Genomic DNA, 53,969 nt, shown 5'->3' with positions numbered 1-53,969 from the left:
ACGGGGTCCGCGCTTGCCCGGCGCGCGGAGCGGCACCGGGCCCGGTCATCACCCGGGGCACCCCACCGCGAACCTCGACGAGGGTTGCCGGCCAGCAAGCCGGGGCTTGACGCTGGCGCTCGTGACCTGTTCGGGAGCATAGCCGTGACGATGCGACCGGACCAGTGGGTCGCGGGTGACTACGCTGACCGCATGGCCGACACCCCGCCCGGCGCAGCACCGCCGCCACCGCACGCGCCCGCCGCCCCGCCCGCGGGGGCGCCGACGCCCGGGATGCCGTCGCGCCGGTTCGGCTGGCGACGGGCGTCGGTGCTGGCCGGGGTGGTGCTGCTGATCGCGGCCGGCGCGCTCTACATGGTCTACGAGCTGAGTGAGAGCCTGGGCGCGGAGGCGCTCCTGGTGGGCGCCGTCGCGGCGGTCCTGCCGGTGCCGGTGCTGGTCGCCTGCCTCCTGTGGCTCGACCGCTACGAGCCCGAGCCGCTGCCCTACCTCGTCTTCTGCTTCGCCTGGGGCGCCTTCGTCTCCACCGCCATCTCGCTGAAGGTCAACCAGACCGGCGCGCAGATCTTCGACGACCTGGGGCTGCCCGCCGCGCTCACCGCGGTGCTCGTCGCCCCGTTCATCGAGGAGCTGACCAAGGCGGCCGGCCCGCTGCTGCTGCTGATCTTCCGGCGCCGCGAGTTCTCCGGGATCACCGACGGCCTGGTCTACTGCGGGCTCTCCGCGGTCGGCTTCGCCATGGTGGAGAACATCCTCTACCTGGGCGGCTACGGCTACCGCACCGGCGTGGAGCAGTACGGCCCGGCCACCGGCACGCAACTGGTGATCGCGCTTTTCATCGGCCGGATCCTGCTGTTCGGCTTCGCCCACCCGCTGTTCACCTCGATGACCGGTGTCGGGCTCGGTATCGCGGCGCGTACCGCCGACCGCCGGGTACGGGTGCTCGCGCCGCTCGCCGGGCTGCTCGTGGCGATGATCCTGCACGGCACCTGGAACCTGCTGCCGACGCTGGCCCAGGCCATCGGGCAGCCGGTGATCGCGCTCTACGGCTTCATCGGCCTGATGATGCCGATCTTCTTCGCGATGGTGGGGCTGGCGATCTGGCTGCGCGCCTGGGAGGGCCGGCTCACCGAGCGCACGTTGCCCGACTACGTACGCGCGGGCTGGCTCACCCCGCCCGAGGTGGCGGCGCTGGGGAGCCTGGGCCGGCGGCACGCGGCGCGTACCTGGGCCCGGCGGGTCGCCGGCGAGGGCGGGGTACGCGCGATGCGCGGCTACCAGTTCGCCGCGACCCGGCTGGCGCTGCTGCGTGACGGGATGCGCCGGGGACTCGATCACAAGCCCGCCGAGCGGGAGCGGACGGCACGGGAGGAACGGGAGTTGCTGGACGCGATCACCGCGTACCGGTCTTTCTTCGTCGGTCGTGACCCGCAGGCGCCGGTCGGGGTCTGGGACGGTCAGCGCTACCACCTGCGGTTCCCGGACGGTTCGCAGCGCCCGGTGGAGGCGCCGGACGACCCGGTGGTGCCGATCCCGGTGGTGCTGGCCCCGCCGCCAGCCTTCCCGCCGAGCGGCTACGGCCCGAGCGGTCACGGCCCGGGCGGCTGGCACGACCCGGGCGCGCCCTGGCACCCCGGGCGCTGAGGCCGGCCGGTTCGTCGGGGACGCCGGTCAGCTCATCAGGCCGGTCAGGAAGTCGCCGAGCCCCTGGGCGATGGCCATCAGCGCGGCCCCGATGCCCTTGAACACCTGCGCCGCGCCGTCCGGCCGGAACGCCATGAAGTAGATCAGGAACGCGAGGAATCCCCAGGCGAGGATCTTCTTGATCACTACCGGCATGGTGTCCCTCCCCAGGGCGCGCTGAGGTGCCTGGGCTTCCCGCCGGGCAGCGCCGCAAACGGCACCGCCGCGGAGCGAGCGGCGTCGGAGGGAGGACTACAGGTACAGACCGGTGGAGCCGGCGGCGGTGCTCTCCACCCGCTCGGCCGCCACGGCGTGCACGTCCCGCTCGCGCAGCAGCACGTACGCCCGCCCGTGCAACTCGACCTCGGAGCGGTCGTCCGGGTCGAACAGCACCCGGTCACCGGCCACGATCGCGCGGACGTTCGGCCCGACGCCGACCGCTGTGGCCCAGGCCAGCCGCTTGCCCACGGCGGCCGTCGCGGGGATGACGATGCCGGCGGTGGAGCGGCGTTCCCCCTCCGCACCCTCGGTACGCACCAGCACGCGGTCGTGCAGCAGGCGGATCGGCAGCCCGGCGTCGAGACTCTGGTCGGCGGTCACGCGAAGACGCTACCGCGTGGCCGTCCGTCGATTCCGGCGTGGTTGGTGAGAGCGCCGGGAGGGCAATGTGTGGCCGAGTCGCCCTAGGGTGGGGCGTACGGACGTATCCTGTGCCCCCTGTGACCCGGTGGGGCCGATTTGCCGGAGGTGCGCTTGAGCCGCATGGAGCGGATGCGCGGACGGCTCCGCCGTGCGTACGAGTCGGGCCGCGAAGCCGCCCGGACCCGGCGGGCAGCCGCCGCGGAGGCGGCGGACGGGGGCGTGGCCACGCCCGCCTCGCCCGGGCCGCCCGCCGCGCCGGAGGCGACGGTGGTGGGCGTCCAGCCGCCGGCGGCGATGCACTCCTCGACTGTGAGCCGGGACGACACCGAGGTGCCGCACGCGCTGCGCATCGCCGCCGCGTGGTGCTGGCGCCTGATCGTGATCGGCATCGTCACCTGGGCCCTGCTCAAGATCGTCGGCACGATCAGCATCGTGATCATCCCGCTGACCGTGGCGCTGCTGCTCTCCGCGCTGCTCGCCCCGGCGGTCGGCTGGCTGCTCCGGGCCCGCCTGCCCCGCTCCCTGGCCACCGGCGTGGTGCTCGTCGGCGGCCTGGCCGCCGTGGTGGGCACGCTGACGCTGGTGGTCAACGAGTTCATCAAGGGCGTACCGGAGCTGAGCGAGAAGTCCTCGCAGGGCGTTCGGCAGATCCAGGACTGGTTCAAGACCGGCCCGCTGCACCTGTCCGACAGCCAGCTCGACCGCTACATCAACGAGGCGCAGAACTGGATCAACGGCAACACCGAGCGGTTCACCAGCGGTGCGCTCAGCACCGCCGCCACGCTCGCCGAGGTGCTCACCGGCACCGTGCTCGTGCTGTTCGCCACGTTCTTCTTCCTGCGTGACGGCAATTCGATCTGGCGGTTCCTGGTCCGGCTGCTGCCGGTCGCGGCCCGCTGGAAGGTCGACGACGCCGGTCGCGCGTCGTGGGCGACGCTCGGCGCTTACGTGCGGGCCACGGTGCTCGTCGCCTTCATCGACGCGGTCGGCATCGGCATCTTCCTGGTGCTGTTCGACATCCCGTTCGCGTTCCCGCTGGCCGCGCTGGTCTTCCTGGGCGCGTTCATCCCGATCGTCGGCGCGTTCCTGTCCGGAGTGGTGGCCGTGCTGGTCGCGCTCGTCGACAGCGGCCCGGTGACCGCCCTGATCATCCTCGGCGTGGTGGTCGGCGTGCAGCAGGTCGAGGGCCACGTGCTCCAGCCGCTGATCATGGGGCGCGCGGTGGCCATCCACCCGCTCGCCGTGATCATCGGCATCGCCGCCGGAGTGGTGCTCGCCGGCATCGCCGGCGCGCTGGTCGCGGTGCCGCTGATCGCCGTCCTCAACACCGCGGTGCGCCGGCTCGCCGCGCGTACCGTGCCGGACACCCCGCCGGACGCGGTGGTGGTCGCCTCCCAGGCGCCCTGAACAGGAAAGACCCGCCGACGCCCGCGTCACCCCGCCCGGGGAGGCGCGGGCGTCAGCTCTTGGCGAGCCGTTCCAGCGCGCCCCGGGCCACCTCGGGCCGGGTGGTGTACCAGAACGGCGGCAGCGAGCGGCGCAGGAACGGACCGTACCCGCGTGCCGTCTCCAGCCGCGAGTCGAGCACCGCCACCACGCCCCGGTCACCGGTAGCCCGGATCAGCCGGCCGACACCCTGGGCCAGCCGGACCGCCGCGATCGGCACGCTCACCGCCGCGAAACCCGAGCCGCCGCCGGCGTCCACCGCCGCCGCCCGCGCCGCCGCGAGCGGCTCGTCCGGGCGGGGGAACGGCAACCTGTCGATCACCACGAGCTGGCAGGCGTCGCCCGGCACGTCCACCCCCTGCCAGAGCGACATCACCCCGAACAGGCAGCTCTCCCGCACCTCACGGAACCGGCGTACCAGCAGCGGCAGCGCCTCCTCGCCCTGGAGCAGCACGGGCAGGTCGGTCCGCGCGCGGACCAGCTCCGCGGCCTGCTGCGCGGCCCGTCGCGACGAGAAGAGCCCGAGGGTACGACCACCGAGCGCCTCGACCAGCGCCAGCAACTCCTCACCGGCCGGTCCGGGCAACCCGGAGACGCTGGGGCGGGGAAGGTGCGCGGCGACGTACAGGATGCCCTGCCGGGCGTAGTCGAACGGCGAGCCGACGTCGAGCGAACTCCAGCCCGGCCCCTCGGTCGCGGGGACGGTGCCGATCGACGCGCGGCTGCCCTCGGCGGCGGCCACCGGCGTGACCGGGGAACGGCCCGCGGCGGCAGCGGTGGCGATCGCGGCGGCGGCCGGTGACGGCGGGGCGGGCGGCGGCGCGTCCAGCCCCAGCGCCCGGGCCACCGTGTCGAAGCGGCCGCCCAGCGCCAGCGTGGCCGAGGTGGCGACCACCGTGCGCTCGTCGTACAGGTGGGTGGCGAGCGTGCCCGCCACCGACAGCGGCGCGACGACGAGTGCCCGGCGGCTGCCGTTGTCCGGCTTCTCGACCCAGGCGACGTCGTGGTCGGCCTCCTCCAGCAGCCGCTGGGCGGTGGTGGACAGCTCGTCCAGCACGGCCTTGGCCTGCTGCTTGCGTACCGGATCGGGGTCGTCGGCCTTCACGTCGCCGATGCCCTCCAGCGCGGTCCGGGTCGCCGAGTCCAGCAGCGTGCACGCCTCGCGCAGCGCGGGCGGCAGACCGGCGGTGAGCCGCCCGGCCGGCGCCTCGGCCAGCCCCACGGCGAGCGCGTCACCCGCCTCGGTGAGCCGTTCGGCCACGTCGGGACGCAGCAGCGGCCGGGCCCGCCGGGTGGACCTGTCGATCAGCTCCGGCACCAGCTCCGCCTGGGCGGCCGACGAGACCCGGTCGGCCAGCTCGTGCGCCTCGTCCACCACGAGCAGCTTGTGCGGCGGCACGATGTGCCGCCCGGCGAGCATGTCGACGGCGAGCAGGCTGTGGTTGGTGACCACGATGTCGGCCTCGCGGGCGCGCGCCCGGGACGCCTCCGCGAAGCACTCCTGCCCGAACGGGCAGCGACTCGCACCCACGCACTCCCGGGCCGGCATGGACACGCTGCGCCACACCTGGTCGTCCACGCCCGGATCCAGCTCGTCGCGGTCGCCGGTGGCGGTCTCCTCGGCCCAGTCGCGCAGCCGCTGCACCTGCTTGCCCAGCCGGCCCGCCTCGCCGAGCCACTTGGTGCCGCCGCTGTTGCCGGCGCGCGGCGCGTCGAACAGCGCGTCGTCCGGTTCGTCCTCGACCGAGCTGTCCAGCCGGGCCAGGCAGAGATAGTGGTGACGCCCCTTCAGCACGGCGAAGGTGGGACGGCGGCCCAGCACCGGCTCGACCGCGTCGGCCAGCCTCGGCAGGTCGTGCTCGACGAGCTGGGACTGCAACGCCAGCGTGGCGGTGGAGACCACCACCGGCCCGTCCACTGTCAGCGCCGGAGCGAGGTACGCCAGGGACTTGCCGGTGCCGGTGCCGGCCTGCACCAGCAGATGCTCTCCGGAGGCGATGCTGCGCTCGATCGCCTCGGCCATCTGCTGCTGACCCGGCCGGGCCGCGCCGCCCGGAACCGCGCCCACCGCGGCGGTCAGCAGCTCTCCGGCACCGGCGCGGCCCTTGCGGCGCTTCTTCGGGACGGCCGGGCCGGTGGCGGTGCGGGACGGGGTCACCGTGCGACCGTACCCGCCGGCACCGACGGGGGTCCGGCCGCTCCGACGGCGTGGCGGGACGGCGGGTCGCGTCCGGTTACCTCCCGATCGCGTGGCGTGGCCGGAATCGGTTAGGGTGCCAGGCATGCCGAGCGATGTGGTCCGCGTGATCTACCGCAAGTACGACGGCAGCGCACACCGCGACTACCCGGCCCGCCGGCTCGCCGAGGACGATCTCGGCGTCTGGCTCGGCGTGCCCGCCGGCACCGAGTCCGTCTACCACGGCCGCCCGTCGGTCGAGCGGATCCCGTTCGTCCTGCTGGTGCCGCACCACGGCTGGTGGACCGGCATGTTCAACCCGCCGCCGCGCACCAGCGAGGTCTACTGCGACATCGCCACCCCGGCCCGCTGGGAGGGCGAGGAGACGGTCCACCTGATCGACCTCGACCTGGACGTGGTGCGCCGCCGCGAGACCGGCCTGGTCGAGCTGCGCGACGAGGACGAGTTCGCCGTGCACCGGGCCCGCTGGGGCTACCCGGAGGACGTGGTCACCGAGGCCGAGGCCGCGTCCCGCTGGCTGCTCGGCGCGCTCGGCGACGGCACCGAGCCGTTCGCCACGTCGTACCGGAAGTGGCTCGCACTGGTGGTCTGAGCCGGCTCACCAGCGCGGCGGCCAGGCGGCGTCCGGTCCCAGCGGCGGCAGCTCGCCGACCTTGGCCGGGTTGAGCTGGTTGAACACGCCGGTGACCCGCCCCTCGTGGACGGCGAACGAGGTGACCATCCGGATGGTTCGCCCGTCCCGGTGGAAGAACTCCGTCTGCCATCCCAGTGTGCCGTCCACCAGCACCGGGCGTCCGCGCAGGCCACCCCGCTGCCGGGCCTGGCCGTACAGGCCGAGGAGCAGGCGGGCGACCGAGTCGACGCCGACCACCGGCCGGCGGCCGGCCGGGAAGTGGCCGCCGGCGTCGCCGATCGACACGACGTCCGGGGCGAGTACGCGGACCAGCTGCTCCAGCTCACCGGACTCCACGGCGGCGGCGAACGCGGCGAGCACCCGCCGCTGTTCGGCGAGGTCGGCGCTGTGCCGGGGCGCGTCCGGCCCGTGCACCGCGCGGCGGGCGCGCGACGCCAGCTGACGGGCCGCCTCCGGCGTCACCGCGAGCACGTCCGCCACGCCGGAGAACGGCACCGCGAACACGTCGTGCAGCACGAACGCCACCCGCTGCTCCGGCGTCAGCCGTTCCAGCACCACCAGCAGCGCGGTGCCGAGCTGGTCGGCGCGTACCGCCCGCTCGGCCGGGTCGGGCGCGAACCCGTCCGCCGCCGGCACCGCTGTCACCATCGGCTCGGGGAGCCACTGACCGGGGTACGCCTCCCGGCGCACCCGGGCGGAGCGGAGCACGTCCAGGCAGATCCGGGAGCAGGTGGTGATGAGCCAGCCGCGCAGATCGCGTACGCGGGCGCGTTCCTCCGGGTCGCTCAGCGCGCCGGAGAAGCGCAGCCAGGTCTCCTGCACCGCGTCCTCGGCCTCGCTGCGGCTACCGAGCATCCGCTGCGCCACAGCCAGGAGACGCCCTCGTTCCGCCTCGAACTCCCCCGCAAGCTCGTCCACCCCCTCATTCTCCCGCCCCACCCCTCGCCACGGCACCCCACCCACCCTCGCCGGCACCCCACCCACCCTCGTTGATCTTGCACTTGCCGCCCCGGCAAACGGTGCTTTCCGGGCGTATCGGGGGCCGCAACCGCAAGATCGACGGGGCGAGGCGGGCGGGGACGGGCTCCGGGGGTGAGGATCGGGGGATGAGTGAGGTGGTGCGGCCCGTCGGTGGGCCCATGCGGGAACTGCTTCGGGTTTCGCCGGGCACTGTGGATCTGGCGGCTGTCGACCCCCGGTCGACGCCGGGGCTGCCGGTGGCGGCCGGACGCGGACCGGCGCGCAAGGAGTGGGCGCGGGCCCAGGTCGAGCTGATCGGCGCGGAACTCGGGCGGCAGCAGGAGATGCTGTACGCCTCGGCGCAGGGCGCCGCCGGCCCGGGCAGCGCCACCAGCGCTCCGGCGCAGGCGGACGCCGGGCTGGACGGCGACCGGCCGCGCCGGGTGCTGCTGGTTCTCCAGGCGATGGACTGCGGCGGCAAGGACGGCGCTGTGAAGCGGGTGGCGGGCGCGATGAACCCGCTCGGGCTGCACATCCGCTCGTTCGGGCCGCCGACCGAGGAGGAGTTGCGGCACGACTTCCTGTGGCGGGTACGCCGGGCGCTGCCGCCACCCGGGTACGTGGGCGTGTTCAACCGCTCCCACTACGAGGACGTGCTCATCGCCCGGGTCGAAGGGCTGGTCGACGAGGCGACCTGGCGGTCCCGGTACGCGATCATCAACGACTTCGAGCGGGAACTGACCGAGCAGGCGGTCACAGTGGTGAAGGTCATGCTGCACATCTCGTACGCCGAGCAGGGCGAGCGGCTGATGGAGCGGCTCACCGACCCGACGAAGTTCTGGAAGTTCAACCCCAGCGACCTGGACACCCGGGCACGCTGGGGCGACTACCAGGACGCGTACGCCGAGGCTCTCCAGCGTTGTGGCACGGACGCCGCGCCCTGGTTCGTGGTGCCGGCGGACCGCAAGTGGTACCGCGACTGGGCGGTCGCCCACCTGCTGCGGGAGACGTTCGACGGGTTGGATCTGGGGTATCCGCCTGCCGATTTCGACGTCGAACGGGAGCGTGACCGGTTACGGAACCAACTCGGCGGGTGACCAGATGAACGGAAGGTGAACGAGCGGTGAATCGGGCCTGACCAGGGGTGGGCCGATCGAAAGTGGGTTCGGCGCGGTCCCTAGCATGCGCAGAGCAGACGCCCGGGGGGCGACGGCCACCCTTCCACCGACACGACGAGGTCCGTGCTGTGAAGTTTTCCTTCCGTCCCACCGAGGGCGCTTTCTACGAGCTCTTCACCAGGGCCGCGCAGAACCTGGTGAAGGGGACCGAACTGCTCAACGAGCTGGGTCTGCCCGGTGCCGACGTGCAGTCGATCAGCGAGCGGCTGACCGACATCGAGCACGACAGCGACCAGATCACGCACGAGCTGTACAAGAAGATCAACTCCACGTTCATCACCCCGTTCGACCGGGAGGACATCTACCGGCTGGGCTCGCTGCTCGACGACGTGATGGACCACCTGGAGGCGGTCGGCAACCTGCTCTACCTGTACGGCCTGACCAAGCTCCCGTCGCTTCCGCGCGAGCTGCACGAGCTGGTGAACGTGCTCGACCTGCAGGCCAAGCTCACCGCCGAGGCGATGCCCCGGCTGAAGTCGATGAAGGATCTCGAGGACTACTGGATCGAGTGCAACCGGCTCGAGAACGACGGCGACCAGGCGTACCGGATGCTGCTGGTACGCCTCTTCTCCGGTGAGTACGACGCGCTCACGGTGCTGAAGATGAAGGAGGTGGCCGACGAGCTGGAGGCCGCCTGCGACGCCTTCGAGCACGTCGCCAACACCGTCGAGACCATCGCGGTCAAGGAGTCCTGATCCAGTGACACCCGAACTCATCGCCGTGCTGGCGGTGATCGCGGTCGCCATGGCGTTCGACTACACGAACGGCTTCCATGACGCGGCGAACGCGATCGCCACCAGCATCTCGACCCGGGCGCTGACCCCCCGGATCGCGCTCGCGCTGGCCGCCGTCGGCAACTTCGTCGGCGCGCACTTCGGCGCCGGGGTGGCCAAGACGGTCGGCGACGGGCTGGTGACGTTGCCGACCGGGGTGGAGAGCCTCGGCGTGGTCTTCGCCGGCGTGCTCGGCGCGATCATCTGGAACCTGATCACCTGGTACTTCGGCCTGCCGTCCTCGTCCTCGCACGCCCTCTTCGGCGGCCTGGTCGGCGCCACCCTGTTCGCCGCCGACGGCATCGTCCAGTGGGGCACCATCATCGAGAAGGTCCTCGTCCCGATGGTGCTCTCGCCGGTGGTCGGCCTGATCCTCGGCTTCCTGATGATGCTGGCGATCATGTGGCTGTTCCGGAAGGGCCAGCCCGGCAAGCTCAGCCGCGGCTTCCGGTGGGCGCAGACCGCGTCCGCCGCCGCCATGTCGGTCGGCCACGGCATGCAGGACGCCGCCAAGACCATGGGCATCATCGTGCTCGCGCTCTACACCGGTGGTTTCCAGGAGAGCAAGACGCACATCCCGGGCTGGGTGTTCTGGACCTCCGCCGCGATGCTGGCGGCCGGCACGTACGCGGGCGGCTGGCGGATCATCCGGACGCTCGGCCGGAAGATCATCGACCTCGGCCCCGCGGAGGGCTTCGCGGCCGAGACCGTGGCCAGCGCGGTGCTCTACTTCAACGCGCTGGTGCTGAAGGCGCCGATCTCCACCACGCACACGATCACCTCGGCGATCATGGGTGTGGGCGCGACGAAACGGCTCTCCGCGGTGCGCTGGAACGTGGCGGGCAACATCGTGATCGCCTGGATCATCACGTTCCCGGCTGCCGCCGCGATCGCCTGCCTCGCGTACCTGCTGGTCCGGCCCTTGTTCTGAGTGACCTGACGCCGAGGGGTTCCCCGCCGTGGCGGGGGACCCCTCACGCGTAGGAGACGCCGATCCGGGCCTTGATGTCGTCGATCAGGCCCATCACCTCGAGCGTGGCGGAGTGCGGCACCAGCGGGCTCTCGGTCAGTCCGGCCGCCAGGCAGCGCTGCACCTCGATCGCCTCGTACTGGTAGCCGCCGCCGGTCAGGTCCGCCGGGATCGTCTCCGGCTCGGCGCCGGCTCGGTGCAGCACCACGTGCGCGGGCCGGAAGAACAGCTCGGGCAGGTCGATCCGGCCGGTCGTACCGGTGATCGACGCGGAGATCGCGGTCGCTCCGACCATGCCGCAACTGAGCGTCGCCACCGCGCCGGAATCCCAGCCGAGCACCATGCCGGTGTTCTCGTCCACCGCCTCCGGGGTCAGCTTCGCCCACGCCTGCACGTGCTGCGGCACGCCGAGCACCAGGTGGGCCAGGCTCAGCGGGTAGACGCCGAGGTCGAGCAGCGCGCCGCCGCCGAGCGTGCGGGCCCGCATCCGGTGCTCCGGCGGGAACGGGCCGGCCACACCGAAGTCCGCCCGTACGTGCGTCACCTCACCGATCGCGCCGTCCCGGATCAGCTCCAGCACGCGCAGGATCAGCGGGTTCGTCCGCATCCACATGGCCTCCATGAGGAACAGACCTCGGGCGCGGGCCGTGTCCACCAGTTCGGTGGTGGTCGGCAGGTCCAGCGTGCACGGCTTCTCCACGAGCACGGCCTTGCCGCCGGCCAGGCAGGCGAGCGCCGCCTCGTGGTGCGCGGCGTGCGGGGTGGCCACGTAGATCGCGTCCAGGTCCGGGTCCGCGGCCAGTTCCGCCCACGAGGCGTACGCCCGCGGCACGTCGTGCCGGCGCGCGAACAGCTCGGCGCTCTCCCGGGTACGCGAGCCCACCGCGACCAGTTCGGCGTCCGGCACCAGCCGCAGATCCTCGGCGAAGCGGGCGGCGATGTTTCCGGTGGCCAGGATTCCCCAACGCGTCATGCCCGGCACGCTATCCCTTCCCGCTCCGGGGCCGGCAGGGTGATCCACCCGTCGGGACGTCAGGCGGTGCCGCGGGCGTCGGCGGCGGCCCGGGCGGCCCGTTCGATCATCGCCCGACGCGCCGTCAGCGTCGGCTGGTCGGGCTCCAGGTGCGCGTACTCAACCCATGCCCCGGTCGAGCCGTCGAGCTGCTCGCGCAGGATGTCGGCGTGCCCCGCGTGCCGGCTGGTCTCGGTCAGGACGTGGACCATGACGTTGAACAGCTTGACGTCGGGGCGGGGCCACCACGGCACGTGGCCGGGGGCGTCGATCGCGAGGGCGTCGATCGTCGCGTCCGCGTGCTCCCACGTCCGCCGGTAGCGGCCGATCACCTCCTCGCGGGTCTCGTGCTCGCCCGCCCACATGTCGGTGTCGTCCGGATCCGGGGCGTCCCACCGGGGCAGCGGCTGCGGGAACGGCCTGCCGAACACCTCGCCGAAGTACCGGGCCTCCCCGGCCGCCAAGTGCTTGACCAGGCCGAGCAGGTTGGTGCCGGACGCGGTCAGGGGACGGCGCACGTCGTACTCGGACAGCCCGTCGAGCTTCCACAGCATCGCCTCGCGGATCTGACGCAGGTCGTTGTGCAGATACCGCTTCGCGAAGTCGTCGATCACGGGTCACCACCCTGCCAGTCACGGCCGGCGGACGCTGCCCCGTGCCGGCGACGGTCCGGCTGGTCCGGCCGGCCGCGCACGACCGGGCGCGACGAGCTGATGCCGCTTCGCGGCGAACACGTAGCGTGAAGATCGCGCAGGGTCACGACTGCTGACCGCCTCCTCGTCGAAGTCGGGCGCCCAAAGGCGATCAACCGGACATAAGGCGGCGCTGGCGCGAGCTGGGTTGACTACCTCTCGCCGCCTTTGCTCTGCAGCCTCATGCGCACCGCTCACGGACGGTTGCCGCTGCGTATCTGGCTGCAGAGCAAAGGCGGCAGAGGGGTGTCTGTTGCTCGGGCCGAAAACTACGCATCGTGACCAGGCGGCGTGGTCGGGGAGTGCTGGTGAGCGGTGTGCGCCCGCGCCCGGCCGCCCCCGGCCGGGCCGCCCGGCGGGAACTAGGCTCGGCGCATGACGATCGACGGCTTCGCCGCACCCCCCGCCCTGGTGGAGCACGCCCGCCGTTTCCAGGCCGAGGGCGCCGTGCCCGCCGTACCCCGGGTCGCCGCCACCGTGCTGCTGCTCCGCCCGGCCGGCGACGGCTTCGAGGTCTACATGATCCGCCGGGTGGCGGCGATGACGTTCGGCGGCATGTACGCCTTCCCCGGCGGCGGCGTGGACCGCTCCGACTCGGAGGCGCACCTCGGGTGGGCCGGCCCGGAACCGGCGGTGTGGGGGGAGCGGCTCCGGCTCGACCCGTCCGCCGCGCAGGCGGTGGTGTGCGCCGCCGCCCGCGAGGTCTTCGAGGAGGCGGGCGTGCTGCTCGCCGGGCCGGACCCGGACACCGTGGTCGGCGACGTGAGCGGCGACGACTGGGAGGCGGCCCGCCAGGACCTGGAGGGACGGCGGGTCGGTTTCGCGGACCTGCTGGCCGGGCGCGGCCTCACGCTCCGGTCCGACCTGCTGCTGCCGTGGAGCCGCTGGATCACCCCGGAGTTCGAGCCGCGCCGCTTCGACACGTACTTCTTCGTCGCCCTGCTGCCCGAGGGTCAGCGGACCCGGGACGTCTCCGGCGAAGCCGACCACACGCTGTGGCTGCGCCCGGCGGACGCGCTGGCCCGGGCGGAGGCCGGCGAGCTGACCATGCTGCCGCCCACAATGGTCACGCTCGCCGAGGTCGCCGCCGCGGGCGACCTCGCCGACGTGGCCCGCGCCGCGGCAGAGCGCGAACCGGGTACGCCGATCCTGCCCCACATCGACGGCCTGGACGGTGCCGAGCCCCGCTTCCTGCTGCGCTGACTCAGCCGAAGCGGCCGGTGATGTAGTCCTCGGTCTTCTTCTGGCTCGGGTTGCTGAAGATCTTCTGGGTGTTGTCGTACTCGATGAGGCGGCCCGGGTCGCCGGTCTTCTCGATCGAGAAGAAGGCGGTCCGGTCCGACACCCGCGCGGCCTGCTGCATGTTGTGCGTGACGATGATGATGGTGAACTTGTCCTTGAGCTGGAACATCAGGTCCTCGATGGCCAGCGTGGAGATCGGGTCCAGCGCCGAGCAGGGCTCGTCCATCAGCACCACCTGCGGCTCGACAGCGATGGTGCGGGCGATGCAGAGCCGCTGCTGCTGACCGCCGGACAGCCCCGCGCCCGGCTTGGCGAGGCGGTCCTTCACCTCGTCCCACAGGTTCGCCGAGCGCAGTGCCCGCTCGGCCGCCTCCTCCAGGATCGACTTGCGCCGGACGCCGTTGAGCCGCAGCCCCGCCACGACGTTCTCGAAGATGCTCATGGTGGGGAACGGGTTCGGCCGCTGGAAGACCATGCCGATCATGCGGCGGACCGCGGTGACGTCCACGTCGCGGTCGTAGATGTCCTGGTCGTCGATGGTGAGGCTGCCCTCGACCCGGGCGCCGGGCAGCACCTCGTGCATCCGGTTGATCGACCGCAGGAAGGTGGACTTGCCGCAGCCGGACGGCCCGATCAGGGCGGTGACCGTCTTCGGCTCGACGGTCAGGTTGATGTTCTCGATCGCCTTGAACCCGCCGTAGTAGGCGGTCACGTTCGTGGCTTCGATGCGCTTGGCCATGGTGGCGGTACCTCCGGGGTTCATCGGCCGAGCCGGTTGCGGCGGGACAGCAGCTTCGCCGCCACGGTGAGGACGAGGACGAGAGCGACCAGGGTCAGCGCCGCGGTCCACGCCCGTGCCGGCGAGTACTTCGACGCCTCACCGGCCTGCTGGTAGACGAAGAGGGCCAGCGACGACTGGTTGTTCTCGAACGGGTTGAAGTTGATCGCCGCACCGCCGCCGGCGACGAGCAGCACCGGCGCGGTCTCGCCGGCGGCCCGCGCGATGGCGAGCATGATGCCGGTGACGATGCCGGGCAGCGCGGTCGGCAGCACGACCCGCAGGATGGTCTTCCACTTCGGTACGCCCAGGGCGTACGCGCCCTCGCGCAGCGGCGCGGGCACCAGGCGGAGCATCTCCTCGGTGGAGCGGACCACTGTGGGCAGCATCAGCACGCTCAGCGCCAGCGCGGCGGCGAAGCCGGAGAAGCCCGGCCGCCCGTCGTTGAACCACGGCGAGACGATCAGCACCCAGAAGGCCAGCACGAACAGGCCGGTGACGATCGACGGGATGCCGGTCATGACGTCCACGAAGAAGCGGATGGTGAACGCGAACCGGCCCCGGCCGTACTCGACGATGTAGATCGCGCAGAGCACGCCGAGCGGCACCGTGATCATCGTGGCGATGCCGACCTGCTGCAACGTGCCGACGATCGCGTGGTACGCGCCGCCGTTTGCGTCCCGCGACCCGATGTTGTTCATCGAGGTGCCGAAGAAGTTCGCGTCCAGCCGCTCGGAGCCCTTGCTCACCAGCGTCCAGACCACCGAGGCCAGCGGCAGCACCGCCAGCACGAACGCGGAGTGGATCAGCGCGCTCCAGGTGCGGTTGCGGGCCGACCGGCGGCCCTCCACCGCGTTCGCCGCGACGAACAGACCGGCCAGGTAGAGCAGCGCGCCGACCACCACGACCAGGACCGGGCCGCCGATGCCGGCGCCGTACACCACTGCCGCCGCGAGCAGCAGCGCCGCGACGGCGATGGCCGGAGCGGCGTACGCGGGAAGCCGCCTCGCCCGCAGCGTGGCCGGCTGGGCCGGCGGGCGCGGGCGGCGGGGGGTGAGGGTAGTGGTCATGCGGCCGACTCCGTGAACTCGCGCCGCCGGTAGATGATCGCCCGGGCGGTGATGTTGACGATCAGCGTGATCGCGAACAGCACCAGACCGGAGGCGATGAGTGCTCCCCGGCCGGTGTCGTTCGCCTCGGCGAACCGGTTGGCGATGTTCGCGGCGATCGAGTTGCCGCCGCTGGCCAGGATGTTGAACGAGATGGCGTACGTGGAGCCGAGCGTGAGCGCCAGCGCGATGGTCTCGCCGAGCGCCCGGCCCAGCCCGAGCATCACCGCGGCGATGACGCCGGGCCGCCCGTACGGGAGGACCGCGGTGCGGATCATCTCCCAGCGGGTGGCGCCGAGCGCGAGCGCGGCTTCCTCGTTGGCGGTCGGGGTCTGCCGGAACACCTCGCGGGACAGCGAGGTGACGATCGGCAGCACCATGATGGCGAGCACCACCGAGCCGAGCAGGATCGAGTTGCCGTACGGGCCGTCGCCGAAGATCGGGATCCAGCCGAAGTACCTGTTCAGCCAGGCGGACAGGTCGGCGACCGGCTGGGCGAAGTAGTCCCGGCCCCAGAGGCCGAACACGACGCTCGGCACGGCGGCCAGCAGGTCGATCAGGAAGCCCAGGGCGTTGCCGAGCCGCCGGGGCGCGTAGCGGGACAGGTACAGGGCGATGCCCAGCGCGACCGGCACCGCCATGAGCAGCGCCAGCAGCGAGCTCAGGACCGTACCGAAGGCGAGCGCGCCGATGCCGAACTGAGGCGGGTTGTCGTTCGGGAACCAGCCCTCGAACGTCCAGAACGATTCGGTGTTCGCCCGCAGCGCCGGGACGGCCTTGGCGACCAGGAAGATCGCGATGGCCGCGATGACCACCAGGACCGTGGTGCCGGCGGCCAGGGTCAGGCCGCGGAACGCCCGTTCCGCGCCGAAGGCGCGGGCCCGGGGGAGGGCACCGCCGCCGCCGAGGCCACCGTCGGGGCGGCCCGGGTTACCGGGGCGCTCGGCCACACGCGCCGAGGCACCGGCGGGTCGCTCGTGACTCGTGGTCACGGGGTTCCCGCCGGTGCCGGCGTGGGCCGAGCGGTGAGGGGTGTCACCCATCTGCTCGCTCGCTTCGTGTTGAGGAGGTGTCGGTCAGAGCGTCAGGAGAGGCTCTTGACCGCGGCCTCGACCTTGGTGCGGACGGTCTCGGGCAGCGGCGCGTAGCCCAGCTCGACGAGCTCCTTCTGCCCCTCGGCGCTGGCGGCGTGGCCGAGCAGGCCCTTGACCAGCGGCAGCTTGTCGGCGGCGAGGCCCTTGCTGCAGACGATCTCGTAGGTCGCCAGGACGATCGGGTACGCCCCGGCCTCCTTGGTGTTGTAGTCGATCGACATCTTCAGGTCGTTGCCCTGACCCTCGAACTTGGCGCCGGCGATGGTCTTGCCGGCCGAGTCGCCGGTCAGCTCGACGAACTCGCCGTTGCCATTGCGGATCTTGGCCATCTTCAGGTCGGAGTTCTCGGCGTACGACCACTCGACGTAGCTGATGGTGCCGTCGGTGCTCTTGACCTTGCTGGCCACCCCGTCGGACTTGGCCGCGCCGACGCCGCCCGGGGCCTTCCAGGCCTTGGAGTTGCCGAGCGTCCAGTCCGCCTCGGCGGTCTTGGAGAGGTACTTGGTGAAGTTGTCGGTGGTGCCCGACTCGTCGGAGCGGTGCACCGCCTGGATCGCGGTCGACGGCAGCTTGGCGTCCGGGTTGTCGGCCTTGATCGCCGCGTCGTCCCACTTGGTCACCTTGCCGGCGAAGATCTTCGCCAGCGTGGCCGGGCTGAACTGGAGGTTGTCCGCGCCGCCCACGTTGTAGACGACGGCGACCGGGCCGATGACCATCGGCAGGTTGAGCGCCTGGCCGCCGACGCACTTGGCGTCGGCCTGCGGCTGCTCCTCCGGCTTGAGGGCGGAGTCCGAGCCGGCGAAGTCGGCGGTGCCGGCGATGAACGCCTGGATGCCGGCGCCCGAACCGCTGGGCTCGTAGTTGATCGTGGTGCCGGCGCACTTCTGCTGGTACGTCTTGATCCACTCGGCCATGGCGTTCTTCTGGGCGGAGGAGCCCTGGGCGTTCAGCGTGCCCGTCGCGCAGTCCACCGCGGCGGTGGAACCGGAGGCGCCGGCCGGCTCGTTGTTGTCCGAGCCGCAGGCGCTGAGACCGAGAACCGCGGTAAGAGCGAGACAGGCGATGGCGCCGTGCCGCTGGAGCTTCACTTCAGGGGTTTCCCTTCACGTCTTTGGTCAGGTCGCCCGGAGTGCCGGGGGCCGGCGCTGACCGGCTGACACGAAAGGTAGGAGGGCCAGGTGGACGGTTCGCCGGACGCAAGTGAACGCGCGGTGAACACGTTCAGCCGACGAGGTGGCCGTACGCTGAGGAAGGGTTGTCCATTTCGTGAACTAGCAGCCTGCTATCGTCTTTGTGGCGAATTTCCAGGGCCGGCGAGCGTTCAGCCGAGCTGGTAGTTGACGTGCGCGGACCAGTGCGCGAAGCCCAGCCGCTCGTAGAGCGCCACAGCGGCGGTGTTGCTCTCGTCCACGTAGAGCATCACCCGGTCCAGCCCGCGCTCGTCGCGCAGGTGGGTGAGGCCGGCGGCGGTGAGTACCCGGCCCAGCCCGCCCCGGTGCGCGGACGGGTCGACGCCGAGCACGTACACCTCGCCGATGCGGGCCGAGCCCTGCCGCTCGTGCACCTTGGTCCAGTGGAAGCCGAGCAGCCGCCCGGTGGCGGAGTCGACGGCGAGCAGGAACCCGGCCCTGTCGAACCACGGCTCGGCGATGCGGACGCGCAGGTCGTCGAGCGTCCACTTGCCCTGCTCGGGGTGCTGGGCGAAGGCGGCGTTGTTCACCGCCAGCCAGGCCTCGTCGTCCTCGCCGGGGCGGAACGCGCGCAGCGTCACGCCCTCCGGTACGACCGGCGCCGGCATCTCGGCGGTGAGCGGACGGCGCATCTGCCAGAGCACCCGCGCCCGGGAGAAACCCAGGTCGACAGCCAGCGCGGCGGCCGACGGGTGGTCACCGTGCGCCCACGCGCGCAGCGGCCCGGGAGCGGCGTCCACCACGGCGCGGGCCAGCGCCCGGCCGGAGCCGCGCCGCCGGTACGCGGGGTGCACGACCATCTCCACACCGACTCCGTCGGCCGGGGCGGTGGTGTCGAGGTGCGCGTACCCGGTGAGGGTGCCGTCGGTGGTGCGGGCGGTGAGGTGCGCGGCGGGCGCCTCGGGGTCGCGCAGCCGCAGCAGCACGTGCTCGTCGAGCGGGTCGGCGCCGTCGGCGTCACCGGCGGCGCGGGCCAGCGCCAGCACCTCGGCGACCTCGTCCGGCGTCAGCCGGTCCGGCCGGTCGATCCCGTCCGGCGTCAGCCGGTCCGCCCCGGCGATCCGGTCGGCGGCGGGGCCACTCGTCGGCTCGGTGCTGCTCATCTGAGTCACGGTAGCGCTCGGCGGGCCGTGGTTCGCGTCCGACGACGACGGTGATCGGTGGCGCTCGTCACGGGCTGCCGACGGGCAGCGGCTCCAGCTCGAACCGGGCCAGCAGTTCGGGCAGGAGTTGCTGCAACGCGCTGACCGTGCCGGACCGGTCCCCACCCGCGTCGTGCATGAGCACTATCGCGCCGGGACCCATCTGCGAGCGGACCATCGCCTCGATGGTGGTGGCGCCCGGCGCCTTCCAGTCCGACGGGTCCACGCTCCAGTGCAGCGGGGCGAGGTTCAGGTCGGCGCAGGCGGACATGACGGACGGCGTCCAGGCCCCGCCGGGCTGGCGGTAGTACGCGATCCGCGCGTCGGGCGCGGCGGCCAGGATCGCGTCGTTCGTGCGCAGCAGGTCGGCGCGGATCGTCGCCGGGGATCGCTTGCCCAGGTTGACGTCGTGGTTCCAGGAGTGGTTGCACAGCGTGTGGCCCTCGGCCACGATCGAGCGCACCAGATCGGGGTGGGCCTCGACGTTCTCGCCGACGACGCAGAACGTCGCCCGTACGCCGTACTGGGCCAGCAGCGCGAGCACCTGCGGGGTCCAGCGGGGATCGGGGCCGTCGTCGAAGGTCAGCGCGACCCGGGACGAGCCGGTGGCGACCTGGGCGCCGTACGGGCCGTCGCCGTCAGGTGGGACGGGGGCGGCGTCCGGTGCGGCGTCGGGGCTCGGCCGAGGGCTGGTCGTGCCGCTCGGGAAGTCGGTGCTGGGTGGCTGCTCGCCGTAGCGCGGCCCGGTGAGCGTGGTGGCGACTCCGGCGGCCGACGGGTGCGGGTCCGGCACCAGGCTGCGGCCCAGCACGAAGGCCGAACCGAGCAGGCCGGCCAGCACGACTGTCACGAGCCCGGCGGCGCGCAGCGTCGGGGCCCGCATCAGCGGCACCGCCCGTTCGTCGCCCCCGTGTTCACCGCGCGCACCGCCGCCCCCTTAGCCCGATAATTCCGGCAGCCAGGATATGGCTGACTGATCGGGCAAAAAGGGCATACGAGAAAAGTGCCCTCTAGCGGGGTGGAGCGTGGGCGGTCAGACCGGCAGCGGGGCGGGCTCCGGCTCCGGCAGCGAGCGCGACGGCGGGACGACGAACTTGTAGCCGACCTGGCGGACGGTGCCGATCATCGACTCGTACTCCGAGCCGAGCTTGGCGCGCAGCCGCCGCACGTGCACGTCTACCGTCCGGGTGCCGCCGAAGTAGTCGTAGCCCCAGACCTCACGCAGCAACTGGTCCCGGGTGAACACCCGCCCCGGGTGTTGGGCCAGGAACTTCAACAGCTCGAACTCCTTGTACGTGAGGTCGAGCGGCCGGCCCTTCAGCTTGGCGGCGTACGTGTCCGGGTCGATGTTCAGCTCGCCGGCCCGGATCGAGCCGCCGGCGCCGGCGGTGGCGTTGCTGAGCCGGCCCACCGCGAGCCGCAGCCGCGCCTCCACCTCGGCCGGCCCGGCGCCGGCCAGGATCACGTCGTCGACGCCCCAGTCCGCGTTCAGCGCGATCAGGCCCGCCTCGGTGACGACCGCGACGAGCGGTACGCCGAGCCCGGTGGCGTGCAGCATCCGGCAGGTGGCGCGCGCCTCGCTCAGCTCGGAGCGGGCGTCCACCAGGACGGCGTCCGGTGTCGGGCCGGAGACCAGCGTGCGGACGTCGCGGGGTGCGGTGCGAACCGAGTGCGGCAGCAGGTCGAGTGCCGGCAGCACCGCCGACGGCTCACCGGCCCGCGCGGTCACGAGCAGCAGGAGCTCCACGATCACCTCCGTCCCGGCGGCCTTCCGGCCGCGCGCGACCAGCGACACGCCCGGTGGGGCGGCACTGTGAACTTGCGTGGGTCCCGGCGTCGTCGACGGGCGGGTAACGGCCTGAGCGTAACCGATGGACCGGCCGTCACCTTCGCGCGATTTACCGTTTGCCCTTTCTGCCCTCGATCGCGGCGCAGGTTTTAACGTCACCGAAACCGGGACCTCCGCCGAGCCGCCCGGGTCTGGCACGATCGGGGCGTGTTTCCCTCCACCTCGCGCGACACCGGTCGTGAACCGTGGGCCGACGACCCGTCCGCCGGGCCGTCCGGCCCCGCCCGTGGCTACCCGCCCGCCCCGCGTACCGGCCCCGCCGACGAGGGCGACCGGCCGGAACGCAAGGGCCCGCGCCGGCTGCGCAAGGGCGGCCCCGGCCGGCGTCCCGACGACGAGTCCGACGAGGAGCCCGAGGAGGAGGTGCCGCCGGTCCCGGTGCGCCGCCCCCTGGCGCTCACCGTCGCCGGCTTCGCGGCGCTGCTCGGCGTCGGCCTGGTGCTGGGCGCGCAGACCTCGGGCCCGGGGCACCGGCTGCCGTTCGCCGCGATCATCTTCGGCGTACAACTGCTGTTCGTGCTGGCCTGGACGATGGCCATGCGGCCGCCCGCGCTGCTCGTCGTCGCGCTCGTCAGCGCCGCGACGGCGGTGATCGCCGACGTCGCCGCCGTGCAGTCGGACATCGCCGGCCTGGCCCCGCTCGGCTACGCCGCCGCGGCCGGGTTCCTGCTCGCCGTGCTGGGACAGCTCGTACGGCGGGTGGACCGGGTCCGGGTGACCGACTCGCTCGGCGGCACCCTGCTCATCGTGGTGGGTGTGGTCGCCTTCGCCACGCTCGTCGTGCTCAGCCGGATCCCCAAGGGCACCCAGGCGATCACCGTCTGCCTCACCGCCGCCGGGGTGGCGTTGCTCGTCGCCCGGCTCACCGACGCGATCGCGCCGTGGCCCCGGCTCGCCCCGCAGGTGCCGCGCGGCGCGGCGGGCGTGGTCGCCGGCGCCATGCTCGGCACGCTCACCAGCGCCGTGCTCGGCAGCTACCTGGTCGGTTTCACCCCGACCAGCGCCGCCCTGGTCGGGGTGGTCAGCGCGGCCACCGCCGTCCTGGCCGACCTCGCCGTCGGGTACGCCGAGGCGGGCCGGCTGATGGCCGGTGAACCGCCGACGATGTGGGTGGCCCGGCACATGCAGGGGCCGCTGGGCGGGTTCGCGCTGGCCGCGCCCGCCGCGTACGCCATGTGCGTGCTGTTCCTCTGACGCGGTTGGGGAGGATTCGCCTCGGGTAAGTACGGTTGCGCCGCGAGGCGCGGTGACGGCGGCGAGGACGGGAGACGGCGTGGCAGAGGCGTATCCGGCGGAGAGCCGACCCCGGCGACGGGGCCGGAAGGTGCTGATCGGCTTCCTCGTCCTGCTGCTGGTGCTGGCCGGGCTGCTCGTGGTCGCCGACCGGGTCGCCGCCGGCGTGGCCGAGCGCGCCATCGCCGACCAGGTCCGGCAGGAGATCGCCAAGCAGGACGCGCAGTCCGCCGCGCCGCAGGTCGAGGTGGGTGGCTTCCCGTTCCTCACCCAGGTGCTCGACGGCCGGTACGAGCGCATCTCGATCCAGCTCACCGACGTACGCGGTGACGTGCAGGGCGACGCGGTCGAGGTGCCGAAGCTGGACGTGGACGCGCGCAACGTGACCGCCTCGCTGGACACGCTGCGCTCCGGCCGGGGCGACGTGGTGGCCGAGAGCGTGGACGGGCGGGGCACCGTCACCTACGAGAGCCTGGCCAAGCTGCTGGACCGTCCCGGGCTGACGCTGGGCGAGCGCAACGGCAAGCTCGCCGTCACCGCCCCGGTGGACGTCCTCGGCATCAAGCTCACCGTCAACGGCACCGCCGACGTCACGGTGGCCGGCAACAAGGTGGCGCTGCGCTTCAACGACCTCACCGCGGACGGCCTGCCGAACGTGCCGCTGGCCCGGGCCGCGCTGACCCGGTACGCGCAGGGCATCTCGATCGACGTGCCGCTGCCGGAGCTGCCGTTCCAGCTCAACCTGCGCAAGGTGGAGCCGAAGCCGGAGGGCCTGGTGGTCACGGCGGACGCGGCGAACGTGCCCATCAACTCCGCGGGCTGAGAGCCGCACGCGGCCGGTCCGGGGAGCGGGCCGGCCGTCCCGGATGCTGGTCGGCCTGGTGGCAGCTGTCGCCTCGGCTGGTAATCTCCCTGCCCATGGGGACCCACCTCACCAAACGGCGCGCGGTCGACCTGTGCCGCGTGGCCACCTGCCTGTGTCGCCCCGTCATCTGGCGGCGGGGCTGTCTCCGGCCGCCTGAACGGCGGCCACCAGGGTCCACGAACCTTCCCCGGTTCCCCCTCCTCAACGCCCGGCAGCGGCGCCGTCGCACGTACCCGTGATCCGTTCCTAGCTCAGGGTCCGCGTGTGGTGCGACAACCATCGACATCGATCTCCACGCGCAGGCTCACCAAACCATCCTCACCAGGGAGTGATCTGATGAGTCGCGACACCGCACTCGTCTCGGCCGAGTGGGCCGAGAAGAACCTCGGCGCCCCGGGCGTCGTCTTCGTCGAGGTCGACGAGGACACCTCGGCCTACGACACCGGGCACATCGCCGGCGCCGTCAAGCTCGACTGGCGCACCGACCTGCAGGACCAGATCCGCCGGGACTTCGTCAACAAGACCCAGTTCGAGGCGCTGCTGTCCGACCGGGGCATCGCCAACGACGACACCGTGATCCTGTACGGCGGCAACAACAACTGGTTCGCCGCGTACGCGTACTGGTACTTCAAGCTCTACGGCCACGGCGACGTCAAGCTGCTCGACGGCGGTCGCAAGAAGTGGGAGCTGGACGCCCGCCCGCTCGTCACCGACGTGGTGGAGCGGCCGAAGACGCAGTACGTCGCGCAGGAGCCGGACACCTCGATCCGCGCGTTCCGCGACGAGGTGGTCGACGCGATCGGCACCAAGAACCTGGTCGACGTGCGCAGCCCCGACGAGTACGCGGGCCGCCTGCTCGCCCCCGCCCACCTGCCGCAGGAGCAGGCGCAGCGGGCCGGCCACATCCCGACCGCGATCAGCGTCCCGTGGTCCAAGGCGGCGAACGAGGACGGCACGTTCAAGTCCGACGACGAGCTGCGCAAGATCTACGCCGACGCCGGGCTGGACGACGGCAAGGAGACGATCGCGTACTGCCGGATCGGCGAGCGCTCCTCGCACAGCTGGTTCGTGCTCCAGGAACTGCTCGGACACCGCAACGTGAAGAACTACGACGGTTCCTGGACCGAGTACGGCTCGCTCGTCGGCGTGCCGGTGGCGCTCGGCGACGAGCCGGGGGAGGCCTGATGACCGCCGCCTCCGCCGCCTCGACGGCTGCCGCCGGCTGCGCCGCGCCGGACCAGTCCGCCCCCCTCCCGGCGAGCCTGGACCTGGAGAAGGAGACCGTCATCACCGGCCGCGTGCTGGCCGAGTCCGGTGAGGTCGTGCCGGGCGCGTACGTGCGCCTGCTCGACTCGACAGGCGAGTTCACCGCCGAGGTGGTGACGTCGGCGGCCGGGCAGTTCCGGTTCTTCGCCGCGCCGGGCTCGTGGACGCTGCGGGCGTTGTCCCGCCACGGCAACGGCGACACCGCCGTTGCCGCGGCCCGCGGGATCAACGAGGTGACCGTCTCGGTCGCCGCCTGACCCACGCTGTAGATCGTGGCCCGCCACCCCACCCGGGTGGCGGGCCACGAGCCGTTCCGGCGACTGTGCGCCTCGACAGTGGCTGGCAGGCTGGACGGCGGTGCGCCCCGGACGCGCCGGAGGGGGATCAGGTGCCCGACGACGCCGCTGCCCACGCCCGCCGCTATCTGATCGATTTCGTCGACGGCAACCGGGGCGAGGAGATCGCCCGCGAACTCCAGCGCGCCGACGGGTCCGGCCGGTCGCGCCCGTTCGACGTCTCGGTGGCCAGCCTCGACACCGACCTGTCGTTCCTGACCAAGCGGGCCACGCTCGTCACGGCCAAGCTGGTCCTCTCCCAGCCGGGCGGCGAGCGCTGCTATCTGGCCCACCGGGAGATCTGCAAGAGGTGCGGCAAGGATCCGGATCACTGCGACCCGCGCTGCCGGTACGAGGACATCCGGATCGACGAGCTCTACGCCGAATGCGACGACCTGGACCGCCTCGGCGCGTACCTGCGGGACTGCGCGCCGCTGCTGGAGCTGGGGCAGCTCGTCTACTTCCCGCAGACCTTCCGCCGCAGCCACCTGGAGTCTCGCGCGCCGGACGCCCAGTCCACCTCCTCGCTGTTCGACACAGCGGGCCGGATCGAACTGGGCGACAACCCGGACCGCACGCTCGACCTGATCGTCAAAGGGCACCGGGTCGTCGACGTGCCGAGCGGGGATCCGGTGAAGGCGCGACTGGTGACCCCGCTGCTCCAGCTCGATCTGCCGATGCTGGAGGGCACCTCGCTGCGGGACTACTGCGCCATCCTGACCCAGGAGAGCGACGCGCTCGCCGCGACCCAGGCGTACCTGCGGGGCCGGATGCTGGAGGTCGACACCGATCCGGATCGGGCGCTGGTGCAGCTCGTGAAGCTCGACGCGGAGATCCAGGAGGGGGTGCGGGCGGCCCGGGCCGAGGTCGCCCGGGTGTCCCGGCGCTCGGCCGTACAGGCCGCCGGCGCGGCGGTGGCGACGGTCGCGGCGACCCTGGTGGCGGTCGAGGGCGCGCATCTGGCGCCGGTGCTCGGCATGCTGGGCGCGGGCGGCTTCTTCTCCGCTGTGCTCGCCGCCGACCAGTACGCCGACCGTCGCGGCGAGCTGCGGCAGCGTCCCTTCTACCTGCTGTGGCTGCTGTCCCGCCGGTCGGTGCCGGTCTGAGCGAGGGTGCCGAGGCGCGGCCGGGCGCCTCGCGGACACGTGACACCATTGCCGGGTGACTGCCGTCGAGACGGGTTACGCCCCGCCCACCCCGCCCGGCCGGCCCGGCCCCGGTGGCCGACGCCGGCTGCGCTGGCTGGCGGTCGCCACTGTGGCGTGGGCCGTGCTGCTCGCCGGTCTGACCTGGTGGTCGGTACGCACCGACGCGCCGACGGTCAAGGAGCAGCGCTCGCTGGACCAGGCCGGCCCGGTGGTGGACCGCGCGATCGGTGAGCTGACCGCCGCGGCCGGCACCGCGGGCGTACCGGCGCTCCTGCCGGACCGCCTGGAGCGCGGCTGCCGGATCACGCCGATGGACGACGGCGCGACGCTGGAGCGCGGCGTCGAGGTGGCGATCGGCGGCGACGACGTCCGCGAGGTGCTGCGCGGCATCGCCGACCGGCTGCCGTCGGGCTGGCGGGCCGGCGTGTCGACGCTCGACGGCGAGCCGCTGCTGCGCGCCGACGCGGGCGAGTTCGTCACGGTCGAGGGCCGGGCCGGTGGCCCGGGCCGGGTGCTGCTCACCGCCGACACCGGCTGCCGCCCGGCGGGCTCCGGCTACCGGGCCCCGTCCGCCGACGCCGCCGCGGAGTCGTCCGTGCTGGCGTCGGCGCTGGGCCGCTGGGGCGGCGCGACCGGGCCGGTGCAGGTGCTGGCCGCGCCCTGCCCGGGTGGTGGGACCGTCCGCACGGCCCGGTCCGAGGCCGCAGTGCCGGCCGACCGGTCGCTGGCCGCCGCGTTCGGCGCCGGCGCCGCGCCGGTGGTGGACTCGGCCGACGCGTACGCACGTCCGGGCGACCCGGCGGTGCTGGCGCAGCGGGCCGGTGAGCGGGTCCGGGTCGCGGTCACCACGCTCTGCCGGGCCTGACGTCAGCCGCCGGGCAGGGTGAGTGCCGGTGGCGCCGGCTGTTCGTGCGGCTCCCGGCTGCGTCCCAGCGCGTCCACCCGGCCCCAGCGGCCCGGGATGTCGAGCAGTTCCACCCGGCCCATCCCGGGCGGCACGGCCGGGTCGATGATCAGGTGATCGCCCTGCGGCTCCAGGCCCAGGATCACCCGGAGCAGCAGTAGCGGCGTGCCGGCGGACCACGCCTGCGGGCTGCCTGCGGTCGGGTACTCCACGGGGTAGTCGGTGAGGGCGCGCTCGTAGCCGGCGAACGCCTCGGGCAGCCGCCCGTCGAAGAAGTGCGACGCGCTGAGCAGGGCGTCGCAGATCCGGCCGGCCTCCTGGCGGAAGCCGTACCGCCACAGGCCCCAGGCGATGATCGAGTTGTCGAACGGCCACACCGTGCCGACGTGGTAGCCGACCGGGTTGTACCGGCCTTGGTCGTCGGCGAGCGTGCGTACGCCCCACCCGGAGAACAGGCGCGGGCCGAGCAGGTGGGCGGCGACGGCGGGGGCGCGGGACTCGTCGACGATGCCGCTCCACAGCAGGTGGCCGATGTTGGAGGTGAGCGCGTCCACCTGCCGGCCCAGCGGGTCGAGCGCCAGCGCGTAGTACTCCCGGTCCGGGATCCAGAAGTCGCGGTTGAACCGTTCCTTCAGCGCCGCCGCCTCGTGTTCCAGCCGGTCGGCGTACGTCGGGTCGTTCCAGTAGGTGCGGGCCAGGCGGGCGCCGCGCAGCTTCGCGTCGTACGCGTACCCCTGAAGTTCGCACGTGGCCCGGGGGAACTCGGGCATCCGCCCGTCGGCGTAGGAGATGGCGTCCGGCGAGTCCTTCCAGCACTGGTTCGGCAGCCCGGTCTCCGGGTTGCGGGACATGTACCAGACGTAGCCGGTGCCGAGCAGGTCGCCGTACGTGTCCAGCCAGGTCAGCGCCGCCCGCGTCTCGTGTTCCAGCTTGCGCACCAGGTCGGCGTCACCGGTCCACCGCTCGTACTCGTCGAGCAGGATCACGAACAGCGCCGTGGTGTCCGCGGCGCCGTAGTACGGCGAGTGCGGCTGTTCCTCGAAGCCGGCGGTCTCGCCGTAGCGCAGCTCGTGCAGGATCTTGCCGGGCTCCTCGTCCCGGAAGTCGTCGACCCGGCTGCCCTGGAGACCGGCGAGCATGACGATCGTGGGCTTGACCATCTCGGGCAGGAACGGCAGCACCTGGAGCGAGGTGAAGATGCTGTCCCGGCCGAACAGCGTCATGAACCAGGGCAGGCCGGCGGCGAGCAGCCGGACGCCGAGCGTGATCGACTCGTACCGGAGGGCGGCCAGGTCGTTGAGGCTGCGCCGGTACGCCCCGGCCAGCGGCTCGCAGTCGCAGCCGAGCTTCGGCGCGCGGCTGATCAGGTCGCTCTGTTCCGCCTCGATGTCGGCTGCCGTCCGCTGGCCGCCCAGCGGCAGGATGGCCCGGATGTCCTCGCCCCGGGCGCCGTAGATGACCGTGTCGACGTGCAGCCGGGTGGTCCACTCACCGTGCGGAGCGACCCGGATCCGGAAGGTCATCCCGTCCGTGTCCACCTCGGCCGGCGCGCTGCTGATGACCAGCGTCTCGCGGTGGAACGCCTTCCGGCGATAGGTCAGCCGCAGGCCGTCCTTCTCCACCGTCGGCGTGGTGCGTCCCTTCTTCTGCCGCTTGTTCTTGATCTCCAGGAGATCGGCGAAGTCGGAGCCGATGTTCAGCCGGAGGTGGAACTCCTTCTCCTGTGCGGAGTGGTTGAGCAGGGTCAGTTCCTCGTCCAGGCTGCCGCCGATCGCCCGGCTGCGGATCACCGAGACGTTCGCGTCCAGGTAGTGCGTCGGCTCGCCGGGGACCAGGAAGAACCGCGTCTTGTACGACAGCGAGTCGTCGATGGAGAGCGCGTGCAGGGGTTCCCCGTCGAGGGTGAGGATCCAGGTGGAGAGGAACCGGGTGTCGAAGGAGAACAGCCCGGTGGGGAAGTCGTACGACGGCTGGATGTTGCCGCGATCGTCGCTGACCAGGAACGTGTTGCCGTCGAGGATCCTGACCCGGTCCTTCACGCCAGCCGCCGGACGTGGTCGCGGGCGGCGTCCCGCGGATCCCGTACCTCGGGCGGGGCCGGCAGGAACCGGCGGAACGCCAGGAACAGCACGACGTGCCCGCTGAACGTGGCCTCGTTGCGCAGCACCGCGGCCATGCCGGCCTCCCGGCCGGTGACCAGCTTCTCGAACAGTTCGGTGGAGACGGTCAGCACGCCGTCGGCCTGCCCCTGCTCCTCCCGGCTCACCTGGGCCGATCCGGGTGCCAGTCGCACGTACCAGTGCTCGGTACGGTTGCCGTCGGCCAGGTCGATCTGGAGCGTGCCGCCGATCGGGCTGTTCAGCACCGACGCGGCGCGCGCCGGTAGCGACGCGAAGAACTGTTGGATCGCCTCACTCACGTTCACATGGTAGGCGTAATCCGGACATGTCGGATCAGGATCGGCTCACCGGTCAGAGTGGACGACCCGGGCGGATCGCTCAGTAGACGAGCGCCTGCGCGCCCTCGGCCATCGCCTCCTCGACGAACACCGCGGCGCCCGCGATGCGTACGCCGGGGATGACGTCGCCAGGTCCGATGTCCCGCCGGGCCGCGCACTGGGTGCAGGCGGTCACCCGGCCCGTGGTCAGGACCACGTGCAGCAGTTCGCCGAGCGGCGCGGAGTGCGGCAGCTCGAACGTCGCCGCCCGCCCGGGGAGCGCGAACCAGGTGGATTCGCCGGTGAGCCAGAGCGACACGTCCACCCCGGCTGCGGCTGCGGTGGAGGCGACAGTGAACGCCTGGGCGCAGCGTTCCGGTGAGTCCGCGCCGGCGGTGGCCTTGACGACGAGAGTGCGCGCCATGACGCCAGCATAGGATGGTCCGGATGGTTACCGAGATCGGGTTCGTCAGCCTGCTGGTCGCCGGCCTGGGCGCGCTCGCCGGTGGCCTGGTCTATGTCGCGGTCCGCATAGCTAGAGGTAAATGGTGAGCGCGAGGAGAGAGCCGGTTTTGCGAGCCCCGCAGTCGCGAACGAAGGTGGCGCTGTGAATAGTGAGAATCCGCTTCAGCCGCCGTGGTTGAACGCGCCGCCGGTCGAGGAGTACCCGTACGAGGAGAGCCACGACCTGCGCGTCGGCCCGAAGCTGCACCCGAGCCTGGACGGCCTGCTGCCGTACGTCGGGGTGTGGCGCGGACGGGGCCGGGGTGGGTTCCCGACGATCGAGGACTTCGACTACGCGCAGGAGATCCGGATCAGCCACGACGGCCGGCCGTTCCTGTTCTACGAGTCGCGGGCGTGGATCCTGGACGAGCAGAGCCGTCCGGTCCGTCCCGCCGGTCGTGAGGTGGGCTGGTGGCGTCCGGTGCTCGACGGTGAGCGGGTGACCGACGAGCTGGAGGCGCTGATGACCACGCCGACCGGCGTGATGGAGCTGCACATCGGCAAGCGCAAGGGCACCCAGATCGAGTTCGCCACCGACGCCGTCGTGCGTACCGCCACGGCGAAGGAGGTCACCGCCGGTGCCCGGCTGTTCGGCATCGTCGAGGGTGCCCTGCTCTACGCGCAGGAGATGGCCGCCGTGGGCCAGCCCCTGAGCCCGCACCTCTCCGCCCGCCTCACTCGGGTAGCCGGCTGACCCTGACCCTGCGCGTGATCGCGTCGATCATGAGGTTGGCGGCGACAAATCGGACAACGAACGCCGCCAACTTCATGATCGACCGAGTGGGGGACGGGGGAAGTTCAGGAGAGATCGCAGCCTCGGGGTCAGAGGCGAACCCGGGCGAGGGGTTCCGTCCAAGGACGTGACCTCCACCGGGCCGCGCAGCGAGCTGGTCAGCCAGATCGCCTCGGCCTCGTGCAGGTCGGCCACCGTGGGCAGGTGCTCGCCTGCGGTCAGGCCCAGCTCGGCCGCCCGGCTCAGCAGGTGGTGGGCGGTCACGCCGGGCAGCACGCCGGTCTCCGCCGCCGGGACCGTGCAGAGCGTGCCGCCGCGCAGCCACACCACGTTCGCGGTGGGGCCCTCCAGCACGTAGCCGTCGGTCGAGACCCAGAGCACGTCGTCCACGCCGGTCCGCTGCGCCCAGCGCCGGGCGGCGGTGCTGAGCGCGTACGAGGTGGACTTCACACCGCTCGGCAGCCACCCCAGCTCGGGGCGGGACCGGGCGGCCACCCCGAGCGGCAGCGTGGCCACAGTCACCCCGGTGCGCCGGGCCGCCCGGGCCGACGCCGGCACCTCGCCCAGCGTGGCGTACACCGTGGGTGGCCCGCCGCCCTCCGGCCCCCGCGTGCAGACCAGCCGCAACGCGCCCTCGGTCTGCGTGGGCCAGCCGGCGCGCACGGTGTCCAGCAGTTCGACGAGCGCGGCGTCAGGGGGCAGCGGCAGGTCGATCGCCGCCGCGCCGGCCCGCAGCCGGGCCAGGTGCGGCTCCAGCAGCCAGGGACGGCCGTCGCGCAGGTGCACCGTCTCGAACAGGCCGTCGCCGTGCAGGACACCCCGGTCGTCGCCGCGCAGCACCGGCTCACCCGCCGGTACGAGTCCCCGGCCGAGCACCGCCACCCGTGTCGTACCCATTGGCGCAGCGTAGTGGCGTACCCCCGGCGGCGGACCGGCCCGCGCGGCGGCCGAACTATGATCGAAGGGTGTCCGAATCCTCCCTCGCGGAAATGCTCCGCTCGCGCGGGCTGCGGCTGACGGCGCAGCGGCAGCTGGTGCTCCAGGCCGTCCTGGATCTGGGGCACGCCACCCCGGAGCAGGTGCACACCGCGGTCCGCGAGGTGGCGGCCGGCGTCAACATCACCACCATCTACCGCACTCTCGAGCTACTGGAACGGCTCGGCCTGGTCACGCACACGCACCTGTCGCACGGCTCGCCGACCTACCACGCGGCCGGCGAGCACCAGCACGTGCACCTGGTGTGCCGGGAGTGCGGGGCGATCGACGAGATCGCCCCGGAGATGCTCCGCCCGCTCGCCGACCAGCTGGCCGAGCAGCGCGGATTCCAGGTCGACATCGGGCACGTCGCGCTCTTCGGGGTCTGCGGCCGCTGCGCACAGGACGGGGAACGCACATGATCGACATCGCGGGTGCGGTGACCACCGACGCCATCGACGACCAGACCCGGGACCAGCCCGAGCCGGCCCACCGGGCGGCCGGGGTCGGCCCGGTGGCCGCCCACTACGGCGACCCGATGCGCGAGCAGCGGCTCCTGGCCACCGGTGTGGGCCTGGTGGACCGCTCGCACCGGGGTGTGGTCGCGGTGCCCGGCGAGGAACGGATCAGCTGGCTGCACACGCTCACCAGCCAGCACCTGGCCGCGCTGGCCCCCTGGCAGGGCACCGAGCTGCTGGTGCTCTCCCCGCACGGGCACGTCGAGCAGCACGCGATGGTCGCCGACGACGGCGAGACCACCTGGCTCGACACCGAGCCGGGGATGACCGAGGGCCTGCTGTCGTACCTGGAGAAGATGCGGTTCTTCAGCAGGGTCGACCCGCGCGACGCCACCGCCGACCACGCGCTGCTGTCGCTGGTCGGGCCGGAGGCGCAGGGCGCGCTCGACACGCTCGGTGTCACCGGGCTGGCCGCGCCCGACGTCGCAGCGGTGCCGGGTCCGAAGTTCCGTTCCGGCGAGCTGCCCGCGCGGCCCTCCGTGGTGTACGACGTCAAGCCGCTCCCGGTCGGCGGCTGGGCCCGGCGGGTGGCGCTCGGCGTCGACCTGCTCGTGCCCCGGGCCGCCATGAACGGGGTGGTGGCGGAACTGCGCGGCGCCGGGGTCCCGGTGGCCGGGCTGTGGGCATACGAGGCGATCCGGGTGGCCGCCAAGCGGGCCCGGGCCGGCGTGGACACCGACCACCGGACGATCCCGGCCGAGGTGGACCTGATCGCCCCGGCAGTGCACCTGGACAAGGGGTGCTACCGGGGGCAGGAGACGGTCGCCCGGGTGCACAACCTCGGCAAGCCGCCCCGCCGGCTCGTCCTGCTGCACCTGGACGGCGTGGCGAGCGACCAGCCGCCGGTGGCCGGTACGCCGGTGACGCTCGACGGCCGGACGGTCGGCTTCGTGGGCACCGCCGTGCAGCACTACGAGCTGGGTCAGGTGGCGCTCGCCGTGCTGAAGCGCAACACGCCCGACGACGCCCGCCTGCTCGTCGGCGAGAGCGCCGCCGCCATCGATGTGTAAGGAAGGGCCCCTTCGTAACGCCATCGGTGGCGGAAGGATCCCTTCATGACGCCGCTCGCACCGGAAATTCTGCGGTCGACCCGGTGCCGGGTGCCGGTCTAGGATCCGGGGCATGACGACAGGGACGTTGATCACGGTTGCCCCCACCGGCGCGGAGTCGGCGAAGGCGGAGGTGCCGGCGCTGCCGGTGACGCTCGACGAGCTGCTGCTGACCGCCAAGGAGTGCGAGGCGCTCGGCGCCGCCGTGATCCACGTCCACATCCGCGACGACGACGCGCGTCCCACGCTCGACCAGGGGCGGTTGCGCGACACGGTGACGGCGCTGCGGGAGAGCACCGACCTGATCGTGCAGCTCTCCTCCGGCGGCGCGGTGACCGACCCGGAGTCGGCCCGGCTGGCGGTGCTCGACGCCGCACCCGACATGGCCTCCTGCACCATGGGCACCGTCAACTTCGGCGACGACGTGTTCCTCAACCGGTGGGAGTTCATCGTCGACCTGCACACCCGGATGCAGGAGCGGGGCGTCGTCCCCGAGTACGAGATCTTCGACCTGGGCCACCTCACCGCCCTGCAGCGGCTGCTCGGCAAGTACGGCCTGCCGCACGGCGGGCACGTGCACGTCGACTTCGTGATGGGCGTACCGGGTGGCATGCCCGGCACCACGGCGACCCTTGTGGCGGCCCAGCAGATGCTTCGCGACCTGCCCGAGGGCACCACGTTCTCGGCCACCGGCATCGGGCGCAGCACCATCCCGGTGATGCTGGCCTCGCTGTCGACCGGCGGTCACCTGCGGGTCGGCATGGAGGACACGGTCACGTACGCCAAGGGCCGCCCGGTGGAGTCCAACATGCAGCTCGTCGCGCGGGCGGTGGGCTTCGCCCAGCTCGCCCAGCGTCCCCCGCTGACCACCGCCGAGGCCCGTACGCTGCTCGGCGTCCCGACTACCGTCCGGTAAGCGGCGCACCCCGCTCCGACCCCGTACCGCCCCGGTCGACGTCGCAGGTGACCCCGCCGCCGACCGGGTCCGTCCCCTCGGTACCGTCCATACCGTGGGAAAAACGTACGAGGGCGGCGTGCCGCTCGCCGAGGTGGTCCGGTCCGGCTTCGTGGAGGGCGTCCACCGGGGTTCCGTGGTGGTGCTCGACGCCGCCGGTGAGCCGGTCGCCGGGGCCGGTGACGTCACCTCGCCGATCTTCCCCCGCTCGTCGAGCAAGCCGATGCAGGCGATCGGCATGCTCCGGGCCGGCCTGCCGCTCACCGATCCGGCCGACATCGCGCTCGTCGCGGCCAGCCACGCGGGCGAGGAGTTCCACGTCGAGCGGGTGACCGCGCTGCTGCGCGACGCCGGCCTGACCGAGGAGACGTTGCACTGCCCGCCGGACCTGCCGTTCGGGGAGGCCGCCCGGGAGGCGGTGCTGCGGGCCGGCGGCGGCCCGGCCCGGGTGCTGATGAACTGCTCCGGCAAGCACGCCGGCATGGTGCGCACCTGCCTGGCGGCGGGCTGGCCGCTGGACGGCTACTGGCGGCCGGAGCACCCGCTCCAGCAGTGCCTGACCGCCACGATCGAGGAGATCACCGGTGAGCGGGCGGCGGCGGTCGGGGTGGACGGCTGCGGTGCGCCGGTGCTGGCCGTGTCGCTGACCGGGCTGGCACGGGCGTTCCTGCGGCTGGTCGGCGCCGAGCCGGGCACCGTCGAGCGGACGGTGGCGGACGCGATGCGGGCGTACCCGGAGCTTGTCGGCGGCACCCAGGCGGAGGACACGCGGCTGATGCGCGGCGTACCCGGTCTGCTCGCCAAGATCGGCGCGGAGGGTGTGATCGCGGCGGCGATCCCGGAGGTCGGCGCCGTGGCCCTGAAGATCGACGACGGCGCCGCGAGGGCCCGCACACCCGTCCTGGTGTCCGCCCTGGCGCGCCTGGACGTGCGCGCCCCGATCCTCACCGAGTACGCCGAGCCACCCCTGCTGGGCGGCGGCCTCCCGGTAGGAGCCATCCGCCCTCTCTGGTAACCCCACCCGCCCTCCAGCCTCGGCGATCTTGCACTTGCTGCCCCGGCAAATCGCCCATCCCGGGCGCCCCGAGGGCCGCAAGTGCAAGATCAACGCGATAAGGGGAGGGGGGCGGTCAGGGGAGGAAGGGCAGGAGGGCGGCGTTGGTCTCGGTGGGGCGCTCCAGGGGGAGCAGGTGGGCCGCGTCGGGGACGTTGGGCATGCGTACGCCCTGGGGGGCCTCGTCGGCGATGCGGTCGGCCAGGCGGCGGATGTCGGCCAGGTCGTCGGCGCCGGTGCCGACCAGCACCGGTACGCGCAGCTCGCCCAGCCGGTCGATGGCCGGCGGGTCCAGCTCGCCCACCTCGATCGCGCTCAGCGCCTGCTCGGCGGCGAGCGCCCGGCGGTCCATCTCCTCGGCGAACCGGATCAGCTCCGGGTCGACGTCCTCCGGGCGGCGGGTCGGGCCGACCACCCAGAATCGCACCTCACCCGCGGCGGTGGCGGCGAAGTCCTCCGGGTCCACGTCGCCGACCAGCTCCTCCCAGAGCTGCTCGGTCTCCTCGGACCACTCGTTGCCGGAGACCGGGGCGCCGAAGAGTGCCAGCGCCGAGACCCGCTCCGGGTGGGCGAGCGCGGTGTCCACCGCGACCCGGCCGCCGAACGAGCAGCCGACGAGTGCGGCGCGCTCGACGCCCAGCGCGTCGAGCAGCCCGACCACGTCGTCGTGGTGGGCGAACGGCGTGGTCGGCAGCTCCGACTCGCCGTAGCCGCGCAGGTCCGGTGCGATCACCCGATGCCGCTGCGCGAGCGCCGGGATCTGCCCGCGCCACATCCGCCGGTCCGCGATGCCGGCGTGCAGCAGCACCACGGCGGTGCCGGTGCCGCTCTCGTCGTACGCGAGCTGGGCACCGTTGATATCGATCTTGGTCACGGGGGAGAACGGTACGGACCGGACATGGCCTCCGCAACCCACCTTCGGCGACCCTGCTAACTCTGGCTAGCGCTTTGCTTGCAGTAGTTAGCGGCCCGAGCTAGCGTTGAGTCATGGCCACCAGCAAGGACCTTCCCGATGTCGGCGGGTTCATTCGCGACCTGCGGCGCAACGCGAAGATCTCACTGCGCCAGCTCGCCGAGCAGGCGGGCGTCAGCAATCCCTACCTGAGCCAGATCGAGCGCGGGCTGCGCAAGCCGAGTGCCGAGGTGCTCCAGCAGCTCGCCAGCGCACTTCGTGTCTCCACCCCGGCGATGTACCTGCGCGCCGGGCTGCTGGACGACAAGGAGGGCCAGGGCGTGCTCGCGGCGATCGCCGTCGACCCCGAGCTGACCATGGCCCAGAAGCAGTCGCTCACCCAGATCTACGAGACGTTCCGGCGCGAGAACGCCCGCCTGGCCGAGGCGACCGATGCGGCCACGACGGCGGAGACGGCCGAGAAGACCGCCGCGACCGAGCCGGCCACCGCGCCGGAGGCCCCGGCGACGGTGGCGGCGGCCGCTACCGGTCCGGTCACGCCGGAGGGCACGCCGACCGAGGCGGTCCTCGAATCGGTGGCCGTCACCGAAGCGGGTGCCGCGCCCGCCCCGACCACCGCGCCCGCCCCGACCACCGCCGCCCCGCAGGACACGACCGCCCGCCGGGCGGCCCGGAAGGCCGCCGGTGCGGCCGAAGAGGAGCAGTCATGACCACCCAGCCGAAGACCAACCGCATCCCCGCACCCCTCTACGCCGCCGCCGGCGCCGGTGAGCTGGCCCTGGAGCAGCTGCGCAAGCTGCCCACCGTGGTCAGCGGCCTCGGCACCCGGGTCGTGACCGACCTCGGCGGCAAGGCCGTCGTCACCGGCTTCGAGCTGCGCCAGAAGGCCACCGAGACGCTGAAGACCGCCAACCAGACCGCCACCGGGCTGCGCGAGCGCGCCGTCGCCACCGACCTCGACCAGCTCCGCGAGGCCGCCAACCTGGAGAAGCTGCGCGAGGCGGCGAACCTGGACAAGCTCCGCGAGGCCGCCACCCGCAACGCCGCCGTCGTGGTGGCCGGGGCGCACGCCGCGCAGGAGCGCGCGCTGGCCGCGTACGCCGAGTTGGTCGCCCGTGGTGAGCGCGTCGTCGGCGCCGGCGTGCTGGAGGCCGCCGACACGGTGAACGCCGACATCGAGGCCACCGCGGCGACCGGCACCGAGGTCGCCTCGAAGACCGGGATCACCCCGAAGCCGGAGACCGCGCCGAAGGCCGCCGCGACGACCGAGGTGCCCAGCCCGGCCGAGGTGGCCGAGGTGGTGGCCGCCAAGCCGGCCGCGGTGAAGCGGACCCGTGCCACCAAGGCGACCGCGACCAAGGTCGCCGGCAAGACGACCGCCACCAAGGCCGCGAAGCCGGCCACCCCGTCGGCGAAGCTGCCGAAGACGACGAAGCGGACCCGCCCGGCCGCCGAATGATCTGATGCTCCACCGAGACCCCGGACAACGTCCTGTCGGACGTTTCCGGGGTCTCGGCATAAGCTTGCACCCATGGCCACCGCCGCGCCGATCTTCGCGTTCGCAGTCCAAAGCGTGATCCAGCTGATCCTGCTCGTCTTCGCCCTGGTCGTACAGGGAGTGGCGCTGGTGCACGCGGTCACCCAGCGCGGCGACGGTTTCGCCGCGATCGGCACGCTGCCCAAGGGCGGCTGGATCGCCATCCTGGCCGTCTGCCTGGCGCTCACCCTGCTCGGCTTCGGCCCGATCAGCCTGTTCGGACTGATCGGCATCGCCGCCGGTCTGATCTACCTGCTCGACGTGCGGCCCGGTCTGCGGGATCTGCACGACGGCCGAGGGTCCTGGTGAGAGGTTTCCGCTGGCCTCCGCCGCCGGACGGCGGTCCCCGCACCTGGGGGCCCGGCCCCGGCGCGCCCCGGACCGGGCGTCCCGCGCTGCCCGAGCCGGAGACGGAGCTGGTCGCCACCCCGCACGGGGTGAGCCTGGAACGGCTGGTCACCGGCACCGGTGACCCGGTCACCGTGTTCGCGCACGGGCTGGGCAGCGGCATCGCCACCACCCGCCCGTTCGGCAGCGGCGTCGCCGGGCGGCGCGTCTTCTTCCAGTTCCGCGGGCACGGCCGCTCCGACTCCCCGCCCGGGCCGTGGAGCTACCTGGACCTCGCCCGCGACCTGCGCGCCGTCGCCGACCTGAGCGGCGCCACCCGGGCGTTCGGCGCCAGCCTCGGCGCGGGCGCGCTGTGCCGGCTGCTCGCCGAGAGCCCGGAACGCTTCGAGAAACTCGTCTTCTTCCTGCCCGCCGTGCTGGACACACCGCGCGGCGAGGTGGCCCGCGCCCGGCTCACCGGCCTGCTCGACGCGGTGGCCGAGGGCGACGCCTCGGCACTGGCCGACGCGGTGTCGCTGGAACTGCCGCCGTCGGTGCGCAACACCCCGGCCGGGTGGGCGTACCTGCGGCAACGGCTCGACCAGCTGCTGCGTGACGGGCTCGCGCCGGGGCTGGCCGACCTGCCCGCCCAGGCCCCGCTCGACGACGCCGGGTCGCTCGCCGCGGTCACCGCGCCGGCCCTGGTCATCGCCGCCGCCGAGGACGACCTGCACCCGGTCGCCGTCGCCGAACGGCTCGCCGCCGCGCTGCCGAACGCCACACTGCACGTGTACGACAGGCCCGGCGTGCTCTGGACCGAGCGCGCCGACCTGCGGGAGCGCGTCTCGACGTTCCTGAACGGGTAACGTCGCCCTCCATGGGCGTCACACACCACGGCCGTACGCACCGGCTCGACCTCGCGGACCCGACCCTGCGCGAGTGGACCTGCCGGGTGCTGGAGGCCGATCCCGAGCAGGGCATCGTGCTGGACCGGTCCGCGTTCTACCCGGGTGGCGGCGGGCAGCCGCCGGATCACGGGGTGCTGCTCTGGCAGGGCGTACAGACCCGGATCGTCGGCACCCGCAAGGGCGACGACCTGTGGCTGATCCCGGCCGAGGGTGACCCGGTGCCCCCGGTCGGCACCGAGGTGGTCGGCGCGGTGGAGGACGCCCGCCGGACCATGCTGATGCGTACCCACTCCGGCCTGCACGTGCTCTGCGGCGTGGTGTTCCGCGACTTCGGCGCGCTCGTGACCGGCGGCAACATGGAGCCGGGCGAGGCGCGGATGGACTTCAACCTCCCCGAGGTGCCGCCGGACTTCAAGGCCCGCATCGAGGAACTGGTGAACGCCGAGGTGGCGGCCGACCGGTCGGTGGCGGTGCGGGTGCTGCCGCGCGCCGAGGCGCTCGCCCTGCCGGACATCATCCGTACCCAGTCGAACCTGATCCCGCCGGAGGAGCAGGAGGTGCGGATCGTCGACATCGTCGGGCTGGACGTGCAGGCCGACGGCGGCACGCACGTCGCCTCCACCGCCCAGATCGGCAAGGTCCAGGTGGTCAAGGTGGAGAGCAAGGGGCGGGCCAACCGCCGGGTACGCGTACGTCTGGCGGACTGAGTCAGCCGGGCGCGCGCCGGGACCGCAGCGCGCGCGCCTTCTGCCGGTTGCCGCAGCGCTCCATCGCGCACCAGCGGCGCTGCCCCGGCCGCGAGGTGTCCACGAAGACCAGTCGGCAGTCGTGCGCGCCGCACTCCCGGATCCGGTCCGCGTACGGGCCGGTGAGCAGGTCGACCGCGTCCCGGGCGAACGTCGCGACCACCTGAGCGCCGGTCAGCGGCGTACGCCAGGACCGGCTGCCGTCGGGACCGGCCTGCGGGCTCAGCGGTAACCCGGCCGCGGCGTCGTTCACCACCGCCAGGTCCGCGGCGGGCGGGGCCTCGTCGCGGGTACGCGACTGCGCCACTCGCCAGAGCGCGTCGCGCAGCCGGCGGGCGGCGGCCAGGTCGTCCGCGTCGACGGTGACGGTGGCGGGGTCCAGGCGCAGCCGGGACACAGCCAGCCAGCCTGCGAGGTCGTCCGGCCGGTGCAGCACCTCGTAGCGGGCGAACGCGCCCGGACCGCCGGTGGTCAGCAGCTCCAGGCAGAGTGCGCCCGGGTCGAAGCGGTATCTCGTGCCTTCGGGACTGATCAGGGTGAGTCCGCTTGCGCCGTCCGTCACGTAACCACTATAACTGGTTACACCAGCTGACCACGGAGGACACATGGCGCGGGACTGGAAACTCGTCATCGACTGTGCCGACCCGATCGGGCTGGCCCGCTTCTGGGCCGAGGCGCTCGGCTACCAGGTCGAGGACAACAGCGTGCTGATCGAGCGGCTGGCCGCCGCCGGTGCGGTGCCGCCGGAGGCGTACGTCGAGGTGGACGGCCGCAAGGCGTGGCGCGAGCTGGCGGCGGTACGCCACCCGGACGACCCGGTCGACCCGGCCAGCGGCACCGGGCTGGGCCGGCGGTTCCTGTTCCAGGCCGTCCCCGAGCCCAAGCGGGTGAAGAACCGCCTCCACGTCGACGTGCACGTCGGGCCGGAGGGGCGGGCGGCCGAGGTGAAGCGGCTGACCGCGCTCGGCGCGACGGTGCTGGCCGAGGTCGCCGACCGGGGCAGCGAGCACACCACGATGGCCGACCCGGAGGGCAACGAGTTCGACGTGCAGTGACCGCTCAGCGCGGCAGGTACGCCGCCCGGACGGCGAGCAGCCAGCGTTCCACCGTCTCCTCGTCCGGGCGCTCCGGCAGCGGCGAGCGGACCTGGTCGAACTCCGCCTCGGCGGCCGCCACCAGGGCCTGCGCCTCGTCCACCGCGCCGCCGGCGACCCGTTCGCCGAACGCGCGGAACCACTCCGGGTCGGCGAGGCGGATCTCCAGCACGCCTGTCGCGTACAGCGTCCGGCCCTGGTGCAGCAGCCGGGCCAGGTGCCGGGCGTGCTTCGCCGAACGCCGTCGCCCACCGCTGTCCGCCGGGGCGGCGGCGAGCTTGCGGAACTGCTGTGAGGCGTACCCGAGGTAGGCGTCGCGGACCCGCGGCGCGCTGAGAAACGCCGAGCGGATCGCGATCAGCTCCTCGCCGAATCCGGTACGGGTCTCGTAGCAGTCCTCGGGCAGCCACATCAGCTCGGTGGCGGTCGGGTTGCCGCTCAGCGCCAGCAGAGCGTACTTGCGGGCCTCGTGCAGCGTGACGTCCGGGTCGGTGGTGACCACCGACTCGCGGGGCGGGCGCAGGCCGTGGAACGCGACTGTGGGCGCGGCGAACACGCCGATCCGGTCGGTGTCCGAGCCGGGACCGGCCAGCCCGTACGCGACCGAGCCGACGATCCCGGACAGCAGCAGGTGCATACCGGTGATGATCGCCCATTCGGTTCGTTCGGGAAACCGGACTTCCGCTGTCAGGTATCGCTGACACGGTGATCCCATGAACTCACCACTGACCGGAACTGTCGCGCTCGTCGCGGGCGCGACCCGGGGCGCCGGCCGGCAGATCGCCGTGCAGCTCGGCGCCGCCGGGGCCACCGTCTACGCCACCGGCCGCACCACCCGGGAGCGCCGCTCCGAGATGGACCGGCCGGAGACGATCGAGGAGACCGCCGAGCTGGTCACGGCCGCCGGAGGCACCGGCATCGCCGTCGCCGTCGACCACCTCGACCCCGAGCAGGTACGCCGCCTGGTCGAGCGGATCGACGCCGAACAGGGTCGTCTCGACGTGCTGGTGAACGACGTCTGGGGCGCCGACCCGCTGATCACCTGGGAGAAGCCGGTCTGGGAACAGCCGCTCGACGCCGGTTTCCGCACGCTGCGGCTGGCCGTCGACTCGCACATCATCACCAGCCATTTCGCGCTGCCGCTGCTGATCCGCAACCCGGGCGGCCTGGTCGTCGAGGTCGGCGACGGCACCAAGGAGCACAACGACAGGGAGTACCGCCTGTCGGTCTTCTACGACCTGGCGAAGGTGTCGGTGAACCGGCTCGGCTTCAGTCAGGCCCACGAGCTGGCCCCGCACGGCTGCACCGCCGTCGCGCTCACGCCGGGCTGGCTGCGCTCGGAGGCGATGCTCGAACACTACGGCGTCACCGAGGCCACCTGGCGCGACGCCGCCAAGACCGAGCCGCACTTCGTCATGTCGGAGACGCCGGCGTTCGTCGGTCGCGCGGTGGCCGCCCTGGCCGCCGACCCGGACCGGGCCCGCTGGAACGGGCAGTCTCTCGACAGCGGCGGCCTGGCCCAGGTGTACGGCTTCACCGACGTCGACGGCAGCCGCCCGCACTGGGCCCGCTACTACGAGGAGGTGGTGAAGCCGGGCAAGCCCGCCGACCCGGACGGCTACCGCTGACCGTCTGACGGCGGATCGGTGTAGAGCGCCGCCGAGCGGCGGGTCGCCTCGGCGAAGCGCGCCCGCAGCCGCGGCGGCGCCAGCACCTCCACCTCCGGGCCCAGCGCCAGCAACTGGGTGTACGCCACGTCGACCGACTCGACCGGCAGCCGCAGCACCAGCCGGCCCTGCTCGTCCGGCGGCCCGGCCGCGTCCACCGCCTCGGTGTAGACGAACGGTGCGTCCACCAGGTACCGCAGCGCCCGCAACCCGGCCGGGCCCAGCCGCACCGTCACCCGCTCCCGCAGCAGCTCGCGCAGGAACGCGCCGGCCTGCTCCCGCCAGTACGCGCCGAGGTCGAAGTCCTCGTCCCGCTCGAACCCGTCGGCGCCCACCTCGACCGCCACCACCCGGTCCACCCGGTACGTCCGCCAGCCGTCACCGACCCGGCCGACCAGGTACCAGACCCCGTTCTTCAGCACCAGCCCGTACGGCGCAAGCGTGCGGGTCACCTCCCGGTCCCCGCGCCGGTAGCGCAGCTCCACCATCCGGTCCCGCCAGACCGCCCGCGCCAGCTCGGCGAGCGTCGGCGGCGGCGCGGTCTCCCGGAACCAGCCGGGCACGTCCAGGTGGAACCGCTGCCCGGTACGCGCGGGCGCGTCCCGCAGGCTCGGCGGCAACGCGGCCAGCACCTTCAGCTCGGCGGCAGCGACCGAGTCGGCAAGTCCCATGTCCCCTGCGGGTCCGGGCAGCCCGGCCAGGAACAGCGCCTCGGCCTCGTCCCGGCTCAACCCGGTCAGCCGGGTCCGGTAGCCGCCGAGCAGCCGGTAGCCGCCGGCCCGGCCCCGGTCCGCGTACACCGGGACACCGGCGGCGGAGAGCGCCAGCACGTCCCGGTAGACGGTCCGCTCGGACACCTCCAGCTCGCGGGCAAGCTCGGCGGCGGTCATCGTCTCCCGCGACTGGAGCAGCAGCACAAGCGAGATCAGCCGGGACGCACGCACCCGCCCATTGTGGTGCACCGGCAGATTAGGCTGTGCCGTCGTGAACGCCTCCCGTACGATCGCGCCGGTCACCGGCGCGGCCACCCGCTTCCTCGGCGGTGCCGGGCTGCTGCTGCGCGGCTTCGGCATGTACGTCCGCAGCCCGAAGCTGATGCTGCTCGGCGTGATCCCGGCGCTGATCACCGGCGCGCTCTACGTGGCCCTGTTCGCCACGCTGCTCTACTTCGTCGACGACCTGGCGGGCTGGCTCACCCCGTTCGCCGACGACTGGTCGTCGCCCTGGCGCGGGCTGCTGCGGGTCGCCGCCGGGCTGGCGGTGGTCGGGGTCGCCGGGCTGGTCGGGGTGCTCACGTTCACCGCCGTCACGCTCGTCATCGGCGACCCGTTCTACGAGGCGATCTCCGAGCGGGTCGAGGACCGGCTCGGCGGCACCCCCGGCGCGGTGGACGTGCCGTTCTGGTCCTCGCTGCGGCGCAGCCTCGCCGACTCGCTGCGCCTGGTGGCGCTGTCCGCGCTGATCGGCGTACCCCTGTTCGCCGCCGGTTTCATCCCGGTGGTGGGACAGACGGTGGTCCCGGTGGTCGGTGCCCTGGTGGGTGGCTGGTTCCTGGCGCTGGAGCTGGTCGGCGCGCCGTTCTACCGGCGCGGGATGCGGCTGCCGGACCGGCGGGTGCGGCTGCGGGCCGACCGGCCGACGGCGCTCGGTTTCGGGGTGGCGGTCTTCCTGTGCTTCCTGATCCCGCTCGGCGCGGTGCTGGTCATGCCGGCCGCCGTCGCCGGGGCCGCGCTGCTGGCCCGCCGCTCGCTGGGCCAGCCGATCGAGGAGAGCTGAGATGGACACCGTCCTGATCGAGGGGGACATCACCGCGCAGCAGGTCGACGCGATAGTCAACGCCGCCAACTCGTCGCTGCTCGGCGGCGGCGGAGTGGACGGCGCGATCCACCGGCGCGGTGGACCGGCGATCCTGGAGGAGTGCCGCGCGCTGCGCGCCTCCCGCTACGGGCGCGGGCTGCCCACCGGCCAGGCCGTCGCCACCACCGCCGGCAACCTGCCCGCCCGCTGGGTGGTGCACACGGTCGGCCCGGTCTTCTCGCCGCGCGAGGACCGTTCGGCGCTGCTGCGCGACTGCTACGCCAACAGCCTGCGCATCGCCGACGGGCTCGGCGCGACGAGCGTCGCGTTCCCGCTCATCTCCGCCGGGATCTACGGCTGGCCGGTCGAGGACGCGGTGGCGCAGGCGCTCACCGTGCTGCACGCGGCCACCCCGGAGCACGTCACCGAGGCGCGGCTGGTGCTGTTCGGCGCCGACACGTACGCCGCAGCGGTGCGGGTGGCCGCCGGGCTCAGCTGAGCGTGCGCCGGCACGACCATTGGCTGTCCACCGGCCGGTAGCCGAGCCGCTCGTTCACCGCCAGCATCGGCGCGTTCGCCTCGTCGTTCGAGGTGTACGCGGTGCGTACCCCGCGCGCGGCGGCGGTGTGCAGCGCGGCCTGCTTGGCCAGCCGGGCCAGCCCTCGCCCCCGGTACGCGGGCAGCGTGCCGGTGAAGTCCGACCACATCCGGTCGCCGTCGCGCTTCACCAGGCTCAGCGCGACCAGGTCGCCGTCCACCTCGGCGAGCGTGCTCGCCTCCCGGTCCAGCCCCGGGTTGTCCCAGCACTCGTGCCGCCACAGGTCGAAGCCGAGCGAGTCCGTCGGCACGTCCCCCGGCTCGTCCCGGGACGCCTCGGCGTCGACCCGGTGCACCTGGCGCGGGTCGAGCCCGGCGGCGGACACCAGCCGTACGCCCGGCGGCGGCTGCGGCATCGGCGGGGCGGTGCTCAGGTCCAGCGCCGAGTAACGCAGCTCCCGGCTGGGTGTGAAGCCGTGCCGCTGCGCGAACGGCAGCGACTCGGTACACGCGTGGGTGAGCACCCGGGTGGTCCCGAGCGTCCGCAGGTGGTCCAGCGCGGTCTCGAACAGCGCGGTGCCGGTGCCCCGGCGGCGGTGCTCCGGATGGACGTGCAGCAGGGCCATCTCGCCCACGCCCGGTGTCGAGGTCTGCGTGTTGCGGTACGCCGACACCCAGCCCACGACCTGCCCGTCCGCCTCGGCGACCCAGGCCGCCCAGTCCTCGCCGGGCGGTGGTTCGGCGATCATGCGGTGGGTCGACTCGACGCCGCGCACCAGGTACGGGTAGACGAGCGAGCGCAACGCCACCACGGCGGGCGCGTGGTCGGGGCGCGCGGGACGGATCTCGGCTCCACTCATCCGGCGGACCCTAGCCCCGCCGCCGCCCGCCCGCGACCGGATAATCAGCGTGACCGGATGATCACGCGGACTCGCGTAGCACCAGCTCGGTCGGCAGCACCAGCGCCTGCTCGACCTGCTCGCCCGCGGCGATCCGCAGCAGTTGCCGGGTCATCGACCGGCCCAGCTCCACTATCGGCTGCCGCACAGTGGTGAGCGGCGGCTCCGTGTACGCCGCCGTCTCGATGTCGTCGAACCCGATCACCGCCACGTCCTCGGGCACCCGCCGCCCGGCCTCCCGCAGCGTGCGCAGGGCGGCGTGCGCCATCAGGTCGGAGGCGGCGAACACGGCGTCCAGTTCCGGGTCGGCGGCGAGCAGTTCGCGCATCGCGGCGGTGCCGGACTCGCGGGTGAAGTCGCCGTACGCGACCAGCTCCGGCAGCCCGGCCTCGGTGATCGCGGTGCGGTAGCCGATCAGCCGTTCGATCCCGGCGACCATGTCCTGCGGCCCGGCGATGGTGGCGATCCGCCGCCGACCGCTCGCGATCAGGTGCCGCACCGCAGTGCTCACGCCGCCTTCGTGGTCGACGTCCACGTACGGCACGTCGGCGCCGTCCAGCGGCCGCCCGCTGCACACCACCGGGATGCCGAGGCGGGCGAGCCGGCCGGGCAGCGGGTCCTCGCCGTGCAGCGAGGCGAACAGCACCCCGTCGACGTGCCGCCCGGTGGTGTACCGCTCGACCCGTTCGTGCCCGGCCGGCGAACCGGCGAGCATCAGCACGAGCTGCTTGTCCGCCGCCTCCAGCTCCTGTGCCGCGCCCCGGATGATGCCCGGGAACACCTGGTCGTCGGAGAAGACCCGGGTGGCCGCCTCGGGCATCACCAGCGCTACCGAGTCGGTCCGCTGGGTGACCAGGCTGCGGGCGGCGAGGTTCGGGACGTACCCGAGTTCCTCGACCGCCCGGCGTACCGCCTGCCGGATCGGCTCGGCGACTGTGGTCGAGCCGTTCACCACCCGGGAGACGGTGGCCCGGGACACGCCGGCCAGCCGGGCCACCGCCTCCAGGGTCGGTCGCTGTGCCGTCGTCATCCCCGTAACCACCACCTCGTCACAGCCCGTTCCGGGCGATCACCTCCTGGTACCAGCGGGCGCTGCGCTTTGGTGTGCGCCGCTGGGTCAGGTAGTCGACGTGGACGATCCCGAACCGCTTCCGGTAACCCTCGGCCCATTCGAAGTTGTCCAGCACCGACCATACGAGATAACCGCGCAGGTCCACGCCGCGGGCGATGGCTTCGTGCGCGGCGCGCAGGTGCCCGTCGAGGTAGGCGACCCGGTCGGCGTCGGCCACCCCGCCCCGCTCGTCGAGGCCGGTGTCCGGGAACGCCCCGCCGTTCTCGGTGATCATCAGAGGTAGTCCGGGATAGTCGGCCGCGACCCGTTCCAGCAGCCGGGTCAGCCCGGCCGGCTCGATCGACCAGCCCATCTCGGTGAGCGGTCCGGCCGGCGGCAGGAACTCGACCGCCCCGGCGGTGCCCGGGTACGCGTCGCCTCCGGCGCCGTCGGGCCGCCCGGACACGTAGGTGGGCGCGTAGTAGTTCAGGCCGAGCAGGTCCAGCGGCGCGGCGATCAGCTTCTCGTCCCCGTCCCGGACGAAGTCCGGCGCGACGATCCGGCTGACGTGGGCCAGCACGTCCGCCGGGTAGCCGCCGCCGGTCAGCGGGTCCAGGAAGATCCGGTTGTGCAGGCCGTCGACGAGCCGGACCGCCTCGGCGTCAGCGGCGCTGCCCGCGTCCGCCGGCTGCACGTCGGCCAGGTTGAGCGTGATCCCGAGCGTCTCCACGCCGGCCGCGCGCAACGCCCGCGCCGCCAGGCCGTGGCCGAGCAGCAGATGGTGTACGGCCCGGAACGCGTCACCGGCGTCGCGGCGTCCCGGCGCGTGCACCCCGGAGCCGTACCCGAGGTAGGCCGAGCACCACGGCTCGTTGAGCGTGGTCCAGGTGCGGACCCGGTCGCCGAGGCGGCCGTGCACGGCGAGCGCGTACTCGGCGAAGTGCTCGGCGGTCTCCCGGACGGTCCAGCCGCCCCGGTCCTCCAGCGCCTGCGGCAGGTCCCAGTGGTAGAGCGTGACGATCGGGTCGAGGCCGGCGTCCAGCAGCGCGTCGGTCAGCCGGTCGTAGAAGTCCAGCCCGCGCGGCTCCACCGGGCCGGTGCCGTCCGGCCGCACCCGGGGCCAGGACACCGAGAACCGGTACGCCCGCAGCCCCAGCTCCGCCATCAGCGCGACGTCCTCGGCGTACCGGTGGTAGTGGTCGCAGGCCACGTCGCCGGTGTGACCGGCGAACACCGCGCCCGGCGTACGGCTGAAGGTGTCCCAGATCGACGGGCCGCGACCGTCGTCGCGGGCGGCGCCCTCGATCTGGTACGCGGCGGTGGCCCCGCCCCAGACGAAGCCCTCCGGGAATCGGACGTTGCTCATGCCTTGACCGCACCTTCCATGATCCCGCCGATGATCTGGCGGCCGAAGACGATGAACACCAGCAGCAGCGGCAGCGTGGCGATCGCAGTACCGGTGAACACCTGCGACATGTCCTGGTAGTACCCGTCGGAGAGGGCCCGCAGCGACAGCTGCACCGTCGGGTTCTCCGGGTCGTTCAGCACCGCGTACGGCCACAGGAAGTCGTTCCAGGTGGTCATGAACGTGAGCAGGCCGAGGACGGCGGCGGCCGGGCGCAGCGCGGGCAGCACCACGTTCCAGTAGATCCGCGCGGTGTTGCAGCCGTCCATCCGGGCCGCCTCGATCAGCTCGGTGCTCACCGCCTGGCCGGCGTACTGGCGCATCATGAACACGCCGAAGCCGGTGACCAGCGCCGGCACGATCACGGCGGGCAGCCGGTCGTTCCAGTTCAGCTTCGTCATCAGCAGGTAGAGCGGGATCACGCCGAGCTGGGTGGGGACCATCATGGTGGCGACGATGACCAGCAGCAGCGCGTTGCGCCCGCGAAAGCGCAGCTTGGCGAACGCGAACCCGGCCAGCGTGGAGAAGAACACCACCGAGATCGTGACGGTGGTGGCCACGATGGCGGAGTTGATCAGACCGGTCAGGAAGTACGCGTCGGTGTTGTCGAACAGCCGGGCGATGTTGGCGCCGAGGTTGCCGCCGGGGGTGAGCGGCGGCGGCACCTGGCCCATCGTGTCGCTGGTGCGGCTGGCCACCACGAACATCCAGTAGATCGGGAAGATCGACAGGACGGCCGAGAGGGTCAGCGCCAGGTAGGTGAGCCGGCTTGCCGACCAGAGGCGGGTCATCGGGAGACCTCCTTGCGGGAGCCGCCGCCGAGCCGGCGCAGGAGCAGGACGTTTATCGCCGCGACCACAGCGATCAGGGCGAACAGCAGCCAGGCGACCGCCGAGCCGTAGCCGAAGTTGTAGTGCGGCGCGAAGGCGTTCTCGAACATGTACATGGTCACCGTCTGCGACTCCCGCAGCGGCCCGCCGCGGATCGCGTTGGTGCCGGAGTTGAACATCCGCGGTTCGGTGAAGAGCTGGAGGCCACCGATCGTGGAGATGATGACCGCGAAGATGATCGTCGGCTTGAGCAGCGGCACCGTGATGGACCAGAACTGGCGGGCCCGGCCGGCGCCGTCGATCGCCGCCGACTCGTACAGGTCGCGGGGGATGGCCTGCATGGCGGCGAGGAAGATCAGCGCGTTGTAGCCGGTCCAGCGCCAGTCGACCATCGTGGAGATGGCGACCCAGGCGGCGAACCGGTTCGCCTTCCAGTCGATCGCGCTGATCCCGACGTGGTCGAGCAGCCAGTTGATCATGCCGAACTCGCGGCCGAACAGCACCGCGAACACGATCGCCACGGCGGCGGTCGAGGTGACGTTCGGGATCAGCACCGCCATCCGCCAGGTCGTCCGGGCCCGCAGCTGCCGGTTGAGCAGGTTGGCCAGCCAGAGCGCGGCGAGCAGCTGGGGCACCGTGGAGATCACGAAGATGCCCAGCGTGTTGACCACCGAGTGCCAGAAGTCCGAGTCGGCGAGCAGCTGCGTGTAGTTGTCGAAGCCGATGAACGGGTGCTCGGCGCCGAGCAGGTCCCAGTCGTGCAGCGAGACCCAGAACGTGTACGCCAGCGGGTACGCCCCGAAGACGCCGAACAGCAGGAAGAACGGGGCGATGAACAGGTACGGCGAGTACTTAGTGTCGATCCGGCTGAGCCGGTTGCCCAGGCCGGGACGGGTGGGGCGGGGTGCCGGTGCGACCGGCGGGCGGGCGTCGAGCTGGACGGCCATGACCCGGGACTCCTTTCCGCCGTGCGGGCGGCCCCCGTGGCCGGGTGGCCGCCCGCACGCGCTGCTCGGGTTACTTGGCGGCGGCCTTCTCGGCGTTGGCGACCGCGTCGGTCCAGCCCTGCTCCGGTGAGCGCTTGCCCAGCTCCACCGAGCGGACGGCGTTCTCGACCTCGGTGCGTACGGCCTGGTTCTTCGGTCCCATGTAGACCGGCTTCAGGCTCTTGGCGCCCTCGGCGAAGATCTTCCCGACCGGCGCCTCGGAGAAGTAGGCGTTCTTCGAGTCGATGATCGCCGGGTCCTCCAGCGCCTGCGGCGAGGAGGGCAGGGGACCCTTCGCCTTGAACGCGCCGATCTGACCCTTGGCGCTGGTCAGGAACTTGGCCAGCTCGATCGCCTCAGCCTGGTGCTTGCTCTGCTTCGGCACGGCGAGGAACGAGCCACCCCAGTTGCCGCCGTTGCCGGGGATCTGGGCGATGTCCCACTTGCCCTTGGCGCCGGCGCCCGCGTTGCCCTCGATCACGCCGGTCATCCAGGCCGGGCAGGCGATGGTGGCGAACTTCGACTGCTTGAACGCCGACACCCACTCCTCGGACCAGGAGCCGTACTTGCCGGACAGCCCCGAGTCGATGATGTCCATCGTGGTGTCGTACGCCTGCTTCACCGCCGGGTTGCTGCCGACGACCAGGTTGTTGCCGGTGTCGTAGTAGCTGTAGCCGCTGCTGTTGCCGGCGGTCTGGAGCAGGATCGTGTTGAACGTGTTGGTCGCGGCGTCCAGGAACGACGCGCCCGTCTTCTTCGCGGTGAACTGCTCACCGACCTTGATGTAGTCCTGCCAGGTGGGCCAGAGCTTGGACACGGCCTCCCGGTCGGTGGGCAGACCGGCCTTGGCGAACAGGTCGGTGCGGTAGCACATCGCCATGCCGCCGACATCAGTGCCGAGGCCGATGAGCTGCTTGCCGTCGGCGGTGAGCCCCTGGTTCCACTTCCAGTCGAGGAAGTTGCCCTTCAGGTCGGCCGCGCCGTGGTCGAGCAGGTTGACGAAGTTCTGCGGGTTGGCCTTGTACTCGACGAGCAGGCCCTCCTCGATGGCGACCACGTCGCCGGCGCCCTTGCCCGCGGCGAGCCACTGGGTGAGCTTCGGGGAGTACTCGTCGAGGTTGCCGCCGGTGCCCCGCTCGACGATCTTCACGCCGGGGTGGCTGGCCATGTACTCCTGGTAGAGATCGGCGTAACCGAACTGGCCGAAGACGTCGACGGTGAGCGTTATCGGCCCGTCGGCGGCGGCATCGTCACCGCCGCCGCAGGCGGTGGTGCCGAGCAATGCGGTGGCGGCGACCAGGGCCACCGCCGCCAGGCGGCGGCGCGTGAAGGTGAGCATGCTGTCCCTGACCTCTCGGGTCGTCGAAAAGGGTGGTGGAAGGCGGTTCCGGAACTAAGAGAGCGCTCTCACGACAGCGTGGTGGAGGGTCCGGGACCTTGTCAAGAGAGCGCTCTCAGAGCTGTCCGAAAAGAAACGGAGAGGGGCGGCCGCCGCCCCTCTCCGTCCGGTGCCCGTCGTCAGCCGACCCGCAGGCCCCCGAGCAGGGCCGGGTCGCCCGCCACGTCCAGCGCGTCGAAGCTGATCCGCCCCATCAGCGCCAGCAGCAGATCGCTCGCCGTACCGGACACCTGCGCCCGCGCGCGGTGGTCGTCGTGGTCGAGGATCGTCGCGGTGTCCAGCAGCGCGACCCCTTCACCCCGCAACCGCAGGTACCACTCCTGCGCCGCGTCTGTCGCGTTCAGCTGCACCACGCCGCGCCACTGCCCGGGCTGCACCCGCCGACCCGCCGGCAGCCAGGTGTCCAGCACCTCGCTCACCCCGTCGGCCGCAAGCTTCGCCTCGATCGGATCACCCGCACCGATCGCGAGCTGGGCGTCCCAGCGGTGCACGGCCGTCTCGTGCGCCATCCGGCGCGGCCAGAAGGCTGCCTTCTTCGGCTGGGGCGCGAAGTTCCAGGCCGGCGCCTCCGGATCCGTCGCCTCCAGCAGCGCGGTGAGCCGCTCGTACTCCTGCGCGTACCACTGCGCCGCGGTCAGACCCGCCGGCGGCTCCGGGTCGTGCCGCTCCGGGCGCGTGGCGCCGCCCGTGGACAGCACGGTGCCCGCCCAGACGTACACGCGGGTCAGGTGATGAGCGAGATCGGTGACAGTCCAGCCGGGACAGGACAGCACGGGTGTCTCGGGCGGCGCCTCGGCCACCGCCGCGGCGAAGGCGGGGCCCTCCGTACGCAGCGCGCCGATCCAGAAGTCCTTCGTGTGGTGCAGTCTGCTCATCGCCATCCTCCCGGGGGTGACCGGGCCACCAGTGGGTGCTCCGGCTACCCCTCAGCCTAGGGTGAAAGGCGTGTCAGACGTCTACGCCGAACCGGCTACTGCCGGTGACCCGACCGATCCGGCCACCCTGGCGCGCTACACCACGCTCCGGCTCGGCGGACCCGCCGGGCGGCTGGAGACCGCCGAGAACGCCGCCCAGATCGTACTAAAGGTGCAGGAAGCGGAAGCCCGAGAGCGGGCCGTGCTGGTGCTGGCGGGCGGCAGCAACGTCGTGATCGGCGACCAGGGCTTCCCCGGAACCGTCGTGCTCGTCCGCTCCCGGGGGTTCCAGGCCGTCGCCGAGGACGGCGACACCGTCACGGTACGTGTCGAAGCCGGCGAGCCGTGGGACGACCTCGTCGCCGCCACCGTCGAGCGCGGCTGGTCCGGGCTGGAGTGCCTCTCCGGCATCCCGGGCTCGGCCGGCGCGACCCCGATCCAGAACGTCGGCGCGTACGGCCAGGAGGTCGCCGAGACGATCGTCGCCGTCGAGGCGTACGACCGTACCCGCCGCGAGGTGGTGCGGATCGCCGCGGCGGACTGCGGATTCGTCTACCGGGGCAGCATCTTCAAGTACAGCGACCGCTGGGTGGTGCTCACCGTCGACTTCCGGCTCACCCGCTCCCCGCTGTCCGGCCCGGTCCGCTACGCCGAACTGGCCCGGGCGCTCGGCGTCGAGGTGGGCGACCGGGTGCCGCTCGCCGACGCCCGCGCCACGGTGCGCAAGCTGCGCGCCGGCAAGGGCATGGTGCTCGACCCGGCCGACCCGGACACCTGGTCGGTGGGCTCGTTCTTCACCAACCCGGTGCTGCCGGGCGAGGTGTTCGAGCAGATGCGGGAACGCGCCGCCGACGTGGGGGAGCCGCCGCACTGGCCGGGTGCCGACGGCGCGGTGAAGGTCAGCGCGGCGTGGCTGATCGACAAGGCCGGGTTCGGCAAGGGATACGCGGGCCCGGAGGGCGTCGCCATCTCCAGCAAGCACACGCTGGCGCTCACGAACCGCTCCGGCACCGCCAGTACGGCCGCGCTGGTGGCGCTGGCGCGCGAGATCCGCGACGGCGTCCAGTCCCGCTTCGGCGTAACCCTCCACCCCGAGCCGGTCCTCATCAACTGCACCATCTGACCCCATCCCCCCCGGCCCCGGCCCCGCCCTCGCCCCGCGATCTTGCACTTCCGGCCCTCGGTTTGGGCGGTTTAGCCCGCTTTGCCGGGGCAGCAAGTGCAAGATCAACCTGTCGGGAGAGGGTTCGGCCGAGATCAGGGCTCCACGGGGAGGGTGGTTTTCGCCGATCTTGGAGTTGTGGCGCCTCGAATGCCCGATAAGCGCATTTCGCGAGGCGCCACAACTCCAAGATCGGCGGCTAAACGGCTGGCGGCCAGCGGACAGCGGGCGCGGCGGGTGATGAGCGCGGGGGGCGGGGCGAGGGCGGCGCGGTCAGCGGGGGGCCACGGCGGGCCAGGGGAGCGTCAGGTAGCCGTGGCGCCAGGTGCGGGGGGTGTCCTGGATCGGCCAGCCTGACTCCTTCACCGCCTCGACCGTACGCAGCCAGCGCTGCCGAGGACCGAACGGGGCGTAGCCGGCGGCGGAGCGCCAAGCCTGTTCCAGCGCCTCGATCAGGTCGTGGACGCGTTCACCCGGCACGTTGCGGTGGATCAGCGCCTTCGGTAGCCGCTCGGCGAGCGTGGCAGGGCTCTCCAGCGTGGTCAGCTTCGCCGACAGGGTGAGGGTGCGCGGTCCGGTGGCGTCGAGCAGTACCCAGGAGCCGAGCCGCCCCAGCTCGTCGCAGGTGCCCTCGACCAGCAGCCCGCCCGGGGCGAGCCGCCCGGTGACGGTACGCCAGGCGTCGGCCACCTCGCTCTCGTCGTACTGGCGGAGCACGTTGAAGGCCCGGACCAGCGCGGGACGCAGTCCGGCCAGTTCGAAGCCGCCCCTGGCGAACGTCAGCCCGGGCGGGTCGGCGGCCGGCAGGGCGGCGGCGACGCGTACCGGATCGATCTCCAGGCCGACCACCCGCACGTCCGGGCGGACCCCGGCCGCGAGACGGGCCCGCAGTTCGACCGGGGTGACCGGGGTGGCGCCGTAGCCCAGGTCCACCACCAGCGGGTCGGCGGCGGCGCGCAGCGCGTCGCCGCAGGCCTCGACGATCCAGTTGTCCACCCGCCGGAGCCGGTTGGGGTTCGTCGTGCCCCGGGTGGCCACGCCGAGCGGACGTTCCATCAGTGCCTCCGGGTCAGCGACTGCGGGGCTCGCAAGACCGGCTCACTCCTCGCGCTTCACGCATCTTTAGGGTTCGCGACTGCGGGGCTCGCAAGACCGGCTCACTCCTCGCGCTTCACGCATCTTTAGGGTTCGCGACTGCGGGGCTCGCAAGACCGGCTCACTCCTCGCGCT

The 53,969-nt window shown here is 72.7% G+C and carries 59 protein-coding genes and 1 riboswitch; of the genes, 30 read left to right on the top strand and 29 right to left on the bottom strand.

What is annotated here, in order from left to right; all coding sequences use genetic code 11:
• Window positions 1-4: 4 nt before the first annotated feature.
• Window positions 5-127, bottom strand: a riboswitch (SAM riboswitch).
• A gap of 23 nt (window positions 128-150) precedes the next feature.
• Complete coding sequence (locus SM452_RS03705) at window positions 151-1,644, top strand: PrsW family intramembrane metalloprotease (RefSeq protein WP_402814152.1); 1,494 nt, start codon at window positions 151-153, stop codon at window positions 1,642-1,644.
• A gap of 27 nt (window positions 1,645-1,671) precedes the next feature.
• Here the strand turns inward: SM452_RS03705 and SM452_RS03700 are convergent, their stop codons facing one another.
• A complete protein-coding gene (locus SM452_RS03700) occupies window positions 1,672-1,839 on the bottom strand; it encodes a hypothetical protein (protein WP_167796936.1) in 168 nt (55 codons plus the stop codon).
• Between the two features lie 96 nt (window positions 1,840-1,935).
• On the bottom strand, window positions 1,936-2,283 hold the full coding sequence (locus SM452_RS03695; RefSeq protein ID WP_013288840.1) for a GroES family chaperonin: 348 nt from the start codon (window positions 2,281-2,283) through the stop codon (window positions 1,936-1,938).
• Window positions 2,284-2,445: 162 nt separating this feature from the next.
• Between SM452_RS03695 and SM452_RS03690 the strand changes: the two genes are divergently transcribed.
• Complete coding sequence (locus tag SM452_RS03690; protein ID WP_463839385.1) at window positions 2,446-3,732, top strand: AI-2E family transporter; 1,287 nt, start codon at window positions 2,446-2,448, stop codon at window positions 3,730-3,732.
• Between the two features lie 52 nt (window positions 3,733-3,784).
• Here SM452_RS03690 and SM452_RS03685 read toward each other — a convergent pair whose 3' ends face one another.
• Window positions 3,785-5,929, bottom strand: a complete 2,145-nt coding sequence (locus SM452_RS03685; protein WP_463839287.1) for an ATP-dependent DNA helicase — start codon at window positions 5,927-5,929, stop codon at window positions 3,785-3,787.
• Between the two features lie 124 nt (window positions 5,930-6,053).
• Here SM452_RS03685 and SM452_RS03680 point away from each other — a divergent pair, with 124 nt between their 5' ends.
• Window positions 6,054-6,560, top strand: a complete 507-nt coding sequence (locus SM452_RS03680; protein WP_123110811.1) for a DUF402 domain-containing protein — start codon at window positions 6,054-6,056, stop codon at window positions 6,558-6,560.
• Window positions 6,561-6,566: 6 nt separating this feature from the next.
• On the opposite strand, the gene sigJ is transcribed toward SM452_RS03680, so the two are convergent.
• A complete protein-coding gene (gene sigJ / locus SM452_RS03675) occupies window positions 6,567-7,520 on the bottom strand; it encodes an RNA polymerase sigma factor SigJ (protein ID WP_355511477.1) in 954 nt (317 codons plus the stop codon).
• Between the two features lie 188 nt (window positions 7,521-7,708).
• Between sigJ and SM452_RS03670 the strand changes: the two genes are divergently transcribed.
• From SM452_RS03670 to SM452_RS03660, 3 genes are all read left to right on the top strand, one after another.
• Complete coding sequence (locus tag SM452_RS03670; RefSeq protein ID WP_262013239.1) at window positions 7,709-8,659, top strand: PPK2 family polyphosphate kinase; 951 nt, start codon at window positions 7,709-7,711, stop codon at window positions 8,657-8,659.
• Window positions 8,660-8,808: 149 nt separating this feature from the next.
• On the top strand, window positions 8,809-9,435 hold the full coding sequence (locus SM452_RS03665; protein ID WP_013288834.1) for a DUF47 domain-containing protein: 627 nt from the start codon (window positions 8,809-8,811) through the stop codon (window positions 9,433-9,435).
• 4 nt (window positions 9,436-9,439) lie between these two features.
• Window positions 9,440-10,444: an inorganic phosphate transporter gene (locus tag SM452_RS03660; RefSeq protein ID WP_262013238.1), complete on the top strand. Its 1,005-nt coding sequence runs from the start codon at window positions 9,440-9,442 to the stop codon at window positions 10,442-10,444.
• Window positions 10,445-10,487: 43 nt separating this feature from the next.
• On the opposite strand, the gene SM452_RS03655 is transcribed toward SM452_RS03660, so the two are convergent.
• Together SM452_RS03655 and SM452_RS03650 are read right to left on the bottom strand one after the other, a co-directional pair.
• Window positions 10,488-11,456, bottom strand: a complete 969-nt coding sequence (locus tag SM452_RS03655) for a Gfo/Idh/MocA family protein (protein WP_194801844.1) — start codon at window positions 11,454-11,456, stop codon at window positions 10,488-10,490.
• Window positions 11,457-11,515: 59 nt separating this feature from the next.
• Complete coding sequence (locus tag SM452_RS03650) at window positions 11,516-12,109, bottom strand: DinB family protein (RefSeq protein ID WP_262013236.1); 594 nt, start codon at window positions 12,107-12,109, stop codon at window positions 11,516-11,518.
• Between the two features lie 453 nt (window positions 12,110-12,562).
• Here SM452_RS03650 and SM452_RS03645 point away from each other — a divergent pair, with 453 nt between their 5' ends.
• On the top strand, window positions 12,563-13,390 hold the full coding sequence (locus SM452_RS03645; RefSeq protein ID WP_463839286.1) for an NUDIX hydrolase: 828 nt from the start codon (window positions 12,563-12,565) through the stop codon (window positions 13,388-13,390).
• A gap of 1 nt (window position 13,391) precedes the next feature.
• Here the strand turns inward: SM452_RS03645 and pstB are convergent, their stop codons facing one another.
• The 7 genes from pstB to SM452_RS03610 all read right to left on the bottom strand — a co-directional run bounded on the left by pstB (window position 13,392) and on the right by SM452_RS03610 (window position 20,495).
• A complete protein-coding gene (gene pstB, locus SM452_RS03640) occupies window positions 13,392-14,168 on the bottom strand; it encodes a phosphate ABC transporter ATP-binding protein PstB (RefSeq protein ID WP_013288829.1) in 777 nt (258 codons plus the stop codon).
• A gap of 20 nt (window positions 14,169-14,188) precedes the next feature.
• Window positions 14,189-15,277 (bottom strand): phosphate ABC transporter permease PstA, encoded by a 1,089-nt coding sequence (pstA, locus tag SM452_RS03635; protein ID WP_355511481.1) that lies wholly within the window; start codon window positions 15,275-15,277, stop codon window positions 14,189-14,191.
• A complete protein-coding gene (gene pstC / locus SM452_RS03630; protein WP_463839285.1) occupies window positions 15,274-16,359 on the bottom strand; it encodes a phosphate ABC transporter permease subunit PstC in 1,086 nt (361 codons plus the stop codon). Before pstC ends, pstA begins: the two co-directional genes overlap by 4 nt.
• 41 nt (window positions 16,360-16,400) lie before the next feature.
• Window positions 16,401-17,498, bottom strand: a complete 1,098-nt coding sequence (pstS, locus tag SM452_RS03625; protein ID WP_357210516.1) for a phosphate ABC transporter substrate-binding protein PstS — start codon at window positions 17,496-17,498, stop codon at window positions 16,401-16,403.
• Window positions 17,499-17,731: 233 nt separating this feature from the next.
• Window positions 17,732-18,703, bottom strand: coding sequence for a mycothiol synthase (mshD, locus tag SM452_RS03620; protein ID WP_355511487.1), 972 nt, complete (start codon window positions 18,701-18,703; stop codon window positions 17,732-17,734).
• Window positions 18,704-18,770: 67 nt separating this feature from the next.
• Entirely contained in the window at window positions 18,771-19,625 is an 855-nt protein-coding gene (locus SM452_RS03615) for a polysaccharide deacetylase family protein (protein WP_262013230.1), read from the bottom strand.
• 150 nt (window positions 19,626-19,775) lie between these two features.
• On the bottom strand, window positions 19,776-20,495 hold the full coding sequence (locus SM452_RS03610) for a winged helix-turn-helix transcriptional regulator (protein WP_176739763.1): 720 nt from the start codon (window positions 20,493-20,495) through the stop codon (window positions 19,776-19,778).
• Between the two features lie 243 nt (window positions 20,496-20,738).
• Here SM452_RS03610 and SM452_RS03605 point away from each other — a divergent pair, with 243 nt between their 5' ends.
• The 7 genes from SM452_RS03605 (at window position 20,739) to SM452_RS03575 (ending at window position 26,303) form a co-directional block, all read left to right on the top strand.
• Window positions 20,739-21,785, top strand: coding sequence for a hypothetical protein (locus SM452_RS03605; protein ID WP_120572914.1), 1,047 nt, complete (start codon window positions 20,739-20,741; stop codon window positions 21,783-21,785).
• A 79-nt stretch (window positions 21,786-21,864) separates the two neighbouring features.
• Window positions 21,865-22,647: an LmeA family phospholipid-binding protein gene (locus SM452_RS03600; protein WP_463839284.1), complete on the top strand. Its 783-nt coding sequence runs from the start codon at window positions 21,865-21,867 to the stop codon at window positions 22,645-22,647.
• Between the two features lie 95 nt (window positions 22,648-22,742).
• Window positions 22,743-22,928 carry an Ms5788A family Cys-rich leader peptide gene (locus SM452_RS03595; protein WP_355511492.1) on the top strand — a complete coding sequence of 62 codons (186 nt, stop codon included), beginning with the start codon at window positions 22,743-22,745 and terminating at the stop codon, window positions 22,926-22,928.
• Window positions 22,929-23,025: 97 nt separating this feature from the next.
• Window positions 23,026-23,874 (top strand): sulfurtransferase, encoded by an 849-nt coding sequence (locus tag SM452_RS03590; protein ID WP_194801834.1) that lies wholly within the window; start codon window positions 23,026-23,028, stop codon window positions 23,872-23,874.
• Window positions 23,874-24,212, top strand: coding sequence for a DUF1416 domain-containing protein (locus SM452_RS03585; protein ID WP_135242226.1), 339 nt, complete (start codon window positions 23,874-23,876; stop codon window positions 24,210-24,212). The genes SM452_RS03590 and SM452_RS03585 overlap by 1 nt, the downstream gene beginning before the upstream one ends.
• A gap of 131 nt (window positions 24,213-24,343) precedes the next feature.
• The gene (locus tag SM452_RS03580) at window positions 24,344-25,396 is read left to right on the top strand and encodes a hypothetical protein (protein ID WP_262013226.1); all 1,053 of its coding nucleotides are present in this window, start codon (window positions 24,344-24,346) and stop codon (window positions 25,394-25,396) included.
• A gap of 55 nt (window positions 25,397-25,451) precedes the next feature.
• The gene (locus SM452_RS03575; RefSeq protein WP_355511497.1) at window positions 25,452-26,303 is read left to right on the top strand and encodes a hypothetical protein; all 852 of its coding nucleotides are present in this window, start codon (window positions 25,452-25,454) and stop codon (window positions 26,301-26,303) included.
• A 2-nt stretch (window positions 26,304-26,305) separates the two neighbouring features.
• On the opposite strand, the gene SM452_RS03570 is transcribed toward SM452_RS03575, so the two are convergent.
• The 3 genes from SM452_RS03570 to SM452_RS03560 all read right to left on the bottom strand — a co-directional run bounded on the left by SM452_RS03570 (window position 26,306) and on the right by SM452_RS03560 (window position 29,203).
• Complete coding sequence (locus SM452_RS03570; RefSeq protein WP_355511499.1) at window positions 26,306-28,381, bottom strand: amylo-alpha-1,6-glucosidase; 2,076 nt, start codon at window positions 28,379-28,381, stop codon at window positions 26,306-26,308.
• A complete protein-coding gene (locus SM452_RS03565; protein WP_262013223.1) occupies window positions 28,378-28,767 on the bottom strand; it encodes an SCP2 sterol-binding domain-containing protein in 390 nt (129 codons plus the stop codon). The genes SM452_RS03570 and SM452_RS03565 overlap by 4 nt, the downstream gene beginning before the upstream one ends.
• 73 nt (window positions 28,768-28,840) lie before the next feature.
• Window positions 28,841-29,203 (bottom strand): DsrE family protein, encoded by a 363-nt coding sequence (locus tag SM452_RS03560; RefSeq protein WP_355511501.1) that lies wholly within the window; start codon window positions 29,201-29,203, stop codon window positions 28,841-28,843.
• Between the two features lie 23 nt (window positions 29,204-29,226).
• Between SM452_RS03560 and mtfM the strand changes: the two genes are divergently transcribed.
• The gene (mtfM, locus tag SM452_RS03555; RefSeq protein WP_013288813.1) at window positions 29,227-29,331 is read left to right on the top strand and encodes a small membrane protein MtfM; all 105 of its coding nucleotides are present in this window, start codon (window positions 29,227-29,229) and stop codon (window positions 29,329-29,331) included.
• A gap of 55 nt (window positions 29,332-29,386) precedes the next feature.
• Window positions 29,387-29,977: a heme-binding beta-barrel domain-containing protein gene (locus SM452_RS03550; protein ID WP_262013222.1), complete on the top strand. Its 591-nt coding sequence runs from the start codon at window positions 29,387-29,389 to the stop codon at window positions 29,975-29,977.
• A gap of 72 nt (window positions 29,978-30,049) precedes the next feature.
• Here SM452_RS03550 and SM452_RS03545 read toward each other — a convergent pair whose 3' ends face one another.
• Window positions 30,050-30,913, bottom strand: a complete 864-nt coding sequence (locus tag SM452_RS03545) for an aminotransferase class IV (RefSeq protein WP_355511503.1) — start codon at window positions 30,911-30,913, stop codon at window positions 30,050-30,052.
• A 92-nt stretch (window positions 30,914-31,005) separates the two neighbouring features.
• On the opposite strand from SM452_RS03545, the gene SM452_RS03540 reads away from it, so the two are divergent.
• The 4 genes from SM452_RS03540 to SM452_RS03525 all read left to right on the top strand — a co-directional run bounded on the left by SM452_RS03540 (window position 31,006) and on the right by SM452_RS03525 (window position 34,528).
• Window positions 31,006-31,413 carry a Fur family transcriptional regulator gene (locus SM452_RS03540; protein WP_194801998.1) on the top strand — a complete coding sequence of 136 codons (408 nt, stop codon included), beginning with the start codon at window positions 31,006-31,008 and terminating at the stop codon, window positions 31,411-31,413.
• A complete protein-coding gene (gene ygfZ / locus SM452_RS03535) occupies window positions 31,410-32,519 on the top strand; it encodes a CAF17-like 4Fe-4S cluster assembly/insertion protein YgfZ (protein ID WP_355511504.1) in 1,110 nt (369 codons plus the stop codon). The genes SM452_RS03540 and ygfZ overlap by 4 nt, the downstream gene beginning before the upstream one ends.
• Before the next feature lie 112 nt (window positions 32,520-32,631).
• Entirely contained in the window at window positions 32,632-33,474 is an 843-nt protein-coding gene (locus SM452_RS03530; RefSeq protein WP_262013219.1) for a beta-keto acid cleavage family enzyme, read from the top strand.
• A gap of 94 nt (window positions 33,475-33,568) precedes the next feature.
• Window positions 33,569-34,528, top strand: coding sequence for an asparaginase (locus SM452_RS03525; protein WP_463839283.1), 960 nt, complete (start codon window positions 33,569-33,571; stop codon window positions 34,526-34,528).
• Window positions 34,529-34,643: 115 nt separating this feature from the next.
• On the opposite strand, the gene SM452_RS03520 is transcribed toward SM452_RS03525, so the two are convergent.
• Window positions 34,644-35,441: an alpha/beta fold hydrolase gene (locus SM452_RS03520; protein ID WP_355511508.1), complete on the bottom strand. Its 798-nt coding sequence runs from the start codon at window positions 35,439-35,441 to the stop codon at window positions 34,644-34,646.
• 113 nt (window positions 35,442-35,554) lie between these two features.
• On the opposite strand from SM452_RS03520, the gene SM452_RS03515 reads away from it, so the two are divergent.
• From SM452_RS03515 to SM452_RS03495, 5 genes are all read left to right on the top strand, one after another.
• On the top strand, window positions 35,555-36,190 hold the full coding sequence (locus SM452_RS03515) for a helix-turn-helix domain-containing protein (RefSeq protein ID WP_262013216.1): 636 nt from the start codon (window positions 35,555-35,557) through the stop codon (window positions 36,188-36,190).
• Complete coding sequence (locus SM452_RS03510; RefSeq protein WP_463839282.1) at window positions 36,187-36,939, top strand: hypothetical protein; 753 nt, start codon at window positions 36,187-36,189, stop codon at window positions 36,937-36,939. Before SM452_RS03515 ends, SM452_RS03510 begins: the two co-directional genes overlap by 4 nt.
• A gap of 72 nt (window positions 36,940-37,011) precedes the next feature.
• Complete coding sequence (locus SM452_RS03505) at window positions 37,012-37,326, top strand: DUF2516 family protein (RefSeq protein WP_262013214.1); 315 nt, start codon at window positions 37,012-37,014, stop codon at window positions 37,324-37,326.
• On the top strand, window positions 37,323-38,210 hold the full coding sequence (locus tag SM452_RS03500) for an alpha/beta fold hydrolase (RefSeq protein WP_355511512.1): 888 nt from the start codon (window positions 37,323-37,325) through the stop codon (window positions 38,208-38,210). The genes SM452_RS03505 and SM452_RS03500 overlap by 4 nt, the downstream gene beginning before the upstream one ends.
• Window positions 38,211-38,221: 11 nt before the next feature.
• The gene (locus tag SM452_RS03495; protein ID WP_262013212.1) at window positions 38,222-38,959 is read left to right on the top strand and encodes an alanyl-tRNA editing protein; all 738 of its coding nucleotides are present in this window, start codon (window positions 38,222-38,224) and stop codon (window positions 38,957-38,959) included.
• A gap of 1 nt (window position 38,960) precedes the next feature.
• On the opposite strand, the gene SM452_RS03490 is transcribed toward SM452_RS03495, so the two are convergent.
• Complete coding sequence (locus SM452_RS03490; protein WP_355511514.1) at window positions 38,961-39,560, bottom strand: CGNR zinc finger domain-containing protein; 600 nt, start codon at window positions 39,558-39,560, stop codon at window positions 38,961-38,963.
• A 43-nt stretch (window positions 39,561-39,603) separates the two neighbouring features.
• Here SM452_RS03490 and SM452_RS03485 point away from each other — a divergent pair, with 43 nt between their 5' ends.
• On the top strand, window positions 39,604-40,053 hold the full coding sequence (locus SM452_RS03485; protein ID WP_463839281.1) for a VOC family protein: 450 nt from the start codon (window positions 39,604-39,606) through the stop codon (window positions 40,051-40,053).
• 4 nt (window positions 40,054-40,057) lie between these two features.
• Here the strand turns inward: SM452_RS03485 and SM452_RS03480 are convergent, their stop codons facing one another.
• Window positions 40,058-40,729, bottom strand: coding sequence for a nucleotidyltransferase domain-containing protein (locus SM452_RS03480; RefSeq protein WP_463839280.1), 672 nt, complete (start codon window positions 40,727-40,729; stop codon window positions 40,058-40,060).
• A gap of 76 nt (window positions 40,730-40,805) precedes the next feature.
• Between SM452_RS03480 and SM452_RS03475 the strand changes: the two genes are divergently transcribed.
• Entirely contained in the window at window positions 40,806-41,720 is a 915-nt protein-coding gene (locus SM452_RS03475; RefSeq protein WP_463839279.1) for an SDR family oxidoreductase, read from the top strand.
• On the opposite strand, the gene SM452_RS03470 is transcribed toward SM452_RS03475, so the two are convergent.
• Window positions 41,711-42,703, bottom strand: coding sequence for a helix-turn-helix transcriptional regulator (locus SM452_RS03470; RefSeq protein ID WP_463839278.1), 993 nt, complete (start codon window positions 42,701-42,703; stop codon window positions 41,711-41,713). The genes SM452_RS03475 and SM452_RS03470 overlap by 10 nt on opposite strands.
• Before the next feature lie 40 nt (window positions 42,704-42,743).
• Between SM452_RS03470 and SM452_RS03465 the strand changes: the two genes are divergently transcribed.
• Window positions 42,744-43,535 carry an EI24 domain-containing protein gene (locus SM452_RS03465; protein WP_262013207.1) on the top strand — a complete coding sequence of 264 codons (792 nt, stop codon included), beginning with the start codon at window positions 42,744-42,746 and terminating at the stop codon, window positions 43,533-43,535.
• Between the two features lies 1 nt (window position 43,536).
• Window positions 43,537-44,055 (top strand): O-acetyl-ADP-ribose deacetylase, encoded by a 519-nt coding sequence (locus SM452_RS03460; RefSeq protein WP_262013206.1) that lies wholly within the window; start codon window positions 43,537-43,539, stop codon window positions 44,053-44,055.
• Here SM452_RS03460 and SM452_RS03455 read toward each other — a convergent pair.
• The 7 genes from SM452_RS03455 to SM452_RS03425 all read right to left on the bottom strand — a co-directional run bounded on the left by SM452_RS03455 (window position 44,048) and on the right by SM452_RS03425 (window position 51,538).
• Window positions 44,048-44,953 carry a GNAT family N-acetyltransferase gene (locus SM452_RS03455; RefSeq protein ID WP_262013205.1) on the bottom strand — a complete coding sequence of 302 codons (906 nt, stop codon included), beginning with the start codon at window positions 44,951-44,953 and terminating at the stop codon, window positions 44,048-44,050. The genes SM452_RS03460 and SM452_RS03455 overlap by 8 nt on opposite strands.
• A 61-nt stretch (window positions 44,954-45,014) precedes the next feature.
• Window positions 45,015-46,022 carry a LacI family DNA-binding transcriptional regulator gene (locus tag SM452_RS03450; RefSeq protein WP_135242205.1) on the bottom strand — a complete coding sequence of 336 codons (1,008 nt, stop codon included), beginning with the start codon at window positions 46,020-46,022 and terminating at the stop codon, window positions 45,015-45,017.
• Window positions 46,023-46,041: 19 nt separating this feature from the next.
• Window positions 46,042-47,409: a GH1 family beta-glucosidase gene (locus tag SM452_RS03445; protein WP_463839277.1), complete on the bottom strand. Its 1,368-nt coding sequence runs from the start codon at window positions 47,407-47,409 to the stop codon at window positions 46,042-46,044.
• On the bottom strand, window positions 47,406-48,239 hold the full coding sequence (locus tag SM452_RS03440) for a carbohydrate ABC transporter permease (RefSeq protein ID WP_030504579.1): 834 nt from the start codon (window positions 48,237-48,239) through the stop codon (window positions 47,406-47,408). The genes SM452_RS03445 and SM452_RS03440 overlap by 4 nt, the downstream gene beginning before the upstream one ends.
• Entirely contained in the window at window positions 48,236-49,225 is a 990-nt protein-coding gene (locus SM452_RS03435) for a carbohydrate ABC transporter permease (protein ID WP_262013203.1), read from the bottom strand. Before SM452_RS03435 ends, SM452_RS03440 begins: the two co-directional genes overlap by 4 nt.
• Before the next feature lie 70 nt (window positions 49,226-49,295).
• On the bottom strand, window positions 49,296-50,603 hold the full coding sequence (locus SM452_RS03430; protein WP_262013202.1) for an extracellular solute-binding protein: 1,308 nt from the start codon (window positions 50,601-50,603) through the stop codon (window positions 49,296-49,298).
• Between the two features lie 179 nt (window positions 50,604-50,782).
• Window positions 50,783-51,538 carry a maleylpyruvate isomerase family mycothiol-dependent enzyme gene (locus tag SM452_RS03425; RefSeq protein WP_262013201.1) on the bottom strand — a complete coding sequence of 252 codons (756 nt, stop codon included), beginning with the start codon at window positions 51,536-51,538 and terminating at the stop codon, window positions 50,783-50,785.
• Window positions 51,539-51,608: 70 nt separating this feature from the next.
• Here SM452_RS03425 and SM452_RS03420 point away from each other — a divergent pair, with 70 nt between their 5' ends.
• Window positions 51,609-52,700, top strand: a complete 1,092-nt coding sequence (locus tag SM452_RS03420; RefSeq protein WP_463839276.1) for a UDP-N-acetylmuramate dehydrogenase — start codon at window positions 51,609-51,611, stop codon at window positions 52,698-52,700.
• Window positions 52,701-53,012: 312 nt separating this feature from the next.
• On the opposite strand, the gene SM452_RS03415 is transcribed toward SM452_RS03420, so the two are convergent.
• A complete protein-coding gene (locus SM452_RS03415; protein ID WP_463839275.1) occupies window positions 53,013-53,795 on the bottom strand; it encodes a class I SAM-dependent methyltransferase in 783 nt (260 codons plus the stop codon).
• Window positions 53,796-53,969 lie beyond the last annotated feature (174 nt).

It is taken from the genome of Micromonospora sp. SYSU B005 (genome assembly GCF_055362685.1).
This window is presented reverse-complemented; position numbering and strand designations above follow the sequence as displayed.

What these genes read in the sequence shown, in the direction of transcription:
- ygfZ (WP_355511504.1), top strand. Translation starts at nt 31,410, where the DNA reads ATGATCGACATCGCGGGTGCGGTGACCACCGACGCCATCGACGACCAG.
- SM452_RS03435 (WP_262013203.1), bottom strand. Translation starts at nt 49,225, where the DNA reads ATGGCCGTCCAGCTCGACGCCCGCCCGCCGGTCGCACCGGCACCCCGC.
- SM452_RS03445 (WP_463839277.1), bottom strand. Translation starts at nt 47,409, where the DNA reads ATGAGCAACGTCCGATTCCCGGAGGGCTTCGTCTGGGGCGGGGCCACC.
- SM452_RS03705 (WP_402814152.1), top strand. Translation starts at nt 151, where the DNA reads ATGCGACCGGACCAGTGGGTCGCGGGTGACTACGCTGACCGCATGGCC.
- SM452_RS03615 (WP_262013230.1), bottom strand. Translation starts at nt 19,625, where the DNA reads ATGCGGGCCCCGACGCTGCGCGCCGCCGGGCTCGTGACAGTCGTGCTG.
- SM452_RS03480 (WP_463839280.1), bottom strand. Translation starts at nt 40,729, where the DNA reads ATGCACCTGCTGCTGTCCGGGATCGTCGGCTCGGTCGCGTACGGGCTG.
- SM452_RS03475 (WP_463839279.1), top strand. Translation starts at nt 40,806, where the DNA reads ATGAACTCACCACTGACCGGAACTGTCGCGCTCGTCGCGGGCGCGACC.
- pstC (WP_463839285.1), bottom strand. Translation starts at nt 16,359, where the DNA reads ATGGGTGACACCCCTCACCGCTCGGCCCACGCCGGCACCGGCGGGAAC.
- SM452_RS03585 (WP_135242226.1), top strand. Translation starts at nt 23,874, where the DNA reads ATGACCGCCGCCTCCGCCGCCTCGACGGCTGCCGCCGGCTGCGCCGCG.
- SM452_RS03460 (WP_262013206.1), top strand. Translation starts at nt 43,537, where the DNA reads ATGGACACCGTCCTGATCGAGGGGGACATCACCGCGCAGCAGGTCGAC.
- SM452_RS03655 (WP_194801844.1), bottom strand. Translation starts at nt 11,456, where the DNA reads ATGACGCGTTGGGGAATCCTGGCCACCGGAAACATCGCCGCCCGCTTC.
- SM452_RS03540 (WP_194801998.1), top strand. Translation starts at nt 31,006, where the DNA reads ATGCTCCGCTCGCGCGGGCTGCGGCTGACGGCGCAGCGGCAGCTGGTG.
- SM452_RS03510 (WP_463839282.1), top strand. Translation starts at nt 36,187, where the DNA reads ATGACCACCCAGCCGAAGACCAACCGCATCCCCGCACCCCTCTACGCC.
- pstA (WP_355511481.1), bottom strand. Translation starts at nt 15,277, where the DNA reads ATGACCACTACCCTCACCCCCCGCCGCCCGCGCCCGCCGGCCCAGCCG.
- SM452_RS03505 (WP_262013214.1), top strand. Translation starts at nt 37,012, where the DNA reads ATGGCCACCGCCGCGCCGATCTTCGCGTTCGCAGTCCAAAGCGTGATC.
- SM452_RS03515 (WP_262013216.1), top strand. Translation starts at nt 35,555, where the DNA reads ATGGCCACCAGCAAGGACCTTCCCGATGTCGGCGGGTTCATTCGCGAC.
- mshD (WP_355511487.1), bottom strand. Translation starts at nt 18,703, where the DNA reads ATGAGCAGCACCGAGCCGACGAGTGGCCCCGCCGCCGACCGGATCGCC.
- SM452_RS03590 (WP_194801834.1), top strand. Translation starts at nt 23,026, where the DNA reads ATGAGTCGCGACACCGCACTCGTCTCGGCCGAGTGGGCCGAGAAGAAC.
- SM452_RS03450 (WP_135242205.1), bottom strand. Translation starts at nt 46,022, where the DNA reads ATGACGACGGCACAGCGACCGACCCTGGAGGCGGTGGCCCGGCTGGCC.
- SM452_RS03425 (WP_262013201.1), bottom strand. Translation starts at nt 51,538, where the DNA reads ATGAGCAGACTGCACCACACGAAGGACTTCTGGATCGGCGCGCTGCGT.
- SM452_RS03645 (WP_463839286.1), top strand. Translation starts at nt 12,563, where the DNA reads ATGACGATCGACGGCTTCGCCGCACCCCCCGCCCTGGTGGAGCACGCC.
- SM452_RS03430 (WP_262013202.1), bottom strand. Translation starts at nt 50,603, where the DNA reads ATGCTCACCTTCACGCGCCGCCGCCTGGCGGCGGTGGCCCTGGTCGCC.
- SM452_RS03680 (WP_123110811.1), top strand. Translation starts at nt 6,054, where the DNA reads ATGCCGAGCGATGTGGTCCGCGTGATCTACCGCAAGTACGACGGCAGC.
- SM452_RS03530 (WP_262013219.1), top strand. Translation starts at nt 32,632, where the DNA reads ATGACGACAGGGACGTTGATCACGGTTGCCCCCACCGGCGCGGAGTCG.
- SM452_RS03415 (WP_463839275.1), bottom strand. Translation starts at nt 53,795, where the DNA reads ATGGAACGTCCGCTCGGCGTGGCCACCCGGGGCACGACGAACCCCAAC.
- SM452_RS03485 (WP_463839281.1), top strand. Translation starts at nt 39,604, where the DNA reads ATGGCGCGGGACTGGAAACTCGTCATCGACTGTGCCGACCCGATCGGG.
- mtfM (WP_013288813.1), top strand. Translation starts at nt 29,227, where the DNA reads ATGGTTACCGAGATCGGGTTCGTCAGCCTGCTGGTCGCCGGCCTGGGC.
- SM452_RS03690 (WP_463839385.1), top strand. Translation starts at nt 2,446, where the DNA reads ATGGAGCGGATGCGCGGACGGCTCCGCCGTGCGTACGAGTCGGGCCGC.
- SM452_RS03595 (WP_355511492.1), top strand. Translation starts at nt 22,743, where the DNA reads ATGGGGACCCACCTCACCAAACGGCGCGCGGTCGACCTGTGCCGCGTG.
- SM452_RS03560 (WP_355511501.1), bottom strand. Translation starts at nt 29,203, where the DNA reads ATGGCGCGCACTCTCGTCGTCAAGGCCACCGCCGGCGCGGACTCACCG.
- pstB (WP_013288829.1), bottom strand. Translation starts at nt 14,168, where the DNA reads ATGGCCAAGCGCATCGAAGCCACGAACGTGACCGCCTACTACGGCGGG.
- SM452_RS03670 (WP_262013239.1), top strand. Translation starts at nt 7,709, where the DNA reads ATGAGTGAGGTGGTGCGGCCCGTCGGTGGGCCCATGCGGGAACTGCTT.
- SM452_RS03545 (WP_355511503.1), bottom strand. Translation starts at nt 30,913, where the DNA reads ATGGGTACGACACGGGTGGCGGTGCTCGGCCGGGGACTCGTACCGGCG.
- SM452_RS03700 (WP_167796936.1), bottom strand. Translation starts at nt 1,839, where the DNA reads ATGCCGGTAGTGATCAAGAAGATCCTCGCCTGGGGATTCCTCGCGTTC.
- SM452_RS03440 (WP_030504579.1), bottom strand. Translation starts at nt 48,239, where the DNA reads ATGACCCGCCTCTGGTCGGCAAGCCGGCTCACCTACCTGGCGCTGACC.
- SM452_RS03455 (WP_262013205.1), bottom strand. Translation starts at nt 44,953, where the DNA reads ATGAGTGGAGCCGAGATCCGTCCCGCGCGCCCCGACCACGCGCCCGCC.
- SM452_RS03495 (WP_262013212.1), top strand. Translation starts at nt 38,222, where the DNA reads ATGGGCGTCACACACCACGGCCGTACGCACCGGCTCGACCTCGCGGAC.